The following is a 56,223-nucleotide window of genomic DNA, read 5'->3' as shown; positions in this document are numbered from 1 at the left end:
CCTCCACGCCTGCTGCGCGGGATTCCGCTGGTGGTGCGCAACCTGCAGAAAACCTTTGGCGCGCGACAGGTGCTGCGCGACATCGACCTGCACATTCCAGCGGGGCAATTCGTCGCTGTGGTCGGGCGTAGCGGTTGCGGCAAGAGCACGTTCCTGCGTCTGCTCGCCGGCCTCGATCAACCGACTGGTGGCGACCTGTTGGCCGGTGCCGCACCGCTGAGCGATGCGCGCGAAGACACCCGGCTGATGTTCCAGGAAGCACGGCTGCTGCCGTGGAAAAAGATCATCGACAACGTCGGCCTCGGCCTTAACGGCAACTGGCGCCCGCAAGCGCTGGAGGCGCTGGAAGCGGTGGGTCTGGCCGATCGTGCCAACGAATGGCCGGCCGCCTTGTCCGGTGGGCAGAAGCAGCGTGTGGCGCTGGCCCGAGCGCTGATTCATCAGCCGCGCCTGCTGCTGCTCGACGAGCCGCTGGGTGCGCTGGATGCGCTGACCCGGATCGAGATGCAGCAACTGATCGAACGCCTCTGGCAGAAACATGGGTTCACCGTGCTGCTGGTGACCCACGACGTCAGCGAAGCGGTGGCGATTGCCGACCGGGTGATTCTGATCGAGGACGGCGAAGTCGGCCTCGACCTGCCAGTGGAGCTGCCACGCCCGCGAGTGCGCGGATCGCATCGACTGGCGGCGCTGGAAACCGAAGTGCTCAACCGTGTTCTGTCCCTGCCCGGCGAGCCGCCGGAGCCGGAACCTGTTTCACCACTGCCTACGCAATTGCGCTGGGCTCAATAACTCAAGTTACCTCCAACGACAGGAATCAAAGCCATGACTATCAAAGCCATCAACGTGCGCAACCAGTTCAAAGGCTCGATCAAGGAGATCGTTCTCGGCGACGTGCTGTCGGAAATCGACGTGCAGACCGCCTCCGGCATCGTCACTTCGGTGATCACCACCCGCTCGGTCAAGGAGCTGGAACTGGCGGTAGGCAGCGAAGTGATCGCCTTCGTGAAATCCACCGAGGTGTCGATCGCCAAGTTGTAAGCCAGTGAGTAAAAAACAACCCCGAAGGCGTGAGCCCTTCGGGGTTTTTTGTTATCTGCATCCGCTGAGGATGGTGTCGTGGCCATCGCTGGCAAGCCAGCTCCCACAGGTTATCTGTCGGTCAGCAAATCTGCATACACAGAAGTTCCTTGTGGGAGCTGGCTTGCCAGCGATGAGGCCATTCAGCTCACCAGATGTCTCTTGGGCAGATAAGGCGGCAGATACAACCCGAGATAGGCATCAAACACCCGCATCCCTTCCTCGGCCATGCGCGGCGTGATCTGTCCGTGCTGCTGCACCGAGCGCGCATACACGCGGTCGCCCAGTTCCATCGCCAGCGCAAACACGTCGACATCGTTCGGCAGTCGCGGCAATTCGAAGTGATGGTCGAACAACTTGTGCATCAGGTCGCCGAGTTCGATGTCGTGTTGCCGGTCGGCCTGGGTCACTTCGGTGAGGCCATGTTGGGCGAGGATCAACTGACGGGCCGCCGCGTCTTCGCCGTAGATCTCCAGCATGCGTTGCTCGATCAGTCGCGAGAGGTCGCGCCAGTCGCGCAGGGCGTCGTGGTCGATCGGCGCTTGCAGGCAGGCGCGAAACGCCGCGTGCACGTCGGCGGTCAAGGCTTCGAGCAGCGCCGGGACGCTGGCGAAGAAGTGGTAGACCGAGGAGGGCGGAATCTGCGCGCGTTCGGCGACGCTGTAGATCGACAGACTGGCCACCCCCTCGGCGGCCAGCAGCGTGCGCGCGGCGTCGAGTATCGAATCGATGCGCGCCTGGCTGCGGGCACGGGGTTTGCGGACGGGGGCGGGACGCGTCATGGAAGTCTCCTGCGGGGCAGCGGGCATTGTACGAGCCGGGTTCGATGTTGTCTGCCCGGACGCCATCGCTGGCAAGCCAGCTCCCACAAGGAATGTTTTTGTACTTGGAATCTATGCTCGACGAAGAGCATGTGGGAGCTGGCTTGCCAGCGATCCGCCGCAGGCGGCCCTTCACACCAAACACAGGGGTTTGTGTTCTGCCATAAAAAAACGCTGCGGGCTGTAATGGCCGGCAGCGTTTTTTATTCCTGCAAACCGCTTAAACGGTATGCAGATACCAGTTGTACTCAAGGTCGGAGATGGAGTGTTCGAACTCCTCCAGCTCGCTTTCCTTGCAGGCGACGAAGATATCGATGTATTTCGGATCGATGTACTTGGCCATCACCTCGCTGTCGTCCAGCTCACGCAGGGCATCGCGCAAGTTGTTCGGCAGGCTTTGTTCGTTCTGCTCGTAGCTGTTGCCTTCGACCGGAGCGCCCGGTTCGATCTTGTTCACCAGACCGTGATGCACACCGGCCAGAACCGAAGCCATCAGCAGGTACGGGTTGGCGTCGGCGCCGGCCACGCGGTGTTCGATACGCACGGCATCGGCTGAGCCGGTCGGTACGCGGATCGCCACGGTGCGGTTGTCCAGGCCCCAGCACGGCGAGTTCGGTACATAGAACTGCGCGCCGAAGCGACGGTACGAGTTGACGTTCGGGCAGAGGAAAGCCATCTGCGCCGGCAGGGTCTCGAGCACACCGCCGATCGCGTGACGCAGCGCGGCGTTCTGCTCGGGATCCTCGCTTGCAAAGATGTTCTTGCCATCTTTGTCGAGCACCGAGATGTGGACATGCAGACCGTTGCCCGCCTGGCCCGGATACGGCTTGGCCATGAAGGTGGTGTCCATTTCATGGTCGTAGGCGATGTTCTTGATCAGACGCTTGAGCAGTACCGCGTAGTCGCATGCCTTGATCGGGTCGGCGACGTGGTGCAGGTTCACTTCGAACTGCGCCGGGGCACTTTCCTTGACGATGGCGTCGGCCGGGATGCCTTGTTCTTTGGCGCCTTCCAGAATGTCCTGGAGGCAGTCGACGTATTCGTCGAGGTCGTCGATCAGGTAGACCTGAGTCGAGTGCGGGCGTTTGCCGGAAATCGGCGAGCGTGGCGGCTGAGGGCGGCCGTTCACGTTTTCCTGGTCAATCAGGTAGAACTCCAGCTCGAAGGCTGCGCAGATGGTCAAGCCGAGCTCGTCAAACTTTGCAACAACTTGACGGAGCACTTCGCGCGGATCGGCGAAGAACGGGTCGCCTTCGAGTTCGTGCATGGTCATCAACAGTTGCGCGGTCGGGCGCTTCTGCCATGGCTCGTTGCACAGAGTATCGGGGATTGGATAGCAGATCCGGTCGGCGTCGCCGATGTCCAGACCCAGGCCGGTGCTTTCCACCGTAGAACCATTGATATCCAGAGCAAATAGAGAGGCCGGCAGGTTGATGCCTTTCTCGTAAACCTTGTGGAGGCTGGTGCGTTCGATGCGCTTGCCGCGCACCACACCATTCATATCCGCAATCAGAAGGTCAACGTACAGAACCTCAGGATGTTCCTTAAGGAACGCGTTCGCTTCGTTAAGCTGAACGGCACGCGGGGGTACCGACATGATGCAACACCTTTGTTGTTAAAAATATCAATCATTGATCTTTTCTGGTTTCAGTCAACCCGAACGGCATGCCGAAGTCAAGCGAGGCCTTTTTTGCCCTAAAAAAGCGCTGCAAGGGCATTTATGGGGCACTTTGGGGCGGTTTTTTGTCCTTGGGACGCTTGGCACCCGCGGGCTTGAGCAGGCCGTGTTGTATTTTTTACGGGGGTGTTGTGTAAAAAAATGAACAAGGCTAAGCTCCGATCAAACCCATAACAGCAATAATACCGGGGTGCTTCATGTCTCGCCTGCCGTTAATCGGCATCACCGACTGCTCGCAACAGTCCGGTCTGCATGCTCAACACATCAGTGGCGACCAATCCGTCCGTAGTGCAGCCCGCAAGGCTCGCGGGCTGTTGACGATGTCCTCGTCCGCATCAGGCCAAACGGCAGCGTCCGTTATTCTGGACGTACGGCAAAGCATTCTGTTTATGGCGCCTTCCTTCAATATAGATCCCTTTGAGTCCCAAAGCCTGTGCCGCTTCCCCAGCCGTGCTCATGATTCTGCACGCCTTGAATGTGCACAGGAAATGCAACGCCAGCGTAAAGGGCAGGTAAGCTCCTCTTTCATTGTCGATGCGCGGTGCCAGGCGTAAGCCGGCACTGCGCGCAAGCAAGCCCCCTTTAACGCGACGCCACGGCGTCAAACTTTGCCTGACACGATGTCAGGAGACTCAGCCCAGAGGCATTTATGAGTAACAACCTCGACCAGCTCACCGATTGGTTGAAAGACCACAAGATCACAGAAGTCGAATGCATGATCGGCGACTTGACCGGTATCACCCGGGGCAAGATCTCGCCGACCAACAAATTCATCGCCGAGAAGGGCATGCGCCTGCCGGAAAGCGTGCTGTTGCAGACCGTGACCGGCGACTACGTCGAAGACGACATCTATTACGAACTGCTCGACCCGGCCGACATCGACATGATCTGCCGCCCCGACCAGAACGCCGTGTATCTGGTGCCATGGGCCATCGAGCCGACCGCCCAGGTGATTCACGACACCTACGACAAGCAAGGCAACCCGATCGAGCTGTCGCCGCGCAACGTGCTCAAGAAGGTCCTGAAACTCTACGCCGACAAGGGCTGGCAGCCGATCGTGGCGCCGGAGATGGAGTTCTACCTGACCAAGCGCAGTGACGACCCCGACTATCCGCTGCAGCCGCCGATCGGCCGCTCGGGCCGTCCGGAAATCGGGCGTCAGTCGTTCTCCATCGAAGCGGCGAACGAGTTCGACCCGCTGTTCGAGGACGTCTACGACTGGTGCGAACTGCAGGAGCTGGACCTCGACACGCTGATCCACGAAGACGGCACGGCACAGATGGAAATCAACTTCCGTCACGGCGATGCACTGTCGCTGGCCGACCAGATCCTGGTGTTCAAACGCACCATGCGCGAAGCCGCGCTCAAGCACGACGTGGCCGCCACCTTCATGGCCAAGCCGATGACCGGCGAGCCGGGCAGTGCGATGCACCTGCACCAAAGCATCATCGACATCGAGACCGGCAAGAACGTGTTCTCCAATGAAGACGGGACCATGAGCCAGCTGTTCCTGCACCACATCGGTGGCCTGCAGAAACTGATCCCGGAATTGCTCCCGCTGTTCGCGCCGAACGTCAACTCGTTCCGCCGCTTCCTGCCGGACACTTCGGCGCCGGTGAACGTGGAGTGGGGCGAAGAGAACCGCACCGTGGGCCTGCGCGTCCCGGATGCCGGCCCGCAGAACCGCCGCGTGGAAAACCGCCTGCCGGGCGCCGACGCCAACCCGTACCTGGCGATTGCCGCGAGCCTGCTCTGCGGTTACATCGGTATGGTCGAGGGGCTGAACCCGAGCGCGCCAGTGGTCGGTCGTGGCTATGAACGCCGCAACCTGCGCCTGCCGCTGACCATCGAAGACGCGCTGGAGCGTATGGAAAACAGCGCAACCATCGAGAAATACCTGGGCAAGACCTTCATCACCGGCTACGTCGCGGTCAAGCGGGCCGAGCATGAAAACTTCAAGCGCGTGATCAGTTCCTGGGAGCGTGAGTACCTGCTCTTCGCCGTCTGATACGCCGGGCGCGGCTGGTAGCAGCCGCGCCTTCACCGATAACAAGGAGAATTGGCATGACCAGCAACAACCCGCAAACCCGTGAGTGGCAAGCCCTCAGCAGCGAACACCACCTGGCCCCGTTCAGCGACTTCAAGCAGCTGAAAGAAAAGGGTCCACGGATCATCACCAACGCCAAGGGCGTGTACCTGTGGGACAGCGAGGGCAACAAGATCCTCGATGGCATGGCGGGTCTGTGGTGCGTGGCGATCGGTTATGGCCGCGATGAGCTGGCTGACGCCGCCGCGAAGCAGATGCGCGAACTGCCCTACTACAACCTGTTCTTCCAGACCGCGCACCCGCCGGCACTGGAACTGGCCAAGGCCATTGCCGACGTGGCGCCGGAAGGCATGAACCATGTGTTCTTCACCGGCTCCGGCTCCGAAGGCAACGACACCATGCTGCGCATGGTTCGCCACTACTGGGCGATCAAGGGCCAGCCGAACAAGAAAGTCATCATCAGCCGCAAGAACGGTTACCACGGTTCCACCGTGGCCGGCGCGAGCCTGGGCGGCATGACTTATATGCACGAACAGGGCGACTTGCCGATTCCGGGCATCGTCCACATCGCCCAACCGTACTGGTTCGCCGAGGGCGGCGACATGTCGCCGGAAGAGTTCGGCATCTGGGCCGCCAATCAGCTGGAAGAGAAGATTCTTGAAGTCGGCGTGGACAACGTCGGTGCGTTCATTGCCGAGCCGATCCAGGGCGCCGGCGGCGTGATCATTCCGCCTGATACCTACTGGCCGCGCATCAAGGAAATCCTCGCCAAGTACGACATTCTGTTCGTCGCTGATGAGGTGATCTGCGGTTTCGGCCGTACCGGCGAGTGGTTCGGTTCGGATTTCTACGACCTGAAACCGGACATGATGACCATCGCCAAAGGCCTGACCTCCGGTTACATCCCGATGGGTGGCCTGATCGTCCGTGACGATGTGGTGAAGGTGCTCAACGAAGGTGGCGACTTCAACCACGGCTTCACCTACTCCGGGCACCCGGTGGCGGCAGCGGTGGGTCTGGAAAACATCCGGATTCTGCGCGACGAGAAAATTATCGAGAACGCGCACAACGAAACGGCACCGTATTTGCAGAAACGTCTGCGCGAACTCAACGACCACCCGTTGGTGGGCGAAGTGCGCGGCGTCGGTTTGCTGGGGGCGATCGAGCTGGTGCAGGACAAGGCCACTCGCAAGCGTTACGAAGGCCGGGGCGTGGGCATGATCTGCCGGCAGTTCTGCTTCGATAACGGCCTGATCATGCGCGCCGTGGGCGACACCATGATCATTGCGCCGCCGCTGGTGATCAGCAAGGCGGAGATCGATGAACTGGTGACCAAGGCACGCAAGTGCCTGGACCTGACCCTCAGTGCGTTGCAAGCCTAAGTGCTAGGCTTCGAGCGGGGGAGCTGCGGCGCTCTCGCTCGAAGGTGTCAGAAAGGTGGGCCTTTTCTTGAAAGACCGCCTCCGATCTTGCCAGACTAGCCGCAGTTCCAGTTGTCGGGGTTCGGCCGCTGAACAAAGTGGTTCAAAAAAGAAAAATTTGGAGCATGACGCATGAAGGCATTAGGTAAAAAGCTTGCTGGCAAGACTCTTCTCGCGCTGTCCGTCGCGGGCATGATGGCGGGTGCGGTTCACGCGGACGAGAAGGTACTGCACGTTTACAACTGGTCCGACTACATCGCTCCGGACACCATTGCCAACTTCGAGAAAGAGTCCGGGATCAAAGTCGTTTACGACGTATTCGACAGTAACGAAACCCTGGAAGCCAAACTGCTGGCGGGGAAATCCGGTTACGACGTCGTTGTGCCGTCGAACAACTTCCTGGCCAAGCAGATCAAGGCCGGTGTTTATCAGGAGCTGGACCAGTCCAAGCTGCCTAACTGGAAGAACCTGAACCAGGACCTGCTCAAGGCCGTGTCGGTCAGCGATCCGGGCAACAAGCACGCCTTCCCGTACATGTGGGGTTCGATCGGTATCGGTTACAACCCGGAGAAGGTCAAGGCCGCGCTGGGCGTCGACACCATCGACTCGTGGGACGTGCTGCTCAAGCCGGAAAACATCGCCAAGCTCAAGGGCTGCGGTGTGAGCTTCCTCGATTCGCCGACCGAAATGCTCCCGGTCGCACTGCACTACCTGGGCCTGCCTACCGACACCCAGAAGAAAGAAGACATCAAGAAAGCCGAGGATCTGTTCCTCAAGATTCGTCCTTCGATCACCTACTTCCACTCCTCCAAGTACATCTCGGACCTGGCCAACGGCAACATCTGCGTAGCGGTCGGTTACTCGGGTGACGTGCAGCAGGCCAAGTCCCGTGCCGCCGAGGCCGGTGACAAGGTGAAAGTCAGCTATGCCATTCCGAAAGAAGGCGCTGGCAGCTTCTTCGACATGGTCGCCATCCCTAAAGATGCCGAAAACGTTGAAGGCGCCTACAAGTTCATGACCTTCCTGCAGAAGCCTGAAGTCATGGCCGGCATCACCAACGCCGTACGCTTCCCGAACGGTAACGCTGCTGCGACCGCTCTGGTGGCAAAAGACATCACCAGCGATCCAGGCATTTACCCGCCAGCCGACGTGCAGGCCAAGCTGTATGCGATCGCCGACTTGCCGGCCGCTACCCAGCGCGAAATGACCCGCAGCTGGACCAAGATCAAATCCGGTAAATAAGCCGGTTTGAAGCAGCAACCGCTGGCTGTCGTCGCCACGACGGCGGTCAGCGGATCAATTAAATGACAGAAAGTTTTGCTGGATCGGTTTTTCGAAGGTAAGTTGCGCGCCGGTTTTGTTGCCGGGCAACCGTGACTGTCATGCAGCACGGGGCAACTTGGGCCCAACTAAATTAGAGGACCTCCACTTGCCTATTTTTTCTTCTTTGCGCAAAGCCCTGCTGGCCACTGCCGGCCTGACGATCGCTGTCGGAGCCCAGGCCGCCGGTACGGTGCATATTTATAACTGGTCGGATTACATCGGCGAGACCACCCTGGCCGACTTCCAGAAAGAAACCGGGATCAAACCGGTGTACGACGTGTTCGATTCCAACGAGACCCTGGAAGGCAAGCTGCTGGCCGGGCGTACCGGTTACGACGTGGTCGTGCCGTCGAACCACTTCCTTGGCAAGCAGATCAAGGCAGGCGCGTTCCAGAAGCTCGACAAGTCGCAGCTGCCGAACTATGCGAATCTCGATCCGGTGCTGCTCAAGCGCCTGGAGCAGAACGATCCGGGCAACCAGTACGCGGTGCCGTACCTGTGGGGCACCAACGGCATCGGCTACAACGTCGACAAGGTCAAGGCCGTGCTCGGTATCGACAAGATCGACTCCTGGAGCGTGCTGTTCGAGCCAGAGAACATCAAGAAGCTGCACAGCTGCGGCGTCGCGTTCCTCGACTCGGCCGATGAAATGATGCCGACCGTGCTCAACTACATGGGCCTGAACGCCAACAGCACCAATCCGAAGGATTACGCCAAGGCCACCGACAAACTGCTGGCCGTGCGTCCTTACGTCACCTACTTCCACTCCTCGAAATACATCGGTGATCTGGCCAACGGCGACATCTGCGTGGCCATCGGTTTCTCCGGTGACATCTTCCAGGCCAAGCACCGTGCCGAGGAAGCCAAGAAGGGTGTGAACATCGCCTACTCGATTCCGAAAGAGGGCGGCGCGCTGTGGTTCGACATGCTGGCGATTCCGAAGGACTCGTCCAACGTCAAAGAGGCCCACGCCTTCATCAACTATTTGCTGAAACCTGAGGTGATCGCCCAGGTCAGTGATTACGTCGGTTACGCCAACCCCAACCCGGGGTCGGACAAGCTGATGGAGCAGTCCATCCGCACCGATGAAGCGGTTTATCCACCGCAAGCAGTCCTCGACAAGACTTACGTGTCGGTCGAGTTGCCACCCAATATTCAGCGTTTGATGACCCGTAGCTGGACCAAGGTCAAGTCGGGCAAGTAAGGCACAAACTATCCTGGGTTCGTCCGCATGGGGCGAACTGCACTGTTTTTTTCTGGGAGTTTCGTAAATGGCAGTTGCCTCCGGCGCCTATAAGAAAGCCCTCGAGGGCGACCAGACACCTAAGCAGGTGTTGGTCAAAATCGACCGGGTCACGAAGAAGTTCGACGAGACGATTGCCGTGGACGATGTGTCCCTGGAAATCAAAAAGGGCGAAATTTTCGCCCTGCTCGGCGGTTCGGGATCGGGCAAATCCACACTGCTGCGGATGCTGGCAGGGTTCGAACGGCCCACGGAGGGGCGCATTTTCCTCGACGGCGTCGACATCACCGACATGCCGCCGTACGAGCGACCGATCAACATGATGTTCCAGTCGTACGCCTTGTTCCCGCACATGACCGTGGCGCAGAACATCGCCTTCGGTCTCAAGCAGGACAAGATCCCCAACGCCGAGATCGATGCGCGTGTGGCCGAGATGCTCAAACTGGTGCAGATGAGCCAGTACGCCAAGCGCAAGCCGCATCAACTGTCCGGCGGTCAGCGGCAGCGTGTGGCACTGGCGCGTTCGCTGGCCAAGCGGCCGAAACTGCTGCTGCTCGACGAACCCATGGGCGCACTGGACAAGAAACTGCGTTCGCAGATGCAGCTGGAGCTGGTGGAAATCATCGAGCGTGTGGGCGTGACCTGCGTGATGGTGACCCACGACCAGGAAGAGGCCATGACCATGGCCGAGCGCATCGCGATCATGCACCTGGGCTGGATCGCCCAGATCGGCAGCCCGATCGACATCTACGAAACCCCGACCAGCCGTCTGGTCTGCGAATTCATCGGCAACGTGAACATCTTCGAAGGCGAAGTGATCGACGACGCTGAAGGCCACGCGACCATCACCTGCAAGGACCTCGACCGGCAGATCTATGTCGGCCACGGCATCAGCACTTCGGTGCAGGACAAATCCGTGACCTACGCGATTCGTCCGGAGAAGCTGCTGGTCACCGCCGAAATGCCGACCTGCGAATACAACTGGTCCAGCGGCAAGGTGCATGACATCGCCTACCTCGGTGGGCACTCGGTGTTCTACGTCGAATTGCCGAGTGGCAAGCTGGTGCAGTCGTTCGTTGCCAACGCCGAGCGTCGCGGCCAGCGTCCGACCTGGGGTGATCAGGTTTACGTGTGGTGGGAAGACGATAGCGGCGTGGTACTTCGCTCATGAACATGCGCAAATTCAAACGCCGGCTCAATCGAATAATTCCCGGTGGCCGCCAGTTGGTCATCGGGGTTCCCTTCATCTGGCTGTTCCTGTTCTTCATGCTGCCGTTCTTCATCGTCCTGAAGATCAGCTTTGCCGAAGCCGATGTGGCCATCCCGCCGTACACCGAGATCTACACCTTCGCCGAGCAGAAGCTGCAACTGCTGCTGAACCTTGGCAACTACGCAATGCTCGGCGACGACGAGTTGTACATCGCCGCGTACCTTGGCTCGCTGAAGATGGCGTTCTTCAGCACGCTGTTGTGCCTGCTGATCGGCTACCCGATGGCCTACGCCATCGCCAGCGCCCGTAAAGAGCTGCAGACGGTGCTGGTGCTGCTGATCATGATGCCGACCTGGACCGCGATCCTGATCCGTGTGTATGCGTGGATGGGCATTCTCAGCAACAACGGCCTGCTCAACGGGTTCCTGATGAGCATGGGCTGGATCGACGAGCCGCTGCAGATCCTCAACACCAACCTCGCGGTGTACATCGGTGTTGTCTACTCGTACCTGCCGTTCATGATTCTGCCGCTGTACGCCAACCTGGTGAAGCACGATCACAGCTTGCTGGAGGCCGCTGCCGACCTGGGTTCGAGCACCTTCAACAGCTTCTGGAAAATCACCATTCCACTGTCCAAGAACGGGATCATTGCCGGCTGCATGCTGGTGTTCATCCCGGTGGTCGGTGAGTTCGTGATCCCGGAACTGCTTGGCGGTCCGGAAACCCTGATGATCGGTAAAGTGCTCTGGCAAGAGTTCTTCAACAACCGTGACTGGCCGGTGGCGTCTGCCCTGGCGGTGGTGATGCTGGCGATCCTGATTGTGCCGATCATCCTGTTCAACCGCAGTCAGGCCAAGGAAATGGAGGGTAAAGAATGAAGCGCTTCCGTTTCTCCAGCCTGATGCTGGTACTGGGTCTGTTGTTCATCTACCTGCCGATGCTGATCCTGGTGATCTACTCGTTCAACGCCTCGAAACTGGTGACGGTGTGGGGCGGCTGGTCGGTGAAGTGGTACGTCGGCCTGCTCGACAACACGCAACTGATGGGCTCGGTGGTGCGCTCGCTGGAAATCGCCTGCTACACCGCGGTTGCTGCGGTGGCGCTGGGCACGCTCGCCGCCTTCGTCCTGACCCGCATCACCCACTTCAAGGGCCGCACGCTGTTCGGTGGCCTGGTGACGGCGCCGTTGGTGATGCCCGAAGTGATTACCGGTCTGTCGCTGTTGCTGCTGTTCGTGGCCATGGCGCAGATGATCGGCTGGCCGCAGGAACGTGGCATCGTCACCATCTGGATCGCCCACACCACGTTCTGTGCAGCGTATGTGGCGGTGGTGGTGTCGGCGCGTCTGCGTGAGCTGGACCTGTCGATCGAAGAGGCAGCCATGGACCTCGGTGCGCGGCCGTGGAAGGTGTTCTTCCTGATCACCATCCCGATGATCGCGCCTTCGTTGGCAGCGGGCGGCATGATGTCGTTCGCGCTGTCGCTGGACGACCTGGTGTTGGCGAGCTTCGTTTCCGGCCCGGGTTCGACGACGCTGCCGATGGAAGTGTTCTCGGCGGTGCGTCTGGGCGTGAAGCCGGAGATCAATGCCGTGGCCAGCCTGATTCTGCTGGCGGTATCGCTGGTGACCTTCCTGGTGTGGTTCTTCAGCCGCCGCGCCGAAGAAGCGCGCAAGAAAGCCATCCAGCAAGCCATCGAAGAAGGCGCTGCCGATTCGTGGAAACAACCGGACGTGCGCCGCGCGCCAAGTCCGGAAGCGGCCTGACAGGCAAAAAGATCGCAGCCTGCGGCAGCTCCTACAGGGATCGCATTCCACTGTAGGAGCTGCCGCAGGCTGCGATCTTTTGTTTTTGGAGCTCAGGAAATCCAGGGAGATTGGCGGATGACCTCGACAAAGTTCATCGGCCTGAACCCCGGCTCCTGATCCACCAGCACATCGGTCTTCACGTTGCCGAACGTGGTCTGCGGACGATGGCGCAAGCCGTCGGCAAACGCGCAGATGATGCACTCCTTGAAACCTTCCCCGCGTGGATGCGCATGCACCACCGCCTCGCGCTGGGTGCTGCTGAACGCCGCGTAATCCATCCCCAACACGTCCATCTCGACACCCGCCGTCACCAGCGCCACAGTCGGCCGCAGATGTTTGGGCACGCCCGGCGTGGTGTGCAGGGCAATCGACAGCCAGACCTGTTCGATGTCGTCTTCGCTGAGCCCGTACGGTTTGAGAAACGCCGCTGCCGCGTTGGCGCCATCCACTTCGAAACGCTCGTCGTCACTGCGATAGCCCTCGACCAGTCCGAGGTCGTGGAACATCGCGCCGACATACAGCAGCTCCGGGTTGTAGGTCAGTTGTTGGCGTTCGCCGCTCAGCGCACCGAACAGAAACACCCGGCGCGAGTGGTGGTAGAGCAGGTCGGATTCGATGTCGCGAATGTACTCGGTGGTGGCCCGGGCGAGGGCGCTGTCGGGGATTTTGATGCCGGCAATGGTCGTGCTCATAAGGTGTTTCCTCGTCGAAAACGCCGTTGTGGCGCTGATGGACAAAGTCTGTTCCCCGAGGCACTGCACGGACAATCAACCCATGGCTGCGATCCTTGCCAATCGACCTGCAAATCGTGCCAACTCACTTAAAACAGCAGACACCGAACCTGTGGCGAGGGGATGAATCCCCTCGCCACAAAGATCCCCAAGGAGGCTTATGAACAGAACCATCGCCATCGTGGTGTTTCCCGGCGTGCAGGCGCTGGATGTCAGCGGGCCGATGGATGTGTTTGCCGAGGCCAATCGTTTTCTGCCGCCCGAGGATCACTATCGGCTGGAGGTGATCGGCGTCGAGCATGGCCCGATGGCCTGTTCCAACGGATTGAACCTCAGCGCTCACCGGCACTTCAGCGAGGCGCTCGACGCCTGGGACTTGCTGCTGGTCGCCGGCGGCCCGCAGTTACCGTTTCTGGATTTCGGCAAAGGCTTCGACACCTGGCTGCGCGAGGCCTGTGCCCGTGCGCGGCGTTTTGGCTCGATCTGCAACGGCGCGTTCATGCTGGCGCGGGCGGGGCTGCTGGACGGGCGAACGGTGACCACTCACTGGAACGATGCCCAAGCGCTGGCGCAATTGTGTCCATCGGCGCGGGTCGAAGCCGATCGCCTGTATGTCGAGGACGGTGCGCTCTATACCTCGGCCGGGGTGACGGCGGGGATCGATCTGTCGCTGTACCTGTTGGCCCGCGATCACGGCGCTGACGTGGCGCTGAGCGTGGCCAAACGGCTGGTGGTGTTCACTCAGCGCTCGGGCGGGCAATCGCAGTTCAGCCCGTTCCTCACACCGCATGCGGAGTCGACGTCAGCGGTGGCGATGGTGCAGTTGTATGTGCTGGCCAACCTCACCGGCGATCTGACGATTGCCGATCTGGCGAACGCGGCGAACATGAGCGCGCGCAATTTTTCCCGGGTGTTTGCCCGTGAGGCTCGGGTCACCCCGGCAGAGTTCGTCGAAAGTGCGCGAGTGGATGCGGCGCGAGTACTGCTGGAAAGCACCACGGCACCGCTGAAGACCGTGGCCTATCAGTGCGGGTTTCGCGATGCGCAGCACATGCGCAGTGTGTTCAATCGCCGGTTGGGGGTGACGCCGCAGCAGTTTCGGCTGAATTTTGCGTTGATGCTCTGAAGGTCTCTTGTGTTCTTAAGGGCCCCATCGCTGGCAAGCCAGCTCCCACAGGTTTCTCGGGTGTTCACATAATCTGTCTTCACTGAAAATCCTGTGGGAGCTGGCTTGCCAGCGATGGGGCCAGACCAGCCAGCACAAATCTATTGCGCAGCCCGCGCCGGCAACAGCTTCAACGTACTGCGGGTATTGGCCGTCACCTCTTCCTCGCTGAAGTGCGCCTGCACGTACATTCCCTCGACGTACTCTTCGGCCTGATCGTCATAGTGGCTGTCGAACGGCACACCGCTCTGGCCGACCGGGTTGATGGTCAGGCTGTGTGCCGGGTCGGCGAAGTCCACCAGCCGCCGCGTCGAAGGCCCGTAAGTCACTGGCCATGGCGCCGGGCCAAGCTTGGCCGAGAGGTTGTTCGGCACTTCGTGGCTGCCCGGCGCAGCGAACGGCCCGACATTGACGATCCGGTCCAGCGGCTTCTGCTGACCCAACGGATGGCCATGGGTCAGGGTGTGCGCCGTGCCCCATTGCCAGCCCGACGGATTGTCGCCGAGGGTCTGTTTTAGGTGTGCGATGCTCGCCTGCCACGCCGCTTTGACGATGTCGGCGCGAGTCTCCTTGTTCGGCGTGGTGCGGTTGTCCCACCACGGTGAATCGGCGTTCGCCGCCAGGCGCGGCAGGGCGGCGTCGATCACCCGGGTCGAGAGCAGTGTTTCGAAGAAGTCGTTGCCCAACTCATCGCGCATCGCCGCATCGGCGAGGTCGTAGAGGAACTGGTTGAACACGGTGGCGCTCACCGAATCCAGCGGATAGTCGCCCGGCCACTGCGCCAGTTGCTCGACCAGTTTCAGTTGCGCCGGATCACTCACGACCTCACGTAGCACTGGCAGCAGCGGCGCCAGAGTGCGCGGGCCATAACCGGTGGTGGTGCCCAGTTGCAGCTGCTGGTTGGCCTCGTTGCTCCATTTCACGTTCTTGTCACTGAGCTGGCGATTGAGCTGCTGGCCGCGATCAGCGAGGTTGTAGTAACCGGGAATCTCCATCCCGGTCGGCGATAGCGGCTGAAAGTTGGCCGAGACGATGTAGCCGCGCGCCGGATTTTCTTCCTGCGGGTTGGCGCTGAACGGGTAGTAACCATCCTTGTCCGCCTGATTGCCGCTGCCGTCGAGAATGAACTCCGGTCTGACCCCGGCCGGGCGTTTGGGCAACAGCGCCGAAGCCCACCAGGCGATGTCACCCTTGGCGTTGGCGTAAACGATGTTCAGCCCCGGCGCCTGCACCTTCGCCGCCGCAGCGCGGGCCTTGGCCAGGGTGTCGGCGCGGTTGAGCTGGTAGAAGCCTTCGAGAATCGGGTTCGGTGTTTCGAGAAACGCCCACCACATGGCGATCGGTGTCTTGCCGGCGGCAGTGCCGAGGGCGTCGTTGACGATCGGGCCATGGGGCGACTGGCGCAGGGTCAGCGTCACCGGCGCCTGGCCCTTCACCGCGATCTGCTGCTCGGAGCTGAGCAGATCGGTCCACTGGCCGTGGTACCAGACTTGATTCGGGTTGTCCGGGTTGACCTTCTCGGCGATCAGATCCAGATCGTCGTTCTGGAACATGGTCAGGCTCCAGCCGAAATCCAGGTTGTGCCCCAGGAACGCGAACGGCACCAGCGCCTGATGATGGCCGTAAAGCTCAAACCCCGGCGCCGACAGTTGTGCTTCGTACCACACCGAAGGCACCGAGAAACGAATGTGCGGGTCGCCGGCCAGCAGCGGTTTGCCGCTCTGGCTGCGACTGCCGGCAATCACCCAGGCATTGCTGCCTTCGAATTGCGGCAGGCCGTTTTCAATCAGCGCCTGCTCGCTGAGGCGGGCGAGGGCGTTGAGGTCTTGCCAGTCGCTGGCGGCGAGGGCCGGCGTCTTGTTGGCGTGACCTTTGGCAAGCACGCCTTTGGGCTGCCAGTCGAGGTCGAAGACGTTGAGGTAATCGGTGCCGAGTTGATCGCGCACGTAAGTCAGCAGCGGCTCGGTGCGAAACGCGGCGGCAAAGCTGTAGGCCATGTAACCGGCGACGCTGATGCTGTCTTCGGCGGTGAACGGCCGCTTGGGGATGCCCAGCACGTCGAACTCGATCGGCGCGGCGTGGCTGTCCTGATACTGGTTGATGCCGTCCAGATAGGCTTGCAGGGCCTTCCACGCCGGTGACTGCTTATCGAGACTGGCGACATAACGGGCGGCGCGTTCGCGGATGCGCAGGCTGCGGAACAGTTTGTCGGTGTCGAGCAGCTTCGGCCCTAGCACTTCGGCCAGTTCGCCACGCGCGAGGCGGCGCATGGCTTCCATCTGGAACAGGCGATCTTGAGCGTGCACGTAGCCGAGGGCGCGATACAGATCGATTTCGTTCTCGGCACGAATATGCGGTACCCCGCGTTCGTCGTAACGCACGGTCACCGAACCCTGCAGGTTGCGCAGCTCCACCTGGCCCTGACGCGTCGGTTGCTTGCTGTAGAGGTAGGCGCCGACGCTGGCGAGCAGGACAACGATGAGCAAGGCAAGAACGGTGAAGACGCGTTTCATGGTGACTCCTTGTGCATGCGGGATTGCCGCCCGTCGGGCTGCAAACAATTAGCACAGACCTTCCGTGCCGTGCATCGCTGTCCTCGAAAAGTCCGGAATGCCTTACTGCACCACCACCGGCCAAGGGCAGTAACACCCGACCGCCAGGGTGTGGGTGGCGTTGACCGGTCGATCATCCATCAGCGCGTTGAGGATCGGTTCAATAAAGCTGTTGCTGGAGTTGCAGGTCAGGCCTTCACTGTAGGGGCCGAAATACGCCAGTTTGCCGCTGCGGTCCCAGATCGCCACGGCGGGGCTGGCCGGTACCTGCTCGGAACCGGGCAACACCGTGATGGTTTTCAGATTGCCGAGGGTGGCGGGCAACTGGCCGTGGCTGCCGACGCGCTGCACGGCGAAGAATTCCACGCCGCGCGGGCCGAACTGTTCGACCATTTCCGTCAGGTGCTGTTGATTGCCGACGTTGCATGGGCAGGCCGGATCCCAGAAGTGCACGAGGCGGATTTTGCCGGGACCGGCCAGTTCATCTGGCAGACGCAGCGAATCACCGGAAAACACCGCGGTGTGCTGACTGAACGCACGCAGATAACGCCCCTGAAACCAGTCGTACGCCGCCCACAGTACCCCGGCACACACAAGCGCGAGCAGGCTGGCAAACAGTGCGGTGCGGTAGGGCGAGCGCATGGTTTTTCGATCCTCGAAGGGGGGCTAGCTTGCCATGCTTGCCGCAACAGATGAATATCGCAGGCCGATAAAGTCTGTTTACCGCTTTGGAATACCCGCATGCCTGACACTTTCGATGCCGATCATTTACGCGCCAGCCTCAAGCCTTTGGCCCAGTGGCAGCCGTTGTCGGACGAAGCGAAGGCGTATCAGCGGTTTTATAAAACCGACTTCCCGGAGCGTGATGTCTGGCGCGGCATGGGCCGGTTCGAAGTGGACGGGTATGAGCTGGTCAGCCATTGCTGGTGGCCGGAGAAGGTCAAGGGCACGCTGTTTCTGCTGCACGGTTTTTACGATCACACCGGGCTGTATCGGCATGTCATCGAGTGGGCACTGGATCAGGATTTTGCTGTTATTGCCTGCGACTTGCCGGGGCATGGTTTGTCGAGTGGGCCGCGGGCGAGCATCCGTGATTTCTCTGAATATCAGGACGCCTTGCAGGCGTTGTTCGCCGAAGCCGGTTCGATTGCCCTGCCGCAACCCTGGCACCTGTGCGGGCAAAGCACCGGCGGCGCGATCGTCGTCGACCATGTACTCAATCATGGCGAGGGCAGCCCGGCGCAAGGCCATTTGATTCTGTTGGCGCCGCTGGTACGTCCGCGCGCCTGGGGCTGGTCGCAGCTCAGTTATTACCTGCTCAGACCTTTCGTGCGAGGCATCGCCCGGCGCTTCAGCGAGAACTCCAACGACCCGGATTTCCTGCCGTTTCTGCAGGCCGATCCGTTGCAGCCAAAGCGCTTGCCGACCGCGTGGGTCGGTGCGCTGTCGCGCTGGATCATCCGCGTCGAGCACGCGAAAAAAAGTCCGCGACGGCCGCTGATCATTCAGGGGCAGGCGGACATGACCGTGGACTGGCAGCACAACTTGCAGGTGCTGAAGTGGAAATTCGACCGGCCGCAGATTCTGTTGCTGCCGCAAGCGCGGCATCATCTGGCGAACGAGACGCTGGAGATGCGCGAGGAGTATTTCGAGTTTCTGAACAAGCGGATCAGGGGACGGAATCTCTAGGGGAGTTGCTGGCCTCATCGCTGGCAAGCCAGCTCCCACAGGTTTTCCGGCGCTCACAAACTCTGTATTAGATGAAAATCCTTGTGGGAGCTGGCTTGCCAGCGATGGCGGTCTGAAAGGTGATAAAGCTTACTGGCCAAGGTTCGAAGAGCTTTGCCCCACCGCCAACCCCGCCCGGATCGCCGCCAGCGCCGCCTGGTAATACGCCTTGCCCTCGGCAGACTCGGCAAAGGTCGCGAACTGCTCCAGTTCGTCGTCCGACAGATCGCGATAAACGTAGAGCAGCGTGTTGTTCAAATCGGCACCGATCTGCTCCATCAGGCGCTGGCGCTGGCCGTTCAGCATGCCTTGCGCCTGACCGCCGCCGAGCAGGCCGGGGATCATCGAACTCAGGCTGTCCGCCGCCACGCCGGCAATCGCCAGACTGACTTCGGCGCCGGCCTCGCGCGCCGGCAAGGCTTGCGCCAGATGGCCGATGACCAGCAGACGGCTGTCGCTGACCTGCATCTTCGGCAAGCCTTTGGCGTTCTTCGCCAGCTGATCGCGACGGGTGGCGAGCAATTCAGCGGCGACGATTTTCTTGCCCAGCGGCGATTGAAAAAAGGTCAGCGCCGGTTGTGGATCGGCAAGGTGCTGGCGCAGCTGCGCTTCGGCACGCTGATCCATGGCCTGGGGGGCGAAGCGCTGGTTGCTGTTATTGACCAGGGCCTGGAACACCGCCGGTGGCAGGTTGTTCTGGTAGCGCTGCTGCGCGGCGCTCAGGGCATCGTTGAAATGCGCACGTTGATCTGGCCAGCCGGCGATCTTGTACAGCTGATCGTGGCCGTCCGCCCAGGCGGGCAAAACGCAGAACATCAACAGTGAAAAAAGCAAACGGCGCATAGGGACTCCTGTCAGCAGCGGACTATTCTCCGTGCGGTGCCGGTACTTGTCGAGAATTCGTATCAAGCCGCCGCGTGGCTCTGTCGGATTTCCTGCCGCCGGCATACTATGCGCGCCATGCAAATATCCTCTGAACACCCGCTGCTGTTACGCATCGTCGACGACCTGGCCGAGCATGGCTGGTCGCAGCAGAACATTTTCCTGCCCGCGGGTTTGACCCGTGAGCTGGCGGCCGAGTGCCGCAAACGTGAGGCCGAGGGCGAACTGGCGCCGGCAGCGGTAGGCCGTGGGCCGTTTTCGGAGATTCGCGAGGGCATTCGTGGCGACCACATCCAGTGGATCGACCCGGGCCAGGCCGAGGCCAGCGACCGTTATCTGAATCTGATGGAGAGTCTGCGCGAGGCGCTCAATCGCGGGTTGTTCCTCGGGCTTGAAGATTTCGAGTGCCACTTCGCCCTGTATCCGCCGGGCGCGTTCTACCGCAAGCACGTCGACCGTTTTCGCGACGATGACCGGCGCATGGTCTCGGCGGTGGTCTATCTCAATGACGCCTGGCTGCCGGAAGACGGCGGTCAGTTGCGCATGTACCTGAGCGAAGACCGGGTGCATGACGTGCAACCCACCGGCGGCTGTCTGGTGGTGTTTCTCTCCGGCGAAGTACCGCATGAAGTGTTGCCGGCGCAGCGCGAACGCCTGTCGCTGACCGGCTGGTTTCGTCGCCGTGGCAACGAGCCGTTCTGAGATGCAGAAGATTCTGGTCAGCCGTTGCCTGTTGGGCCACCGCGTGCGTTACGACGGCGGGACCAGCGGGCCGTTCGACGTGCTCGAACAGTGGATCGCCGAAGGCCGTGTAGTGCCGCTGTGTCCGGAAGTGGCCGGTGGTTTGCCGACCCCGCGTGCCGCGGCGGAAATCCCCGGCGGGCAGGGCACCGACGTGCTCGATGGCAAGGCAGCGGTGATCACCACCGAAGGCGAGAACGTCAGCGCGCAGTTTCTCGACGGCGCGCGGCAGGCGCTGGCACTGGTGCAAAAGCATGGCATCCGCGTCGCGGTGCTCAAGGCCAACAGCCCTTCCTGCGGGAATCTGCTGACTTATGACGGGACGTTCAGTGGGGTGAAGGTCTCGGGAGAAGGCGTGACGGCTGCGCTGCTCAAACGCCATGGGGTTCAAGTCTTCAGTGAACTCGAACTTTCTCAAGCCTCCATGGCCCTGGCCCACCTCGACTAAAAGCCCACCAAAGACCGTCTGCAGGAGCTGTCGAGTGAAACGAGGCTGCGATCTTTTGATCTACAAGATCAAGATCAAGAGCTCGCAGCCTGCGGCAGCTCCTATGGTTCGGTGAACCACTTCGCGGACAGCGCCGCCAACCGCCCATCGGCCTTGATCCGCTGCAACGCACCTTCCAGGCTGGCGTGAAATGCCGGATTACCCTTCTGAAACGGAATCGCCAGCTCCACCGGGGTCGCTTTCGGCTTCTCTTCGGTCAGCGCCTGCACCAGCACCATTGGCCGTGGCTGCTCATCTTTCTTCGCCCATAGCTGCGAGTCGACCTTGCCGTAAGGCTCGCTGAAGTCGAAACGATCCTTGAGTTCAGGTGTCAGTGCTATGTGGTTGAGCGCGACGTCGTACTTGCCGCTTTCAACGCCCTGGAGCAGGTCGGCTTCGTCGGTGACGATGAAGTCGGCGCGTACATCCAGCTCGTTGGCCAGCAGTTGCCCAAGCTCGACCTCGAACCCCGTGAGTGTGTCGCCATCCTTGAAATTGAAGGGCGGTGTATTAGCCTCAAGGGCAATGCGCAACTCGCCACGGTCGTTGACGTCATCAATCAGTTCGGCGTGAGCCAAGGGGCTCAGAAGGGGTAGCAGGCAGATCAGGCCAGGCAGAAGGCGCATGGTCACTCCTTTGAAATCATTATTGCGATGCTCTGAGTCAGGCTCGCTTTGCTATGGTTGTCGAGTGCCTTCGACAACGAATGGTCATGAAGTTGTCATGACCGCGCGGATTTTACGGAAAAACTGGAGAAGAGAATGAAAACGTTTATGTCACGAGCAGCCTTGGCTGGCCTGTTGATGGGTGTTTCAGTGCTGGCCAGTGCAGCGACCCCGGCGCCTAAAGGTGCCGAAGTGTTCATCGTTTCTCCCGAAGACGGGGCCACGGTTTCTCAGGAGTTCAAGGTCAAGTTCGGGGTCAAGGACGTTGCGCTGGCACCGGCCGGTGACGTTACCAAGAACACCGGTCACCATCACCTGCTGATCGACGTCGACCAAATGCCGGCGGCGGGCGCACCGATTCCGAATGACGCCAATCACATGCACTTCGGCAAGGCGCAGACCGAGGCCACGATCAAACTGGCCCCGGGCAAGCACACCTTGCAGCTGGAGCTGGGCGACAGCGGCCACATGCCGTTCGATCCGCCAATCGTGTCGAAGAAAATCACCGTCAACGTCAAATAAGTTTCCGGTGGTGCATGAAAAAGGGAGCCCGAAGGCTCCCTTTTTCATTGCTCGGCGTTCGATCAGAACAGTACGCGGCTACGGATGGTGCCGTTGACGTGTTGCAGCTTCTCTTGCGCCAGCTCCGAGTACTCGGCGTCGACGTCGATCACCACGTAACCGACTTTCTCGTTGGTCTGCAGGAACTGACCGGAGATGTTGATGCCGTTTTCGGCGAAGACCTTGTTGATCTCGCTCATTACACCCGGAATGTTCTCGTGGATGTGCAGCAGACGGTGCTTGCCAGGGTGAGCCGGCAGGGCCACTTCCGGGAAGTTCACCGACGACACCGAAGTACCGTTGTCGCTGTACTTGACCAGTTTCTCCGCCACTTCCAGACCGATGTTGGCCTGGGCTTCGGCAGTCGAGCCACCGATGTGCGGGGTCAGGATCACGTTGTCCAGGCCACGCAGCGGGCTTTCGAACTCTTCGTCGTTGGAGCGTGGCTCTACCGGGAACACGTCGATGGCCGCGCCGATCAGGTGCTTGTCCTTGATCGCGTCCGCCAGGGCGTCCAGCTCGACCACGGTGCCGCGCGCGGCGTTGATCAGGATGCCGCCCTTCTTGATGGCGCGGATTTCCTTCTCGCCGATCATCCACTGGGTCGCAGCGGTTTCCGGAACGTGCAGGGTGACGATGTCGGACATGCCCAGCAGCTCGTGCAGGTTGCCGACTTGAGTGGCGTTGCCCAGCGGCAGCTTGGTCACGGTGTCGTAGAAGAACACCTGCATCCCTAAGCCTTCCGCCAGAACCGACAGCTGCGTACCGATCGAGCCGTAGCCGACGATGCCGAGTTTCTTGCCACGGATCTCGAAGGAGTTGGCTGCGGACTTGATCCAGCCGCCACGGTGGCAGGAAGCGTTTTTCTCAGGGATGCCGCGCAGCAGCAGGATCGCTTCGGCCAGCACCAGTTCCGCGACGGAGCGGGTGTTGGAGTACGGCGCGTTGAACACGGCGATACCGCGCTCGCGGGCAGCACTCAGGTCAACCTGGTTGGTGCCGATGCAGAAACAGCCGACCGCGACCAGCTTCTTCGCGTGATCGAAGATCTCTTCGGTCAGTTGGGTGCGCGAACGAATGCCGATGAAGTGAGCATCAGCGATCTTTTCCTTGAGCTCGGCTTCCGGCAAGGAGCCTGTCAGGTATTCGATGCTGGTGTAGCCCGCCGCCTTGAGGACGTCGACAGCCGATTGGTGGACGCCTTCGAGAAGAAGGAACTTGATCTTGCTCTTATCGAGAGAAGTCTTGCTCATCTGCGTAAACCTGTATCCCGGAGAAAAATGGCAGGGAGGGGAGCAGCCTGGAGCTGACCCGCACGGCAAGAAAGCCGTCACCGCAGAACTGGCCTTGGGCACTGGCCTGCGGGGTCGGTATGCTAGCATAGCCACCCCGCGAAACACTCATTCCTGCGACGTGAAGCGTCTTCAGGATGACCATGAATTGTTCGAGAGTTCTGTCGATGACCAATCCTGCCCTGATTGATGAACTGAAGACCCTGGTCGAGCCTGGCAAGGTCCTGACCGACGCCGACTCCCTGAATGCGTACGGCAAGGATTGGACCAAGCACTTTGCTCCCGCGCCAAGCGCCATCGTGTTTCCCAAGACCATCGAGCAGGTGCAGGCCGTCGTCCGCTGGGCCAATACCCACAAAGTGGCGCTGGTGCCATCCGGCGGGCGCACCGGGCTGTCCGCCGCCGCCGTCGCCGCCAATGGCGAAGTGGTGGTGTCGTTCGACTACATGAACCAGATTCTCGACGTGAACCTCACCGATCGCACCGCCGTGTGCCAGCCCGGCGTGGTCACCGAACACCTGCAAAACGTCGCCGAAGAAAACGGCCTGTACTACCCGGTGGACTTCGCGTCGGCCGGTTCCAGTCAGATTGGCGGCAACATCGGCACCAATGCCGGCGGGATCAAGGTGATTCGCTACGGCATGACCCGTAACTGGGTCGCCGGCCTGAAAGTGGTCACCGGCAAGGGCGATGTGCTGGAGCTGAACAAAGACCTGATCAAGAACGCCACCGGTTACGACCTGCGCCAGTTATTCATTGGTGCCGAGGGCACTTTGGGTTTTGTGGTCGAAGCGACCATGCGTCTGGATCGCGCGCCGAAAAACCTTACGGCGATGGTCCTCGGCACCGCTGATTTCGACTCGATCATGCCGGTGCTGCACGCCTTTCAGGGCAAGCTTGACCTGACCGCATTCGAATTCTTCTCCGACAAGGCCCTGGCCAAAGTGCTGGGCCGTGGCGACGTACCGGCGCCGTTCGACACCGAGTGCCCGTTCTATGCGTTGCTGGAATTCGAGGCCACCAGCGAAGAAGTGGCCAACACCGCGCTGGAAACCTTCGAGCACTGCGTCGAGCAGGGCTGGGTGCTGGACGGCGTGATGAGCCAGAGCGAAACCCAGCTGCAGAACCTGTGGAAGCTGCGCGAGTACATTTCCGAAACCATCTCGCACTGGACACCGTACAAGAACGACATCTCGGTCACTGTGTCGAAAGTGCCGGCATTCCTGCAGGAAATCGACGCGATCGTCGGTGAACATTACCCGGATTTCGAAATTGTCTGGTTCGGCCATATCGGTGACGGCAACCTGCACCTGAACATCCTCAAGCCGGATACCCTGAGCAAGGACGAGTTCTTCGCCAAGTGTGCGACCGTCAACAAGTGGGTGTTCGAAACCGTCGAGAAATACAACGGTTCGATCTCCGCCGAACATGGCGTGGGCATGACCAAGCGCGACTACTTGACGTACAGCCGTTCGCCGGTCGAAATCGAGTACATGAAGGCGGTCAAAGCGGTGTTCGACCCGAACGGCATCATGAACCCGGGCAAGATCTTCGCGGTTTGATTGGCAATCCCCTGAATCAATGAAGGCAGGAGTCGGTAAATGAGCTATCAGCACCAGTACGTCGACGGCACGCGCATTCACTTCCCGATCGGGAAAGTGGTGTGCATTGGCCGTAATTACGCCGAGCACGCCAAGGAACTGGACAATCCGGTGCCTACCGAACCGTTGCTGTTCATCAAGCCGGGCAGTTGCGTGGTGCCGCTGGAAGGTGGGTTCAGCATTCCGACCGAGCGCGGTTCGGTGCACTACGAAGCGGAAATCGCCGTGTTGATCGGCAAGCCGCTGTCGACCAAACCGAGCCGCGAAGAAGTACTGGATGCGATCTCCGGTTTCGCCCCGGCGCTGGATCTAACCCTGCGCGACAAGCAGGCCGAGCTCAAGTCCAAGGGCCTGCCATGGGAAATCGCCAAGTCGTTCGACGGCGCGGCGGTGATCGCGCCGTTCGTGGTCGGCAGCACGTTCCCAGACCTGACCGACATCGGCATTCGCCTGACCATCAACGGTGAAGTGCGTCAGGACGGCAACAGCAGCGCGATGCTCAACCCGATCGTGCCGATGATCCAGCACATGGCCGGCTGCTTTTCGCTGCAGGCCGGCGACGTGATCCTCACCGGCACGCCAGTGGGCGTCGGCCCGCTGAACGTCGGCGACGACATCGTGCTGGAACTGGTTGGCGCGAGCCGCTTCAGCAGCAGCGTGCGCTAAGGGCAAAAGATCGCAGCCTTCGGCAGCTCCTACACCTGTCTCTGTAGAGCTGCCGCAGGCTGCGATCTTTTGATCCGGCTTTATAAGGCAGGGGCAATCCCGTCATTTGCCGTTTTTTTCACATTCTGTCCGGATAATTCCTCTCATTCTGGCGTCTGAGCCGGCCTCTTTGTGCTATTACCCATAGCCTGAATTTTCGGAACGCGTCCCTGATGTCAGCTCAAACACAGCTCAATCCTCCTCGTCGCTCACGTTTTGCCCTGCGCTGGTATGTCTGGCTGTTGCTGGTGCTTGCCGCCGCGTATGGCCTGGCGTTTGCCATGCATTGGGACGACCGTGGCCTGCTCTGGTTGCGCGAGCGTTTCGAAAGCCAGGCCGAGCAAAAAGCGAGCATCTGGTTGCCGGACTATCGTGTGGTCATCGACGGCAAACTGCTGCCGGGCATGGAAAAGGACGAGGCCTCTGACCTGTCCTACAACCCGCAGACCAAAACCCTGTTTTCAGTGATGGGCAAGAACCCGTTTTTGGTCGAACTGACCCTGCAGGGTGATGTGCTACGCAAGATGCCGCTGGTGGGCTGGAGCAATCCGGAAGGTGTGACCGTGTTGGAAAACGGCCTGATGGCGATCGTCGATGAGCGCGAGCATCTGCTGACCATCGTCAAGGTCGATGCCAGCACCCGCGAGCTGAATATCGCCGATTTCCCGAAATACGACCTCGGTCCGTCGAAAAACCAGAACAAGGCATTTGAGGCAATCACCTGGGATCCGCGCAACCAGCAGTTGCTGCTGGGCGAAGAGCGGCCGCCAGCGCTGTTCACCTGGAAAAGCGACGGCAGCCAGATCCTCAAGGGCGACAAGCAGAAGCTGGCCAATGATGAACTGGATATCCGCAACCTCTCGGCACTGGCCATCGACCCGCGTACCGGCCACACCCTGGTGCTGTCCGCCGACTCGCACCTGCTGCTGGAGCTGGACGAGAAGGGCGAGCAGGTCAGCTTCATGACCCTGCTGGGCGGCTTCAACGGTTTGAAGAGCACCATTCCCCGCGCCGAAGGCGTGACCATGGACGACGCGGGTACGCTGTACATGGTCAGTGAGCCGAACCTGTTCTATCGCTTCGAAAAGCAGAAGTAAGCCCATCGCGGTCGGCTTGTGGTCGCAGGCAAGTGGCCATTAAGCTTCAGTTCAGACAGGCGTGATATTTCATCCGCCTGTTTTGATCCCGAGCCTGCCTGAATGCGTCGACTTGCCCGTCCCAAGCCCCTGTTTGCCATCCTGTCAGTGATTGCCCTGATCGCGTTGATCGCGATCGGCCAATACCTGCGCCTGTTCGAGCGCGCCTGGTTCAACCTGCACAGTGTGTGGCAACCGTTAAGCAGCCAGGCCATCGGTCTGGATCAGTACCGGGTCGAGGTGGAGGCCAGGGTCATCGACGGGTTGAACGACGATGTGTCGGCGTTGACCTACGATCCGCTGCGCAAAAGCCTGTTCACCGTGACCAATAAGCACGCCGAATTGGTCGAGTTGTCGCTCGACGGCAAGATCCTGCGGCGCATCGCACTGATCGGCTTTGGCGATGCCGAAGCGGTGGAGTTCATCAGTGCCGACACCTATGTGATCACCGACGAGCGAGAGCAACGGCTGATCAAGGTGCATCTTGAGCAGGACACGACCTTCCTCGATGCGGCGGATGCCGAACAGATGACACTTGGCGTGCACATGAGCGGCAACAAGGGCTTCGAGGGCCTGGCGTATGACTCGGTGGGCAAACGCCTGTTCGTGGCCAAGGAGCGCGACCCGATGCTGATTTATGAAGTGCACGGATTTCCGCACTTCAATCCGGAAAAATCCTACGCGGTGCACGTGATCAATAATCCCAAGCGCGATGCGGGGATGTTCGTGCGCGATCTGTCGAGCCTGCAATACGACGAGCGCAGCGGCCATTTGTTGGCGCTGTCCGACGAGTCGGGGCTGATTCTTGAACTGGATGTTGATGGACGTCCGCTGAGCACCTTGTCGCTGAACAAGGGCCGGCAGGGTTTGCACAAGAGCGTGCCGCAAGCCGAAGGCATGGCGATGGATGATGACGGAACGTTGTATCTGGTGAGTGAGCCGAACCTGTTTTACGTCTTCAGGAAACCTGCACAGCCTTGACTAACACCACAAAACACTGTGGGAGCTGGCTTGCCAGCGATGGCGGCCTGTCAGTCAACATTGTTGTTGAATCTGACGGCCTCATCGCTGGCAAGCCAGCTCCCACAGGTTTACTCGCCTGCCCATAACTGGTGGGCGGCTGACTTACTCAGCCTTCAGGGTTTTTACACCTTCGCTGGTGCCCAGCAACAGCAGATCCGCCGGGCGCGCCGCGAACAGGCCGTTGGTGACCACGCCGACGATCGCGTTGATCTGCGCTTCCAGCTCCACCGGGTTGGTGATCTGCAGGTTATGCACGTCGAGGATGATGTTGCCGTTGTCGGTCAGCACGCCTTCGCGGTACACCGGGTCGCCGCCCAGTTTCACCAGTTGGCGGGCGACGTGGCTGCGGGCCATCGGGATCACTTCCACCGGTAGCGGGAATTCGCCCAGCACTGGCACCAGTTTGCTGGCGTCGGCGATGCAGATGAAGGTCTTGGCCACGGCCGCGACGATCTTCTCGCGGGTCAGGGCGGCGCCGCCGCCCTTGATCAGGTTCAGGTGCGCGTCGCTCTCGTCGGCGCCGTCGACGTAGAACTCCAGGTCGCTGACAGTGTTCAGCTCATACACCGGAATGCCGTGGCCCTTGAGGCGTGCGGCAGTGGCTTCGGAACTGGCGACCGCGCCATCGAACGCGCCCTTGTGCTGGGCCAGCGCATCGATGAAGCAGTTGGCGGTGGAGCCGGTGCCGACCCCGACGATGCTCTTGTCATCGAGTTTCGGGAGGATGAAGTCGACGGCGGCCTGAGCCACTGCCTGTTTGAGTTGATCCTGGGTCATGCGGGCTCCGGAAGCGGGCAAGGTGAGTTCGGAAAGGCCGGCATTATAGGCCTCGCGACAAGGCAGGGGGAAACACTCCTGTGGCGAGGGAGCTTGCTCCCGCTGGAGCGCGAAGCGGTCCTTTTGCATTCTTTCAGAAAAATCGTATGTTCTGATTTACGACTGCTGCGCAGCCGAGCGGGAGCAAGCTCCCTCGCCACAATAGGTCTCCACACCCTAAAACCCCCTGTTCAGTGTGGTCGCACGGGCAAAAGCCGGGTTAGACTCCTTGGCCCTGCCCAACCGCTCAGTGATGCTTTCCGATGCTCGAACAGTACGTCAAAAAGATCCTCACCTCGCGCGTTTATGACGTTGCCGTAGAAACCCCGCTGCAGAACGCTCGCCAGCTCTCCGAGCGGCTGGGCAATGACATTTGGCTCAAGCGTGAAGACTTGCAGCCGGTGTTCTCGTTCAAGATTCGCGGCGCCTACAACAAGTTGACCCAGCTGACTGACGAAGAACGTGCCCGTGGCGTGGTCACCGCGTCGGCGGGCAACCATGCGCAGGGTCTGGCGCTGGCGGCGAAAGTGCTGGGCGTGAAAGCGACCATCGTCATGCCCAAGACTACTCCGGAGATCAAGGTCGAAGGCGTGCGCTCGCGCGGCGGCAAAGTCGTGCTGCACGGCGATTCGTTCCCGGAAGCGCTGGCCTACTCGCTGAAACTGGTCGATGAAAAGGGCTACGTCTACATCCACCCGTACGACGATCCGCACACCATTGCCGGGCAGGGCACCGTGGCGATGGAAATTCTGCGCCAGCACCCGCAACCGCTGGACGCGATCTTCGTGCCGGTCGGCGGCGGCGGTCTGATTGCCGGTATCGCGGCGTACGTGAAATACCTGCGTCCGGACATCAAGGTCATCGGCGTCGAGCCGGACGACTCCAACTGCCTGCAAGCGGCCATGGCCGCCGGTGAGCGCGTGGTACTGCCGACCGTGGGCATCTTCGCCGACGGCGTGGCGGTGGCACAGATCGGCCAGCACACCTTCGACATCTGCAAAGACTACGTCGACGAAGTAATAACTGTCAGCACCGACGAGATCTGCGCGGCAATCAAGGATATCTACGACGATACCCGCTCGATCACCGAACCTGCCGGCGCCTTGGGCGTGGCCGGGATCAAGAAGTACGTCGAACTGCGCGGCGTCAGTGGCCAGACCTTCGTCGCCATCGACTCCGGAGCCAACGTCAATTTCGACCGCCTGCGCCACGTCGCCGAGCGCGCCGAGCTGGGCGAGGGTCGCGAGGCGATCATCGCCGTGACCATTCCTGAGAAGGCCGGCAGTTTCAAAGCCTTCTGCGAAGCGATTGGCAAGCGCCAGATCACCGAATTCAACTATCGCTACAACACCGGCAGCGAAGCACACATCTTCGTCGGCGTGCAGACGCACCCGGAAAACGACCCGCGCAGCGCGCTGCTGGCGAGCCTGACCGAGCAGGGTTTCCCGGTACTCGACCTGACCGACAACGAACTGGCCAAGTTGCACATTCGTCACATGGTGGGCGGCCATGCGGCGCACGTGATCGACGAAGTGGTGTTCCGCTTCGAATTCCCGGAACGTCCGGGCGCGCTGTTCAACTTCCTCAACAAGCTCGGCGGGCGCTGGAACATTTCGATGTTCCACTACCGCAACCACGGCGCAGCTGACGGCCGGGTGGTCGCGGGCCTGCAAGTACCGCATGACGAGCGCCATCTGGTGCCGGCGGCGCTTGAGGAAATCGGTTATCCGTACTGGGATGAAAGCGAAAACCCGGCCTATCAGTTGTTTCTTGGCTGAGCGGCTACGCTGATGGGCAGGCCCTGAGGAAATCGAACAATGGAAACGTTAACTGCCCTGAAAGCCGCGCACATGGTCGCCACTGTAGTGTTGCTGGCCGGTGCGCTGGGGTTGGGAGTCTGGGTTTTTCTGGCAAAACGCAAAGGTGATGCAACGGCGGGCAGCCGCACCTTGCAACGGCCACGGGTGTTCATCTGGCTGTTGATGGGCCTGGCGTTGTTGAGCATGCCGTTCACCGGCTGGGGCATGGTGCATCTGGTCGGCTGGCCGCTGGGGCAGACCTGGCTGCTGGCCTCCAGCGTGCTGTATACCGTGGTGGCGCTGGCGTGGTTCTGGTTGCTGGTGCGGTTGAATCGCTTGCGCAAGGCGCCTGGCGGGGTTGGCAGGTTCACTTTTGCCTTGGCGTTGTTCAGTGTTGTCTGCTTTATCGCGATTGCCGGGTTGATGGGCGCCAAGCCTGTTTAAGGCTTGAGACCGCGTTGCTTCAATCGCTGGCAAGCCAGCTCCCACAGGATCTGTAGCGAACACAAATGGTGTGACCACCTGAAAAACCTGTGGGAGCTGGCTTGCCAGCGATAGCTATATCAGCCGCGCAGACTAATGACTGGCCATCCGCGCTTCTCGGCCTCGGCCCGCAGATTCGGGTCCGGGTCAACGGCCACCGGGTTCGCCACCTGCTCCAGCAGCGGCAGGTCATTCATCGAGTCGCTGTAGAAATAGCTGTCATCCAGCGAATGCCCGGTTTCCTCCAGCCAGCGATTCAGGCGCGTCACCTTGCCTTCGCGGAAGCACGGAATGTCGGTGCTGCGCCCGGTGTAGCGGCCATCGACCATCTCGCACTCGGTGGCGATCAGGGTTTCAACGCCCAGGCGCACGGCAATCGGCGCGGTGACGAAGCGGTTGGTGGCGGTGATGATCACCAGTTTGTCACCGGCGTCACGGTGCTGTTTCAGCAACTCCAGCGCCTTGGGCAGCATGATCGGCTCAATGCAGTCGCGCATGTAATCGTTATGCCACTGCTCAAGCACGGCCATTTCGGTGCGACCGAGGATTTCCAGGCAGAAGTTCAGGTACGCGGCGTTATCCAGCTGGCCGGCCAGGTAATCCTGGTAGAACTCGTCGTTACGCTGCTTGTACGCCACCGGATCGAGGAAGCCGCGCTCGCACAGATAGTCGCCCCAAGCGTGATCGCTGTCGCCGCCCAGAAGGGTGTTGTCCAAATCGAATAGAGCCAGGCGCATTGCAGTTACCCGCTGAAAAGTCAGTAAAAAGGCGACAAGAATACGGTCTTTTCACAAGAGTGCACATAAGGTAGGAACCTTCGTTGCCGCCTTATCAAGCTTTGTGGAACAATGCGGCGACATGCGTTTGCGAGGTTGTTGCCGTGATCGACCCCGATGGTTTCCGCCCCAATGTCGGGATCATTCTGACGAATGACGCCGGCCAGGTGCTATGGGCTCGCCGTATCAATCAAGATGCCTGGCAGTTTCCGCAAGGGGGAATCAACCCCGAGGAGACGCCGGAAGACGCCTTGTACCGCGAGCTGAACGAAGAAGTTGGCCTGGAACGTGAAGATGTTGAAATACTGGCCTGTACCCGGGGCTGGTTGCGCTATCGTTTGCCGCAACGTCTGGTGCGTACCCACAGCCAACCGCTGTGCATCGGCCAGAAACAGAAATGGTTTCTCCTGCGCCTGATCTCCAACGAGCAGCGGGTGCGGATGGATTTGACCGGTAAACCGGAGTTCGATGGCTGGCGCTGGGTCAGTTATTGGTATCCGTTGGGCCAGGTGGTGACATTCAAGCGCGAGGTGTATCGACGCGCCCTCAAAGAGCTTGCCCCGCGCCTTTTAGCGCGCGACTGACGACGGAGTTCGACCCCGAGCCATGCTCAATACGCTGCGCAAGATCGTCCAGGAAGTTAACTCCGCCAAGGATCTCAAGGCGGCGTTGGGGATTATTGTGTTGCGCGTCAAAGAGGCCATGGGCAGCCAGGTCTGCTCGGTCTACCTGCTTGATCCCGAGACCAACCGCTTCGTCCTGATGGCCACCGAGGGCTTGAACAAGCGCTCGATCGGCAAGGTCAGCATGGCACCCAACGAAGGTCTGGTGGGTCTGGTCGGCACGCGTGAAGAACCCCTGAACCTCGAAAACGCCGCGGATCACCCGCGCTACCGCTACTTCGCCGAGACCGGCGAGGAGCGCTACGCCTCCTTCCTCGGGGCGCCGATCATTCACCACCGCCGCGTCGTCGGCGTGTTGGTCATCCAGCAGAAAGAACGCCGCCAGTTCGATGAAGGTGAAGAAGCCTTCCTCGTGACCATGAGCGCGCAGCTCGCCGGCGTGATCGCCCACGCCGAGGCCACCGGTTCGATCCGTGGCCTGGGCCGTCAGGGCAAGGGTATTCAGGAAGCCAAGTTCGTCGGCGTACCGGGTTCGCCGGGTGCTGCCGTCGGTACTGCGGTGGTGATGCTGCCGCCAGCGGATCTGGACGTGGTGCCGGACAAGCACATCACCGACATCGACGCCGAACTGGCGCTGTTCAAGACCGCCATCGAAGGCGTGCGCGCCGACATGCGCGCCTTGTCCGCCAAACTGGCGACCCAGTTGCGTCCGGAAGAGCGCGCGCTGTTCGACGTCTACCTGATGATGCTCGACGATGCCTCGCTGGGCAGCGAAATCACCACCGTGATCAAGACCGGCCAGTGGGCCCAGGGCGCGCTGCGCCAGGTGGTCACTGAGCACGTCAACCGTTTCGAACTGATGGACGACGCCTACCTGCGCGAGCGTGCGTCGGACGTCAAAGACCTCGGCCGGCGCCTGCTGGCTTACCTGCAGGAAGAGCGTCAGCAGAACCTGGTCTACCCGGAAAAAACCATTCTGGTCAGCGAAGAACTGACGCCGGCGATGCTCGGCGAGGTGCCGGAAGGCACGCTGGTCGGTCTGGTGTCGGTCCTCGGTTCGGGCAACTCCCACGTCGCGATCCTGGCCCGGGCCATGGGCATTCCGACGGTGATGGGCCTGGTCGATCTGCCGTACGCCAAGGTCGACGGTATCGAAGTGATCGTCGATGGCACCCGCGGCGAGGTCTACACCAACCCTGGCGACGTGCTGCGCAAGCAGTTCGCCGAGGTGGTCGAAGAAGAGAAACAACTGGCGCTGGGCCTCGATACCCTGCGTGACCTGCCGTGCGTGACCCTCGACGGGCACCGCATGCCGTTGTGGGTCAACACCGGTCTGCTGGCCGATGTGGCGCGGGCGCAGAAGCGCGGCGCCGAGGGTGTCGGCCTGTACCGCACCGAAGTGCCGTTCATGATCAACCAGCGCTTCCCGAGCGAGAAGGAACAACTGGCGATCTATCGCGAGCAGCTCGCCGCGTTTCATCCGCAACCGGTGACCATGCGCAGTCTGGACATCGGCGGTGACAAATCGCTGTCGTACTTCCCGATCAAGGAAGACAACCCGTTCCTCGGCTGGCGCGGGATTCGCGTGACCCTCGACCACCCGGAAATCTTCCTGGTGCAGACCCGTGCGATGCTCAAGGCCAGCGAAGGCCTCAACAACCTGCGGATCCTGCTGCCGATGATCTCCGGCACCCACGAACTCGAAGAAGCCCTGCACCTGATCCACCGGGCCTGGGGCGAAGTGCGCGACGAAGGCACCGACGTGCCGATGCCGCCGATCGGGGTGATGATCGAGATTCCGGCGGCGGTGTATCAGACCAGGGAACTGGCGCGCCAGGTGGACTTCCTGTCGGTCGGCTCCAACGACCTGACTCAGTACCTGCTGGCGGTTGACCGCAACAACCCGCGAGTAGCCGATCTCTACGACTACCTGCACCCGGCGGTGCTGCAAGCCCTGCAGACTGTGGTGCGCGACGCGCATGCCGAAGGCAAGCCGGTGAGCATCTGCGGCGAAATGGCCGGTGATCCGGCAGCGGCGGTGCTGTTGATGGCGATGGGCTTCGACAGCCTGTCGATGAACGCCACCAACCTGCCGAAAGTGAAGTGGATGCTGCGTCAAATCAACCTGAGCAAGGCCAAGGACCTGCTGGCCGAGCTGATGACCATCGACAATCCGCAGGTTATCCACAGCTCGCTGCAACTGGCGCTGAAGAATCTCGGCTTGTCGAAGATGAATCCGCCGGCGGTCAACAAGGCCCTTTAAAAGGCTGATGGCCCTGTGGCGAGGGAGCTTGCTCCCGCTGGAGTGCGGAGCGCTCCCAATTCGGTCAATGAGATTCTTCTGAGAGATCGCATTGGCTGGGTTGCGGCTGCTTCGCACCCGAGCGGGAGCAAGCTCCCTCGCCACAATGGTTGCTCACTTTCAGGTATTGATCTCCACCTCCCCCAAATGCCCGCCATACGGCCCGAAACTGCGCTCGATCATCCGCCGCGTGCCGTCCGCCTGCACAATCAACGCCGTACTCGCCCGCGTCCCGTAACTCTGGCTGGCAATGAACACGCTCGACAGCAGTGATTCGGTCGCCAGCCCGACTCCGGTGTCCGGCAGTTCGGCAAACGGTGCGGTTTGCGCATCGCCCAGCAACTCCAGCAACCGCGCAGGTTGTGGATCGTCCAGCACCGCGCTCAGGGCAGCCTTGGCCTTGAGCAGTTTCGGCCACGGCGTATCCAGCCCGGCATTCGACAGCCCGTAAACCCCGGGTTGGAGCATCACCGGCTCGGACGTTCGCGCATTGAAGTGCCACAGCTCGTGGGCATTGCCCAGCAGCAGGTTGAACCCGGCGTACTCCGGCGAGCGCGCGACCACATCGCTTAAATAATCATCAATCGACGCATCGCCCGCGAGAAACCGCGCCACCAGCTCGCCCCTCGATTTACGCGCCGGAGGCTGGTGTGGATCGCGGATATTGGTCAGCGCGGCAAAGCGCCCGCTGGCGCCGATCCCCAGCCAGGTGCCGCCCGCCTCAAGATCGCGCCCGGCATGTACGTGCGGCGCGTCGGTCCATGGCGCCAGCGGCAGGCTCGGGCGGGCGTAGAACTCGTCACGGTTGGCCGCGACGATCAGCGGCTGGGCATGGCCCGGACGCCAGGCGAAAACGATCAGGCACATAAGGTGGTCCTTGTGTGTTTTTTGCTCACTCTACGCAGTCGGCGTCCGTGCATCCATCGCAAGTGGAGCCGGAGGGCATGCATCCGTTACCATGCCGCTCCGGTTTTGGGGATGCGTCTGGGAGACGGTCATGGAATTTCTGCTCTATCTGGCGTTGGGCGCCTGTGCGGGCGTGCTGGCCGGGCTGTTCGGGGTGGGCGGCGGGATCATTATTGTCCCGGTGCTGGTGTTCAGTTTTACCTTGCAGGGATTCGATCAGTCGATCCTCACGCATCTGGCGGTAGGGACATCGCTGGCGACCATCATCTTCACTTCGGTCAATGCCGTGCGTGAACACCATCGACGTGGTGCGGTGCGCTGGCCGATCTTCATGTGGATGACCGTGGGCATTCTGCTCGGCGCCGGTTTTGGGGCGCTGACCGCCGAGGCGATTTCCGGGCCGAACCTGCAGAAGATCATCGGCGTGTTCGCCTTGGTGATTGCCGTGCAACTGGCGCTGGAGGTCAAACCCAAGGCCAGTCGAACGGTGCCGGGCAAATTCGGTCTGACCGTGGCCGGCAGTGTGATTGGCTGGGCCTCGGCGATTTTCGGAATCGGCGGCGGTTCGCTGACCGTGCCGTTCCTGACCTGGCGCAGCGTGCCGATGCAGCAAGCCGTAGCGACGTCCTCGGCTTGTGGCCTGCCGATTGCGCTGGCCAGTGCCTTAAGTTTCATGATTCTGGGCTGGCATGATCCGTTGTTGCCGCCGCATAGTCTCGGTTTTGTTTATTTGCCGGCGCTGCTGGGCATTGCCCTGACCAGCATGGTGTTCGCCCGTCTCGGCGCGCGTCTGGCGCACAAGTTGTCGCCGCGCTTGCTGAAACGGCTGTTCGCCGCTTTGCTGTTCTGCGTGGGTCTGAATTTCCTGCTCTGAGCCTCTGGTTCAGAACAGGCCGCAATCCTGGCTTAATCCTGAGGTGGCAGCGTCGCCCGGGAATTTTGGTTTCAACTCTAACGAGGAGTCGCAATGCTGCCTTACCCGCAGATCGACCCGGTGGCCCTGGCCATCGGTCCGCTGAAAATCCACTGGTACGGCCTGATGTACCTCGTCGGCATCGGCGGCGCATGGCTGCTGGCGTCGAGCCGGCTCAACCGTTTCGACCCGACCTGGACCAAGGAGAAGCTCTCCGATCTGGTGTTCTGGCTGTCGATGGGGGTGATTGTCGGTGGACGTCTGGGTTACGTGCTGTTCTATGACCTGAGTGCCTACATCGCCAACCCGACGCTGATTTTCGAAGTGTGGAAGGGGGGCATGTCGTTCCACGGCGGCTTCATCGGGGTGATGCTCGCCGCGCTGTGGTTCGGCAAGCGTAACGGCAAGACCTTCTTCCAGCTGATGGACTTCGTTGCGCCGATGGTGCCGATCGGTCTGGGCGCCGGGCGTATCGGCAACTTCATCAACGCCGAGCTGTGGGGCAAGCCGACCGACGTGCCGTGGGCGATGATCTTCCCGCCGTTCAGCGATCCGGCGCAGCTGCCGCGTCACCCCTCGCAGTTGTATCAGTTCGCGCTCGAAGGCGTCGCGCTGTTCCTGATCCTGTGGCTGTTCTCGCGTAAACCGCGTCCGACCATGGCGGTATCGGGCATGTTTGCGCTGTTCTACGGCATCTTCCGTTTCATCGTCGAGTTCGTCCGCGTACCGGACGCGCAACTGGGCTACCTGGCCTGGAACTGGCTGACCATGGGTCAGGTGCTGTGCGTACCGATGATCGTCGGCGGGCTGTTCCTGATCTGGCTGGCCTATCGTCGTACGCCGGCAGCGCCGCTCGCGCCGACCGCTTAAACTACGAACCCCGGCGCGCGACGCCGGGGCTCAAAGGACACAGGTAACTCATGAAGCAATATCTCGAACTGGTCTCGCACGTTATCCAGAACGGCACCAAACAGGCCAACCGCACCGGCATCAACACCATCAGTTTCCCGGGTGCGATGCTGCGTTTCGATCTGCAGGAAGGTTTCCCGGCGATCACCACCCGCAAGATGGCTTTCAAATCGGCCATCGGCGAGATGTGCGGTTTTCTGCGTGGCGTGAACAATGCCGCTGAATTCCGAGCGCTGGGCTGCAAGGTCTGGGACCAGAACGCCAACGAAAACGCGCAGTGGCTGGCCAACCCGTTCCGTCAGGGCGAAGACGACCTCGGCGAAATCTACGGCGTGCAGTGGCGCAAGTGGCCGGCGTACAAGCAGATCCCGCTGAGCAACACCGCCGCCATCGAACAAACCCTGAACAACGGCTACAAGCAGATCGCCCAAGGCGAAGAGGATGGTCAGGCCTACGTGGTGCTGTACAAAGCCATCGATCAGGTGCGCCAGTGCGTCGACACGATCATCAACGATCCAGGCAGCCGCCGCATCCTGTTCCACGGCTGGAACTGCGCCCAGCTCGATGAAATGGCCCTGCCGCCGTGCCATCTGCTGTACCAGTTCCACCCGAACGTCGAGACCAGAGAGATCTCCCTGACCCTGTACATCCGCTCCAATGACCTGGGTCTGGGCACGCCGTTCAACCTCACCGAAGGCGCTGCGCTGCTGAGCCTGATCGGGCGCCTGACCGGTTACACGCCGCGCTGGTTCACCTATTTCATCGGTGATGCGCACGTCTACGAGAACCATCTGGACATGCTCAACGAACAGCTCAAGCGCGAGCCGTTCGCCATGCCGAAACTGAAAATCTCCGACCGCGTACCGGAGTTTGCCAAAACCGGTGTGTACCAGCCGGAGTGGCTGGAGTTGGTGGAGCCGAGCGACTTCTCGCTGGAAGGTTATGAGCACCATGCGCCGATGACCGCGCCGATGGCGGTCTGACAGACTGCCATTAAACCTGTGGGAGCTGGCTTGCCAGCGATGACGGCAGCACATTCAACATTGATGTGTCTGTAAAACCGCTATCGCTGGCAAGCCAGCTCCCACAATATTTTGTGGTGTTGTCAGTGGCCGTGACTGCGGCCTACGTGGGAATGTTCGACTTCGGTTGCGACGACGCCACCACTCACCTCCAGCCGCTGCAAAATCCCGCACTGATCCGCCCCCGGCCCTTCGCCACAGCGTTGGCGCAGGTCGAGCAGTTGTGTCTGCAACGCCAGCAAGCCATCAATCCGCGCTTTCACATGCTGGATGTGCTCGTCGATCAGCGTATTGACGCTTGCACACTGATCCTGCGGGCTGTCACGCATGGCCAGCAGGCTGCGGATTTCTTCGAGGGTCATGTCGAGGGTGCGACAGTTGCGGATGAACGTCAGGCGTTCGGCGTGGGCCTGGGTGTAGACGCGGTAGTTGCCATCGCTGCGCGCCGGTTCCGGCAGCAGGTTTTCGCGCTCGTAATAGCGGATGGTTTCCACGGCGCAGTCGGTGAGTTTCGCCAGTTCTCCGATCTTCATGACGGCCATCTCCAAATGGGTGCTTGACCCTATAGTGGCTACAGGGTCTTTACTTGGCAACAGGCACCTTCATGGACGCGACCAATGAGCGATTCCCAGCACACTCACAAGCCCGGCGACGGGCACGATCATAGCCACAGCCATAAATTGCAGCCTGTGCATAAGCACGAACATGGCGGCGATTCCTGCTGCGGGTCGAAAGCCGCAGCACCGGCACCGGTTCATTCGCACGAAGATTCTTGCTGCTCGTCGACAGCGGCTGCGCCTGCGTTGGTGCAACTGAGCGAAAAGACCAGCGCTGACGCCCGACTGAGCAGCTTCCGCATCGAAGCGATGGACTGCCCGACCGAGCAGACACTGATCCAGAACAAACTCGGCAAACTGGCCGGCGTGCAGCAACTGGAATTCAACCTGATCAACCGCGTGCTCGGCGTGACCCACAATCTGCCCGACACCGCGCCGATTACCGAGGCGATCACCTCGCTGGGCATGCACGCCGAGCCTTTGGAGGCGGGCGTCGAAACCCCGGCCCCGGCACCAGTAAAAAAACACTGGTGGCCGTTGGCGCTGTCCGGTGTCGGTGCGCTCGCCGCCGAAGTGATCCACTTCACCAACGCCGCGCCGACCTGGGTGGTGGCGATCATTGCGCTGGTGTCGATCCTCAGCGGCGGCCTGACCACCTATAAAAAGGGCTGGATCGCCCTGAAGAACCGTAACCTCAACATCAATGCGCTGATGAGCATCGCGGTGACCGGTGCGGTGTTGATCGGGCAGTGGCCGGAAGCGGCGATGGTGATGTTCCTGTTTACCGTGGCCGAACTGATTGAGGCGCGCTCGCTGGATCGCGCGCGCAACGCCATCAGCGGCCTGATGCAGATGACCCCGGAACAGGCCACGGTGCAGCAGGCCGACGGCAATTGGGTCGAACAAGAGGTTAAAAGCGTCGAACTCGGCGCCCGGGTGCGGGTAAAACCCGGCGAGCGCATTGCGCTGGACGGCGAGGTCGTCAGCGGCAGTTCGACCATCGATCAGGCGCCGATCACCGGTGAAAGCCTGCCGGTGGAGAAAACCGTGGGCGACAAAGTCTTCGCCGGCACCATCAACCAAGCCGGTTCGCTGGAATACACGGTGACTGCGGCGGCGAACAACTCGACCCTGGCGCGGATCATCCACGCCGTCGAGCAGGCTCAGGGGGCGCGCGCTCCGACCCAACGCTTCGTCGATCAATTCTCGAAAATCTACACCCCGGTGGTGTTCGTGCTGGCGCTGGCCGTGGCGATCATTGCGCCGCTGTTCATGGGCGCGGTGTGGTTCGACTGGATCTACCGCGCGCTGGTGTTGCTGGTGGTGGCCTGCCCGTGCGCACTGGTGATCTCCACCCCGGTGACCATCGTCAGCGGCCTCGCGGCGGCGGCGCGCAAAGGGATTCTGGTCAAGGGCGGCGTTTATCTGGAGGGCGGTTTCAAGCTCGATTATCTGGCGCTGGACAAGACCGGCACCATCACCCACGGCAAACCGGTGCAGACCGATTACCTGTCGCTCGATCCGACCGCCGACGCCACTGCTCCGGCAATCGCTGCCGCACTGGCGGGGCGTTCCGATCATCCGGTGTCGCTGGCCATCGCCAATGCGGCTGTGGATAAAAACCTCGCCGTGCTGACTGTGGATAACTTCGAAGCGCTGGCCGGGCGTGGTGTGAAGGGCCAAGTCAACGGCCAGACCTATCACTTGGGCAACCACCGTCTGGTTGAAGAGCTGGGCCTGTGCTCGCCGCAACTGGAAGAGAAGCTGTTTGCGCTGGAGAAACAGGGCAAGTCCGTGGTGTTGCTGCTCGACAGTTCTGGTCCGCTGGCGCTGTTCGCCGTGGCCGACACGGTCAAGGAATCCAGCCGCGAAGCGATCCGTCAGTTGCATGCCCTGGGCGTGAAAACGTTGATGCTCACTGGCGACAACGTACACACCGCGCAGGCGATCGCCGCGCAGGTGGGTATCGATCAGGCCAAAGGCGACTTGCTGCCAACCGACAAGCTGCAAGCCATCGAAGCGCTTTATGCACAGGGTCATCGGGTGGGTATGGTTGGCGACGGCATCAACGACGCCCCGGCACTGGCGCGGGCCGAGATTGGTTTCGCCATGGCGGCGGCTGGTACCGACACCGCGATTGAAACCGCTGATGTCGCCCTGATGGACGACGATCTGCGCAAGATACCCGCGTTCATCGGCCTGTCGCGCGACACCGCAAGCATACTGAAACAGAACATCGCCTTGGCCTTGGTGATCAAGGCTATCTTTCTTGGGGTAACCTTCGCCGGACTCGCCACCATGTGGATGGCGGTGTTTGCCGACATGGGCGTGAGCCTGCTGGTGGTGTTCAACGGTTTGCGCCTGCTGCGCAAATAAACGATGAGGGATGGTTGTGCTGAGTGCCGAGCTGAAAGCGTTTTACATGGTCGCCCGCCTGGGCAGCATTACGCTGGCGGCGAAAAAGCTCGGACTCAGCCAACCCACCGTGACCACGCAGATCCGCAATCTGGAAAGTCAGTATTCGGTGGAGCTGTTCTACCGTGGCGGTCGCCGCCTGAGTGTCAGTGACGAAGGCGCGCGACTGCTGCCGATGGTCAAGGCGCTGTTGCAGCAGGAGGCCGACATCGAGTTCTTCCTGCGCAACAGCGGTCAGGTGCAGGGCACGTTGCGCATCGCTGCCACTGCGCCGTATTACATCCTCGATCTGGTGAAGACCTTCCGCGAGCGCCTGCCGCAGGTGGAAGTGTCGGTGGAAATCGGCAACTCGCAGCAGGTGCTCGAAGCGCTGGAGGATTACCGGGTGGATGTCGCGGCGTCGTCGCAGTTGCTCGAGGATGCGCGGTTGATTCGCCGGGTATTGGGTAGCGATCCGCTGGTGCTGGCGGTGCATCGCAACCATCCGCTGGCGGCGCAGGAGCATGTAGCGTTGAGTGCTTTGGCCGGTCATACCTTGCTGATGCGCGAGTCCGGTTCGACCACCCGGCGCCTGACCGAAGAGTTGCTTGAAAGCGCCGGGGTCAGTTTTGGCCCGTTGCTGGAGATCGGCAGCCGTGAGTCGATCCGCGAGGCGGTGCTGCGCAATATCGGCATCAGCATCATCGCCCGCCAGGAAGTGCCGCATGATCCGCAGTTGCGCGTGCTGACCATCGAGAATGCGCCGCAGATTCCCGAGTACCTCTATTGCCTCAAGGAGCGCAAGGGTGCGCGGTTGCCGGCGGCGTTTCTGGGGTTGGCTCAGGAAATGTCCCCGGCCTGATTTCTTCACTGCTCGTACTGGCCCCATCGCTGGCAAGCCAGCTCCCACAGGTATTTCAGGTGTTCACAAAATCTGCATTCACTGAAGCTCCTTGTGGGAGCTGGCTTGCCAGCGATGGGGCCAGACCCGGCAACCCATGACTTGAAACCTGAACCAAAATCCCCGAATACCACTATCGGCCGTTTTTGCCTCACTGCCACATGACGGACGCATTACAACTCTAGGATTGGCCCCATCAGCTTGATGAGGTCTGTCCATGAATCCTGCCATCGCAACTGCCCTGATCAACCCCGGTGCGCCGATGAAAGTGCGCGGCGTGCAGAAACGCTTCGGCGCGTTCACCGCACTGGATAACGTCTCCCTCGACGTCGCCGCCGGTGAACTGGTGTGCCTGCTCGGCCCGTCGGGCTGCGGCAAGACCACGCTGCTACGCTGCATCGCCGGGCTGGAAAAGCAGGACAGCGGCGAGTTGTACCTTGGTGACCGCGACGTCTCGCACCTTGCGCCGCAGGCCCGGGATTACGGCATTCTGTTCCAGTCCTACGCGCTGTTCCCCAATCTGACCGTCGAAGCGAACATTGCCTACGGCCTCGCCGGCAGTGGTCGTGACGAAGTACGCCGTCGCGTCGGGCAGATGCTGGAGCTGGTCGGCCTCAGCGGCAGTGAGAAAAAGTACCCGGGCCAGTTGTCCGGCGGCCAGCAGCAACGCGTCGCGCTGGCCCGCGCCCTGGCCCCGGCGCCGTCGCTGTTATTGCTTGATGAGCCGATGTCGGCGCTGGACGCCCGGGTGCGCGAGCATCTGTGCACCGAACTGCGCCAGCTGCAGCGCAACCTCGGCATCACCACCCTGATGGTCACCCATAATCAGGACGAAGCCATGCTGATGGCTGACCGCATCGCCGTGATGCACAACGGTCGGGTCGAGCAGTACGCCACTCCGCAGGACATCTACAACCGCCCGGCCACGCCGTTCGTGGCCGAGTTCGTCGGGCAGGGCAACTGGCTGCCGTTCCAGCGCAGCAGCGCCAGTCACGCCCGGGTTGGCGGGATGGATGTACGTCTGGCGGATGGCAGCGTGAGCGGCGCTTCGGGCCGACTGTTCTGCCGTCCGGAAGCGATCAGCGTCAATCCGCTGGTGCACGAAGAAAACCTGTTCCCGGCCAAGGTTCGCGAGATCACGTTCCTCGGCAATCGCTGCCGCATGAGCTTCGAACTCGACCAGTTGCCGGGCCATTCGCTGCTCGCCGAACTGGCGCCGGAAGCCATGCCGCGCCTCGGCGCCCAGCAGATCATGGTCGCCTTGCCGCCGCGCAGCCTGCAGGTGTTTGCCTGATGAGCGCGAACATCGCACTGCCGCTACCGCACAAGCAGGCGCGGCGAGTGTCCGGGGCCGAGGTCGGCGACCGGATCTTCGTCCTCGGTGGCAAACTCCTGCTGCTGTTGCTGCTCGGTGTCGCGGTGTTGCTGCCATTGCTGGCGATCTTCTGGCGCGGTTTCAGCAGCGAGGCCGGACAGGGCGGCGGCTGGCTCGCCGCCAAGGAACTGGTGAGCAGCGAGAATTTCCACTGGCTGCTCGGCAACAGCCTGAAGGTTTCCCTCAGCGTCGCGGCCATCGTCGTCCCGCTGGCCTACCTGTTTGCCTACGCCCTGCAACGCACACTGATTCCGGCCAAGGGCCTCTGGCGCGGGATTTCCCTGCTGCCGTTGATGGCGCCGTCGATGCTGCCGGGGATTGCATTGGTTTATCTGTTCGGCAACCAGGGCATGCTGCGTGGACTGCTTTCGGACAACATCTACGGGTTCTGGGGCATTGTGTTGGGCGAGGTGATCTACACCTTTCCGCATGCGTTGATGATTCTGCTGTCGGCGTTGTCGCTGGCCGATGCGCGGCTGTTCGATGCGGCGTCGAGCATGGGCGCCAGTCCGGCGAAAGCCTTTCGCAGCATCACCTGGCCGGCGACCCGGCAAGCGGTATTCGCCGCGTTCTGTCTGGTGTTCACCCTGACCATCACCGATTTCGGCGTGCCCGTGGTGGTCGGTGGCGACTATCAAGTGCTGGCACTGGAAGCCTACAAAGCCGTGGTCGGCCAGCAGCAATTCGGCCGCGGCGCGTTGATCGGCATGGTGCTGTTGTTGCCGGCGCTGTTCAGCTTCGGCGTCGATGCCTGGTTGCGTCGGCGTCACGGCGATTCCATGAGTGGCCGTGCGCAAGTATTCAAACCAGCGCCGTCGAAAATGCGTGATGCCTGCTATCTGGCGATTGTTGTGTTGATCAGCGCGGCGTTGCTGCTGGTGTTCGGCATGGCGGTGTTCTCCTCGCTGGTGAAGTTCTGGCCGTACAACCTGTCGCTGTCGCTCAATCACTACCAGTTCAACGAGACTGCCGGCGGTGGCTGGCTGGCGTACAGCAACAGCTTGAAGATGGCGCTGGGCACGGCGCTGATCGGCAGCGTGCTGATCTTCACCGGCGCTTACCTGATGGAGAAAACCCGCAGCCAGCGCGGCCTCAACTTGACGCTGCGCATGCTCAGTTTCATCCCGATGGCCGTGCCGGGGCTGGTGCTCGGTCTGGGTTATGTCTTCTTCTTCAACCTCAGCGGCAACCCGCTGCACGTGCTGTACGGCACGATGACCCTGCTGATCGTCTGCACCATTGCGCACTACCTGACCACCGCACAAATGACCGCGACCACCGCGCTGCGCCAGCTCGACGCCGAGTTCGAAGCCGCCGCGCTGTCGCTCAAGGCGCCGCTGTACCGCCATTACCTGCGGGTCACCGTGCCGATCTGTCTGCCGGCGCTGCTGGACATCGTGCGCTACCTGTTCGTCTCGGCGATGACCACGGTGTCGGCGGCGATCTTCCTCTACAGCCCCGACACCATCCTCGCGGCGGTGGCGGTGCTGAACATGGATGACGCCGGCAACGTCGGCGGCGCGGCGGCGATGTCGACCCTGATTCTGTTCACCTCGGCAGGCGTGTCCTTGCTGCTGGCGTGGGCTTCGCGCGGCTTGCTGCGCCGTTCCCAGGCCTGGCGGCAAACCGCGCCCGGTCACTGATTTTCCCAACCTCAACTCAAGACAGGAAAACGATCATGTTCAAGCCTATGGCCCTGGCCGCTGCTGTGCTCGCTACTTTCAGCCTGAATGCCTTCGCGGCAAAAACCGAGTTGACGGTGTACACCGCCCTCGAAGCCGAGCAACTGACCGCTTACAAAGCCGCATTCGAAAAGGCCAACCCGGACGTCGAAATCAAGTGGGTGCGTGATTCCACCGGGATCATCACTGCCAAACTGCTGGCCGAAAAGGCCCGTCCACAGGCTGACGCGGTGTGGGGCCTGGCCGCTTCGAGCCTGGCGATCCTCGATCAGCAGGGCATGCTGCAAAGCTACGCACCGAAGGATCTGGGCAAGATCGGCGCGAACTACCGCGACGCCGCTAACCCGCCAGCCTGGGTCGGGATGGACGTGTGGGCCGCGACCATCTGCTTCAACACCGTCGAAGCCGAGAAGCAGGGACTGAGTAAACCGGTGAGCTGGCAGGATCTGACCAAGCCTGAGTACAAGGGCAAGATCGTCATGCCTAACCCGGCGTCGTCCGGCACCGGTTTCCTCGACGTCAGCGCCTGGCTGCAAACCTTCGGCGAGAAGCAGGGCTGGGCCTACATGGACGGTCTGCACCAGAACATCGGCCAGTACGTTCATTCCGGTTCCAAGCCTTGCAAACTGGCTGCTGCGGGCGAATTTCCGATCGGCATTTCCTTTGAGTATCCAGCCGTACAGTTGAAGCGCCAGGGCGCGCCGCTGGACATCATCCTGCCGAAGGAAGGCCTGGGCTGGGAGATCGAAGCGACTGCGGTGATCAAAGGCACGCCGCATGAAGACGCGGCGAAAAAACTCGCGGACTTCTCCGCCAGCGCCGAGGCGATGGATCTGTACAAGGAGAACTTCGCGGTTCTTGCGCAGCCGGGCATCGCCAAGCCGCAGACCGAACTGCCGGCCGACTACGAGCAGCGCCTGATCAAGAACGACTTCGCCTGGGCCTCGAAGAATCGCGACGAGATCCTCACCGAGTGGCGCAAGCGCTATGACGGCAAGTCCGAGAAAGTCGTCGCCAAGTAACTGACTCACACAGCCTGTGGCGAGGGAGCTTGCTCCCGCTGGAGCGCGAAGCGGTCCCAAATCCTGCAAACGAGTAGTGTCAGGCACTCCGCGTCTGCTGAATTTACGACTGCTGCGCAGCCGAGCGGGAGCAAGCTCCCTCGCCACACAAGCGGGATTGCTTTTATGACTCAGCACCAAGACCTGCTCATCGTCGGCGCCGGCATCCTCGGCCTGTCCCACGCCTATGCCGCGGCCAAGCGCGGGCTCAAGGTCAGCGTTTTCGAACGCACCGCCACGCCCCTCGGCGCCTCGGTGCGCAACTTCGGTCAGGCGCTGGTCACCGGCCAGCCGCCGGGCCAGATGCTCGAACTGGCCAAGGCCAGCCGCGAGATCTGGGGCGACTGGGCGCAACTCGCCGGTCTGCACATCAAGCGCAACGGCTCGTACCTGTTCGCCCGCAGCGAAGCCGAAGAACACGTGCTCGAAGCTTTCTGCAACGGTCGCGCCGTGGAGCACGGTTACAACGTGGCCTTGCTGCGTGGCGCCGCACTGCGTGATCTGTACCACGGCCAGTTCAGTCACCACCGTGCTGCATTGCACGGCCTGGACGATCAACAGCTGTACTCGCGCGAAGCAATCCCCGCGCTGATTGACTACCTGCGCCGCGACCTCGGCGTCGAGTTTCATTTCAGTACGCTGGTGCGCGACGTCCAACCGGGGCGCCTGCACAGCACCGCCGGCAGCTTCACGGCAAAGCAAATCATCGTCTGCTCCGGCCACGATTATCAGACCCTGTTGGCCGAGCCGATCGCCGCGCTCGATCCGCAGATCTGCCGCCTGCAAATGCTTCGCGCCAAACCGCAGATTGAGCTGAACCTGCAACACGCCTTGCTCACCGGTCTGAGCTGCGTGCACTACGGCGCCTTCGCCGATCTGCCGCAAGCGGCGGCGGTGCAGGCGCAGATCCTGCGCGAACAACCACATCTGCATGACAACGGTATACACCTGCTGATCAGCCCGACGCCGTATGGCGAGCTGATCATCGGCGACTCGCACCATTACGGCAGCGATCCGTCGCCGTTCAATGCCGAGCAAGTGGACAACTGGATGCTCGATCTGGCCGAACAGACGCTGGGCTGCAAGGTGCAAGTGCTCGAGCGCTGGCAGGGCGTCTACGGTGCCCGGGGGCCGGGACCGTTTTCGTTGCTGCGTCCGGCACCGGGGCTGAGTGTGGCGTTGATGCACACCGGCGTCGGCATGAGCGTCGGTCCGGCACTGGCCGAACGCAATGTCGCGCGGTTGCTGGAGGAAATCTGATGGATCACCCACAAATTGTCGCCCGGGTATTCAACTTGTACGAACGCTTCGGTAACAGCGACTACATCGGCGAGCCGGTGTCGCAGATCGAGCACATGTCTCAGGCCGCGCAGTTGGCGATGGCTGAAGGGTTTGATGATGAAGTGGTGCTGGCGGCGTTCTTCCATGACATCGGTCATTTGTGTGCCGAGGGCGCCGAGAACATGGGCGGCTATGGCGTGGTCAGCCATGAGCGATTGGGTGCGGACTACTTGCGTGAGGCGGGTTTTAGTGAGCGTATGGCCCGGCTGGTGGAATATCACGTGCAGGCCAAGCGCTATCTGACCTTGCGTGAGCCTGGGTATTTCGAGCGCCTGAGTGAAGCGAGTCGCCGGACCCTGGAGTATCAGGGCGGGGTGATGAGCGAGGCTGAGGCGGATGCGTTTGAGCGTGATCCGTTGTGTGCCGTGAGTTTGCGCATGCGCCAGTGGGACGAGCTGGCCAAGGAGAGGGCGGTGCCGGTGATGGATTTGGGTGTGCTGAAGCGCAAGGCTGAGGTTTTGTTGTCGGCTGAGTGATTGCAACCCTCACCCCAGCCCTCTCCCGGAGGGAGGGAGCCGACCGTGTTGTTCTTGGGCCCTACATCGATCTGAAATATCCAGTCGAACTCAGGTTTTGAAAAGCCAGAAGATCTGCTCCCTTCCCCCTCTACCCCTTGGGGGAGAGGGCTGGGGTGAGGGGGTAGCGATCTAAAGCTCAAGCACCCGATCAACCAACGCCTCAATCTGCTCCTGCCGCTCCGCCTGATTCAACTTCGCATGCGGATTGAGCGAAGACCACTGCGGATGCGCCCGCGCCTTGTTCAGCGCCTCCGGTAGCTTGCCCTCGCGCCAGGTCTTGTCCTGCGGGGTGGCGACCTGAACCGCGTCCATCGCCGCATGTCCGCGTTGATCCAGCGCTGACAGCAACTGCCGCTGACGCAACGCCAACAGCCGCAGCACCCCGTCATCCACGGTCAATTCGCGCTGGCCCTTGATCTTGCCCAGCAGGCGACTGCCATAACTGCGCGCAGTCTGTAGCGCGCCGCCGGCAATCGCACCGGCCAACGCCGCAGCGCCGAGGGTGATTCCGCCGACCAGCAAATCCACGCCAGCCCCGGCTGCGGCGCCTGCCGCAATCCCGCCGCCGACGCGCACGCCGAGTTGCTTGAGGGTTTCCGGATTGAACAGGTCATCGCCCCAACGCCCATCCAGCAGCGGCAGATCACTGGCCGCCGCGTCCTGCGGGCGAAACGCGTAGAGCTTGAGCAGCGCCTCGACGCACTTCTGTTCACGCTGACGCACGGCTTTGCGCAGTTCGCTGATGGCTTGCTGTTCTTGCTCGGCCTCGCTGACCACGCTGCGCCGGCACGCCGCACAATCGATCAGCAGCTCAGCGATCAAGCGCGCCGCACTTTGCTGGCGCGCTAAGCGCTGGGCCTGTTGATCGGCGATCAAGCGTTCCAGTTGCGGCCGGGCGTTTTCCAGCAGCAGCGCGAGGCTTTCGTACAGGCGCCGCTCGCCATCTTCCGGCGGCGCAACGCTGTCGAACCGCACCAGCGCATGCAGGCCGAGCCGCGCCAACGCTTCGCGCCAGTCCGGTTCGCGATGGTTGGCGCTGCTGACGAAATTCAGCACCGGCAGCAGCGGTTTACCGCAGCTGGCCAGCACTTCGAGTTCGTCGCGATACTTGGCCAGCACCGGCTCACGGGCGTCGATCACATACAGACCGGCGTCGGAGGCGAGCAGTTGCCGCAGCACTTTCGCCTCCTGTTCGAAACGCTGGCGCGCCTCACTGCCGTCGAGAAACCGCGCCAGTCGCGCCGGGCCGTCGAGGCGTTCGCCGGGGCGCTCCAGACGCTCGAGGAAATCCAGCAGGGCAATGGCGTCTTCCAGCCCCGGCGTGTCGTAGAGATCGAGCAAGGGCTCGCCGTCCACCGACAACCGCGCGCCCTCGACATGCCGAGTGGTGCTGGGCCGGTGCGAGACTTCGCCGAAACCGACGTCACGGGTCAAGGTGCGCAGCAGCGAGGTCTTGCCGACGTTGGTGTGGCCGACCACCGCGAGTTTCAGCGGCGCTTTCCGGGCATCAGTCATGACCTGTCTCCAGCCAGTTCATCGGTGCGCAATCGGCGAACGGCAGCTCCAGTTGTTGCAACGCGACGTGCCAGTCGCCGAGACGGGCACTGTCCAGCGCTTCGCCGGGTGGTGCTTGCAGCAGCCAGACGCGGGTGGCGCTGGCGTTGCGCGCCAGTTCGGCAATCAGCGCGAGGCTGCCGCGATCCGGCGAGCGTCGTGGATCGCAGGCGATCAACAGACGCGCCGGAGGGAAACGGCTGAGCTGTTCGAGCAGTTTGTGCCGCGATTCGCGGCTGTCGAGGATCCCGGCGTTGCTCACGGTTTTCGGCAGCGCTGGCGGCCAGGAGCGTTGATCGTCGAGTTCGATGGCGACCAGCAGGGCACCCTCGCTGGCGTGTTCGCTGACGCTGCTTTCGACGCGATGCAACTGCTCAGGCGCCGCGTCGTTAATGCCGAGACGTTCGCTGGTCGGCATCAGCCGTTCGCGCAGCTGGGCGTAGCCGGGCAGGTTGAGGTCCAGCGCCAGCGCGGCTTTGCCGCGATTCCAGCGCCAGAAACACACCAGCGTCAGCAGCAGACGCGGCAGCACGCCGTAGACCACCAGCACACCGACCAGCCAGGTCGCCCAGGCCTGTCGCGCGCTTTCGATACCCAGCGCCGCGTCGCCACTGGCACGGATCATTTCCACGCTGGGTACGTTGAAACCGAGCAGCGCCGGCAGCGCGCCAAGGGCTTGGGTCAGGTTGATGAACGTATCCGCGCTGAGGATCGTGGTTTCCCAGACGAAGCCATAGCGCCGGGTCGCCATCAGCGTCAGCAGCAACAGCAGTGCACTGAGCATCGCCAGTAACCACAGGCCATTGACCAATGTGCCGAGCGCCCAGCGATTGAGTTTTTTGCGCTGCAACATCAGCAGCAGGGCCGGCGCGAGTTGCGCGGCTTTGGCATCGCGGGCGAGTTTTTCGCTGAGCCACAGCCACAAGCGCCCGAGGGTGGCGCCGTGTTCACCGGCAAAGATCAGCCCCAGCGCCCAGCTCAGCAGCAGAATCAGGTTCAGCCCGAGCAGGCTGCCCAAGGCCCAGAACACATTCACCGGTGACTGGCTCAGTGCGGCGAAGGCCAGTCCGGCGCCGCTCAGCAGCGCGAAAATCACCAGCAGTACCAGCGCCAGACGCGCGCCCTGCAGCCAGTGCTTGAGTGCCGTGCTCAGCCCGTCGCGCTCGGCCAGCCACGCCGCCCGGCGCTGAATACGGCTCGGCAGATCGCCGCCGGCCGCGCGGGCCAGTCGATTGGCTTCCAGATCCTCCAGGAGACCTGCGTGTTCTTCACGCAGGCGGATGGTTTCAGTCAGCCAGAGGTTTTGCAGGGGAGTCAGTTCAGTCACGCGCCATTCCGTTGCTCGATTGAGCCGTGAGCATAACCGCTGTGGCGCTTATCGGGTCAAGCGAGGCTCTGGTATCCTCGCCGGCATGACTAAATCACTCCCCCTCAGCCTGATCGCAGCCCTCGGTGAAAACCGCGTGATCGGCGTCGACAACAGCATGCCCTGGCACCTGCCGGGGGACTTCAAATACTTCAAGGCCACGACCCTCGGCAAGCCGATCATCATGGGCCGCAAGACCTGGGATTCGCTCGGTCGTCCGCTGCCGGGCCGCTTGAACATCGTGGTCAGCCGTCAGCCGGATCTGCTGCTGGAGGGGGCGGAAGTGTATCCGTCGCTGGAAGCTGCAGTGGTGCGCGCCGAGGAATGGGCGAAAGCGCAGGGCGTCGATGAGTTGATGCTGATTGGCGGCGCGCAGTTGTATGCGCAAGGGCTGGCGCAGGCCGATCGTCTGTATCTGACCCGTGTGGCGCTGAGCCCGGAAGGGGATGCGTGGTTTCCGGAGTTTGACCTGAACCAGTGGACGCTGGTGTCGAACGTGCCGAATCCGGCTGAGGGCGGCAAGCCCGCGTACAACTTCGAAGTCTGGGAAAAAGCTTAATTAACCTGTGGCGAGGGAGCTTGCTCCCGCTGGCCTGCGCAGCAGGCCCAAGATGTTGGGGTCGCTTCGCAACCCAGCGAGAGCAAGCTCCCTCACCACAAGTGTGTGTTGCTGTCAGGCCTGAGCAAGCTCCGCATGCTCATCGGCATCCAGCAGCGCTTTATCCGTCTGCTGCATCACCTGGCTGGTAATCGCACCGGCCGTGATCGAACCACTCACGTTCAACGCCGTACGACCCATGTCGATCAGCGGCTCCACCGAAATCAGCAGCGCCACCAGTGACACCGGCAAGCCCATCGCCGGCAGCACGATCAGTGCGGCGAACGTCGCGCCGCCACCCACACCGGCCACACCGGCCGAGCTCAGGGTCACAATCGCTACCAGCGTCGCGATCCACAGCGGATCCAGCGGATTGATGCCGACCGTTGGCGCCACCATCACCGCGAGCATCGCCGGGTACAGGCCGGCGCAACCGTTCTGGCCGATGGTCGCACCGAACGAGGCGGCAAAACTTGCCACTGACTGCGGAATGCCCAGACGACGGGTCTGCGCTTCGATGCTCAGCGGAATGCTCGCCGCGCTGGAACGGCTGGTGAACGCGAACGTCAGCACCGGCCAGATCTTGCGGAAGAACCGCAGCGGGTTGATCCCGGCCGCTGACACCAGCAGGCCATGCACCACGAACATCAGGCCCAGACCGAGGTACGAAACCACGACAAAACTGCCGAGCTTGATGATGTCTTGCAGGTTGGAGCCGGCGACCACTTTGGTCATCAGCGCCAATACGCCGTACGGGGTCAGCTTCATCACCAGACGCACCAGACGCATCACCCAGGCTTGCAAGGTGTCGATGGCGTTGATCACTTTCTGGCCTTTTTCGACGTCATCCTTGAGCAGTTGCAGCGCCGCGACACCGAGGAAAGCGGCGAAGATCACCACGCTGATGATCGAGGTCGGCTTGGCCCGGGCCAGGTCGGCGAACGGGTTCTGCGGAATGAACGACAGCAGCAGCTGCGGCACATTCAGGTCGGCGACCTTGCCGGCGTAGTCGGTCTGGATGGTTTGCAGACGGGCCATTTCCTGAGTACCGGCGACCAGGCCTTCGGCGGTGAGGCCGAACAGGTTGGTCAGGCCGATACCGATCAGCGCCGCAATCGCGGTGGTGAACAGCAGCGTGCCGATGGTCAGGAAGCTGATCTTGCCCAGCGACGACGCGTTGTGCAGACGTGCCACCGCGCTGAGGATCGAAGCGAACACCAGCGGAATCACGATCATTTGCAGCAACTGCACGTAACCGTTGCCGACCAGATCGAACCAGCCGATCGAGGCTTTCAGCACCGGATTGCCGGCACCGTAAACGGTGTGCAGGGCCACGCCGAACGCCACGCCCAGCACCAGTGCGAGCAGGACTTTTTTCGCCAGGCTCCACGTCGTGTGGCGAGTTTGCGCCAGACCGAAGAGCAGGGCGAGGAACACCAGCAGATTGAGGATCAGCGGCAGATTCATGAAGACTCCGATAAGACTTGTGCCAGTCGCCTTCTGGGGCAACTGCGAACCGGCAAGCCTAACAGTTTGATTTCCAATGAATTAATACCGAAATAGCAGGTCGTCCGTCGTTTTTGGAATAAGCGCTTGTCGCTCTCGGCAATGCAACTGGCGTTGAGGAGACGTAAGCGGTCGCTGACAGACGAGGACTGTCACACTTATTTGTTAGCGTCGATGTCTTTCAGTCAGGGAGAAAACGTCGATGAAGTTCGCACCGAAAATGCTCGCTGTGGTGCTTGGATTGGGCTTGGCCGCCCACGCATTCGCCACCGATCTGAAGCACTGGCCGGCGGATCAGGCCAAGGCGCTGGACGCGATGATCGCGGCCAACGCCAACAAAGGTAACTACGCGGTGTTCGACATGGACAACACCAGTTACCGCTATGACCTCGAAGAGTCGTTGCTGCCGTTCATGGAAAACAAGGGCCTGATCACCCGCGACAAACTCGATCCCTCCCTGAAGCTGATGCCGTTCAAGGACACCGCCGACCATAAGGAAAGCCTGTTCAGTTACTACTATCGCCTGTGCGAAGTCGACGACATGGTCTGCTACCCGTGGGTGGCGCAGGTATTCTCCGGCTTCACGCTCAAGGAACTCAAAGGCTACGTCGATGAGCTGATGGCGTCGGGCAAACCGGTGCCGGCGACCTATTACGACGGCGACGTGGTGAAGAACCTCGATGTGCAGCCGCCGAAAGTCTTCACCGGCCAGGCCGAGCTGTACAACAAGTTGATGGAGAATGGCATCGAGGTCTACGTGATGACCGCTGCCTCGGAAGAACTGGTACGCATGGTCGCGGCCGATCCGAAGTACGGTTACAACGTCAAACCGCAGAACGTGATCGGCGTGACCACCTTGCTGAAGAACCGCGAAACCGGCGAGCTGACGACCGCGCGCAAGCAGATCACCGCCGGCAAGTATGACGAGAAGGCCAACCTCGGCCTCGAACTGACCCCGTACCTGTGGACCCCGGCGACCTGGATGGCCGGCAAGCATGCGGCGATCCTGACCTATATCGACGAGTGGAAAAAACCGGTACTGGTGGGCGGCGACACCCCGAGCAGCGACGGCTACATGCTGTTCCACGATGTGGATGTAGCCAAGGGCGGCATTCACTTGTGGGTCAACCGCAAGGACAAATACATGACTCAATTGAACGGCATGATGGCCAAGCACGCGGCGGCGCAGGCCAAGGAAGGGTTGCCGGTGACGGCGGACAAGAACTGGGTGATCGTCAAGCCTGAAGAAATTCAGTAAGTCCTGAAATCCCTGTAGGAGCTGCCGCAGGCTGCGATCTTTTGATCTTGTTTTTAAGAGCAAGATCAAAAGATCGCAGCCTGCGGCAGCTCCTACATGGGGTGGTTTGCAAGCATCAGGCAAAAAAATGCCCCGCACTTGGCGGGGCATTTTTATTCGGCGGCTAAAATTTACAGCCCGTCGAGCATCGCCTTGTTACGCACCGCACCCTTGTCGGCGCTGGTCGCCAGCAGGGCGTAGGCCTTCAGGGCGGTGGTCACTTTGCGTGGACGCTGTTCGACCGGTTTCCAGCCTTTCTTGTCCTGCTCGACCCGGCGCGCAGCCAGTTCTTCATCGCTGACCAACAGGTTGATCGAGCGGTTCGGAATGTCGATCAGCACTTTGTCGCCATCCTGAACCAGACCGATCGCGCCGCCGGCCGCAGCTTCTGGCGAAGCGTGGCCGATCGACAGACCGGAAGTACCGCCGGAGAAGCGACCGTCGGTGAGCAACGCACAGGCTTTGCCCAGGCCTTTGGACTTCAGGTACGACGTCGGGTAGAGCATTTCCTGCATGCCCGGGCCACCTTTCGGACCTTCGTAGCGAATGATGACGATGTCGCCTTCCTTCACTTCGTCGGCAAGGATGCCGCGCACCGCGCTGTCCTGGCTTTCGAAGATTTTCGCGTTGCCTTCGAAGACGTGGATCGACTCGTCGACGCCGGCGGTTTTCACCACGCAGCCGTCGAGGGCGATGTTGCCGTACAGCACGGCCAGGCCGCCTTCTTTCGAGTAGGCGTGTTCGAAGCTGCGGATGCAGCCGTTTTCACGGTCGTCATCCAGGGTTTCCCAACGAGTCGACTGGCTGAACGCGGTCTGGGTCGGGATGCCCGCCGGGCCGGCCTTGAAGAAGTGATGCACGGCTTCATCGTCGGTCTGGGTGATGTCCCACTTGGCGATGGCTTCTTCCATGCTGCGGCTGTGCACGGTCGGCAGGTCGGTGTGCAGCAGACCGCCGCGTGCCAGCGAACCGAGGATGCTGAAGATGCCGCCAGCGCGGTGCACGTCTTCCATGTGGTACTTCTGGATGTTCGGCGCCACTTTGCACAGTTGCGGCACGCTGCGCGAGAGACGGTCGATGTCGCGCAGATCGAAATCGATCTCGGCTTCCTGGGCGGCCGCCAGCAGGTGCAGTATGGTGTTGGTCGAACCGCCCATGGCGATGTCGAGCATCATCGCGTTCTCGAACGCCTTGAAGTTGGCGATGTTGCGCGGCAGCACGGATTCGTCGTTCTCGCCGTAGTAACGCTTGCACAGCTCGACGATGGTGCGGCCGGCCTGCAGGAACAGCTGCTCGCGATCACTGTGGGTAGCGAGGGTCGAACCGTTGCCCGGCAATGCCAGGCCGAGGGCTTCGGTCAGGCAGTTCATCGAGTTGGCGGTGAACATGCCGGAGCAGGAACCGCAGGTCGGGCAAGCGCTGCGCTCGTACTCGGCGACTTTCTCGTCAGAAGCGCTGGAGTCGGCGGCGATCACCATGGCGTCGACGAGGTCGAGGCCGTGGGAAGCGAGTTTGGTCTTGCCGGCTTCCATCGGACCACCGGACACGAAGATCACCGGAATGTTCAGGCGCAGGGCGGCCATCAGCATGCCCGGGGTGATCTTGTCGCAGTTGGAGATGCAGAC

The 56,223-nt window shown here is 61.4% G+C and carries 50 protein-coding genes (2 of these 50 cut by a window edge); 34 read left to right on the top strand and 16 right to left on the bottom strand.

All coding sequences use genetic code 11. The features are described from left to right. Positions 1-792 carry the 3' portion of an aliphatic sulfonates ABC transporter ATP-binding protein gene (gene ssuB, locus B1722_RS09870; protein ID WP_086792338.1) on the top strand. The gene continues 15 nt to the left of window position 1, outside the view, so the window shows 792 of its 807 coding nt (coding positions 16-807); the start codon falls outside the window, past its left edge; its stop codon occupies positions 790-792. Positions 793-825: 33 nt separating this feature from the next. Further along, entirely contained in the window at positions 826-1,041 is a 216-nt protein-coding gene (locus B1722_RS09865) for a molybdopterin-binding protein (RefSeq protein ID WP_007967989.1), read from the top strand. Between the two features lie 182 nt (positions 1,042-1,223). Here the strand turns inward: B1722_RS09865 and B1722_RS09860 are convergent, their stop codons facing one another. Together B1722_RS09860 and B1722_RS09855 are read right to left on the bottom strand one after the other, a co-directional pair. Then, the gene (locus tag B1722_RS09860) at positions 1,224-1,862 is read right to left on the bottom strand and encodes a TetR/AcrR family transcriptional regulator (RefSeq protein WP_086792336.1); all 639 of its coding nucleotides are present in this window, start codon (positions 1,860-1,862) and stop codon (positions 1,224-1,226) included. A gap of 259 nt (positions 1,863-2,121) precedes the next feature. Next, a complete protein-coding gene (locus tag B1722_RS09855; RefSeq protein WP_003229254.1) occupies positions 2,122-3,498 on the bottom strand; it encodes a glutamine synthetase family protein in 1,377 nt (458 codons plus the stop codon). A gap of 730 nt (positions 3,499-4,228) precedes the next feature. Here B1722_RS09855 and B1722_RS09850 point away from each other — a divergent pair. The 7 genes from B1722_RS09850 (at position 4,229) to B1722_RS09820 (ending at position 12,588) form a co-directional block, all read left to right on the top strand. After that, positions 4,229-5,587, top strand: a complete 1,359-nt coding sequence (locus B1722_RS09850; RefSeq protein ID WP_007967993.1) for a glutamine synthetase family protein — start codon at positions 4,229-4,231, stop codon at positions 5,585-5,587. Positions 5,588-5,643: 56 nt separating this feature from the next. Then, positions 5,644-7,008 (top strand): aspartate aminotransferase family protein, encoded by a 1,365-nt coding sequence (locus B1722_RS09845; RefSeq protein ID WP_086792334.1) that lies wholly within the window; start codon positions 5,644-5,646, stop codon positions 7,006-7,008. Positions 7,009-7,179: 171 nt separating this feature from the next. Next, on the top strand, positions 7,180-8,289 hold the full coding sequence (locus B1722_RS09840) for a polyamine ABC transporter substrate-binding protein (protein ID WP_086792332.1): 1,110 nt from the start codon (positions 7,180-7,182) through the stop codon (positions 8,287-8,289). A 187-nt stretch (positions 8,290-8,476) separates the two neighbouring features. Beyond that, positions 8,477-9,574 (top strand): polyamine ABC transporter substrate-binding protein, encoded by a 1,098-nt coding sequence (locus B1722_RS09835; RefSeq protein WP_041072123.1) that lies wholly within the window; start codon positions 8,477-8,479, stop codon positions 9,572-9,574. A gap of 67 nt (positions 9,575-9,641) precedes the next feature. Continuing rightward, positions 9,642-10,784, top strand: a complete 1,143-nt coding sequence (locus tag B1722_RS09830) for an ABC transporter ATP-binding protein (RefSeq protein ID WP_003229245.1) — start codon at positions 9,642-9,644, stop codon at positions 10,782-10,784. 35 nt (positions 10,785-10,819) lie between these two features. Continuing rightward, positions 10,820-11,701: an ABC transporter permease subunit gene (locus tag B1722_RS09825; RefSeq protein WP_174377002.1), complete on the top strand. Its 882-nt coding sequence runs from the start codon at positions 10,820-10,822 to the stop codon at positions 11,699-11,701. Next, positions 11,698-12,588, top strand: a complete 891-nt coding sequence (locus B1722_RS09820) for an ABC transporter permease subunit (RefSeq protein WP_086792330.1) — start codon at positions 11,698-11,700, stop codon at positions 12,586-12,588. The genes B1722_RS09825 and B1722_RS09820 overlap by 4 nt, the downstream gene beginning before the upstream one ends. A 92-nt stretch (positions 12,589-12,680) precedes the next feature. Here the strand turns inward: B1722_RS09820 and B1722_RS09815 are convergent, their stop codons facing one another. Then, on the bottom strand, positions 12,681-13,322 hold the full coding sequence (locus tag B1722_RS09815; protein WP_086792328.1) for an HD domain-containing protein: 642 nt from the start codon (positions 13,320-13,322) through the stop codon (positions 12,681-12,683). Between the two features lie 199 nt (positions 13,323-13,521). Between B1722_RS09815 and B1722_RS09810 the strand changes: the two genes are divergently transcribed. Then, positions 13,522-14,487 (top strand): GlxA family transcriptional regulator, encoded by a 966-nt coding sequence (locus B1722_RS09810; protein ID WP_086792326.1) that lies wholly within the window; start codon positions 13,522-13,524, stop codon positions 14,485-14,487. Between the two features lie 140 nt (positions 14,488-14,627). Here B1722_RS09810 and B1722_RS09805 read toward each other — a convergent pair whose 3' ends face one another. Beyond that, on the bottom strand, positions 14,628-17,039 hold the full coding sequence (locus B1722_RS09805) for a penicillin acylase family protein (RefSeq protein WP_086792324.1): 2,412 nt from the start codon (positions 17,037-17,039) through the stop codon (positions 14,628-14,630). 102 nt (positions 17,040-17,141) lie between these two features. Then, the gene (locus tag B1722_RS09800; RefSeq protein WP_086792322.1) at positions 17,142-17,720 is read right to left on the bottom strand and encodes a DUF6436 domain-containing protein; all 579 of its coding nucleotides are present in this window, start codon (positions 17,718-17,720) and stop codon (positions 17,142-17,144) included. A gap of 99 nt (positions 17,721-17,819) precedes the next feature. Between B1722_RS09800 and B1722_RS09795 the strand changes: the two genes are divergently transcribed. Continuing rightward, positions 17,820-18,767, top strand: a complete 948-nt coding sequence (locus B1722_RS09795) for an alpha/beta hydrolase (protein WP_041072137.1) — start codon at positions 17,820-17,822, stop codon at positions 18,765-18,767. A 129-nt stretch (positions 18,768-18,896) separates the two neighbouring features. Here B1722_RS09795 and B1722_RS09790 read toward each other — a convergent pair whose 3' ends face one another. Further along, positions 18,897-19,649, bottom strand: coding sequence for a DUF2059 domain-containing protein (locus B1722_RS09790; RefSeq protein ID WP_086792320.1), 753 nt, complete (start codon positions 19,647-19,649; stop codon positions 18,897-18,899). A gap of 108 nt (positions 19,650-19,757) precedes the next feature. Here B1722_RS09790 and B1722_RS09785 point away from each other — a divergent pair, with 108 nt between their 5' ends. Both B1722_RS09785 and B1722_RS09780 read left to right on the top strand, forming a co-directional pair. After that, positions 19,758-20,390 carry a 2OG-Fe(II) oxygenase gene (locus B1722_RS09785; RefSeq protein ID WP_041072141.1) on the top strand — a complete coding sequence of 211 codons (633 nt, stop codon included), beginning with the start codon at positions 19,758-19,760 and terminating at the stop codon, positions 20,388-20,390. A 1-nt stretch (position 20,391) separates the two neighbouring features. Further along, positions 20,392-20,877 (top strand): DUF523 domain-containing protein, encoded by a 486-nt coding sequence (locus tag B1722_RS09780; protein ID WP_086792318.1) that lies wholly within the window; start codon positions 20,392-20,394, stop codon positions 20,875-20,877. A gap of 101 nt (positions 20,878-20,978) precedes the next feature. Here B1722_RS09780 and B1722_RS09775 read toward each other — a convergent pair whose 3' ends face one another. Further along, positions 20,979-21,542: a transporter substrate-binding domain-containing protein gene (locus B1722_RS09775; RefSeq protein WP_041072145.1), complete on the bottom strand. Its 564-nt coding sequence runs from the start codon at positions 21,540-21,542 to the stop codon at positions 20,979-20,981. Between the two features lie 135 nt (positions 21,543-21,677). On the opposite strand from B1722_RS09775, the gene B1722_RS09770 reads away from it, so the two are divergent. After that, complete coding sequence (locus B1722_RS09770) at positions 21,678-22,103, top strand: DUF4399 domain-containing protein (RefSeq protein ID WP_041072147.1); 426 nt, start codon at positions 21,678-21,680, stop codon at positions 22,101-22,103. 62 nt (positions 22,104-22,165) lie between these two features. Here B1722_RS09770 and serA read toward each other — a convergent pair whose 3' ends face one another. Continuing rightward, positions 22,166-23,395, bottom strand: a complete 1,230-nt coding sequence (gene serA / locus B1722_RS09765; protein ID WP_003229219.1) for a phosphoglycerate dehydrogenase — start codon at positions 23,393-23,395, stop codon at positions 22,166-22,168. 206 nt (positions 23,396-23,601) lie between these two features. Between serA and B1722_RS09755 the strand changes: the two genes are divergently transcribed. From B1722_RS09755 to B1722_RS09740, 4 genes are all read left to right on the top strand, one after another. Further along, positions 23,602-24,996, top strand: a complete 1,395-nt coding sequence (locus B1722_RS09755) for an FAD-binding oxidoreductase (protein ID WP_041072149.1) — start codon at positions 23,602-23,604, stop codon at positions 24,994-24,996. A 39-nt stretch (positions 24,997-25,035) separates the two neighbouring features. Further along, positions 25,036-25,701, top strand: coding sequence for a fumarylacetoacetate hydrolase family protein (locus B1722_RS09750; protein WP_041072151.1), 666 nt, complete (start codon positions 25,036-25,038; stop codon positions 25,699-25,701). 212 nt (positions 25,702-25,913) lie between these two features. After that, positions 25,914-26,837 (top strand): SdiA-regulated domain-containing protein, encoded by a 924-nt coding sequence (locus B1722_RS09745; protein WP_041072153.1) that lies wholly within the window; start codon positions 25,914-25,916, stop codon positions 26,835-26,837. 102 nt (positions 26,838-26,939) lie between these two features. Continuing rightward, positions 26,940-27,857, top strand: a complete 918-nt coding sequence (locus B1722_RS09740) for an SdiA-regulated domain-containing protein (protein ID WP_041072155.1) — start codon at positions 26,940-26,942, stop codon at positions 27,855-27,857. A 144-nt stretch (positions 27,858-28,001) separates the two neighbouring features. Here the strand turns inward: B1722_RS09740 and rpiA are convergent, their stop codons facing one another. Continuing rightward, positions 28,002-28,676: a ribose-5-phosphate isomerase RpiA gene (gene rpiA, locus B1722_RS09735; RefSeq protein WP_041072157.1), complete on the bottom strand. Its 675-nt coding sequence runs from the start codon at positions 28,674-28,676 to the stop codon at positions 28,002-28,004. Positions 28,677-28,978: 302 nt separating this feature from the next. Between rpiA and ilvA the strand changes: the two genes are divergently transcribed. Further along, complete coding sequence (ilvA, locus tag B1722_RS09730) at positions 28,979-30,493, top strand: threonine ammonia-lyase, biosynthetic (protein WP_041072159.1); 1,515 nt, start codon at positions 28,979-28,981, stop codon at positions 30,491-30,493. Positions 30,494-30,532: 39 nt separating this feature from the next. After that, positions 30,533-30,958, top strand: coding sequence for a DUF2269 domain-containing protein (locus B1722_RS09725; protein ID WP_086792316.1), 426 nt, complete (start codon positions 30,533-30,535; stop codon positions 30,956-30,958). 119 nt (positions 30,959-31,077) lie between these two features. Here the strand turns inward: B1722_RS09725 and B1722_RS09720 are convergent, their stop codons facing one another. Next, complete coding sequence (locus tag B1722_RS09720) at positions 31,078-31,734, bottom strand: HAD family phosphatase (protein ID WP_041072163.1); 657 nt, start codon at positions 31,732-31,734, stop codon at positions 31,078-31,080. Between the two features lie 143 nt (positions 31,735-31,877). Here B1722_RS09720 and B1722_RS09715 point away from each other — a divergent pair, with 143 nt between their 5' ends. Both B1722_RS09715 and ptsP read left to right on the top strand, forming a co-directional pair. After that, complete coding sequence (locus B1722_RS09715) at positions 31,878-32,357, top strand: RNA pyrophosphohydrolase (RefSeq protein ID WP_003229203.1); 480 nt, start codon at positions 31,878-31,880, stop codon at positions 32,355-32,357. A 22-nt stretch (positions 32,358-32,379) separates the two neighbouring features. Next, the gene (gene ptsP, locus B1722_RS09710; protein WP_041072165.1) at positions 32,380-34,659 is read left to right on the top strand and encodes a phosphoenolpyruvate--protein phosphotransferase; all 2,280 of its coding nucleotides are present in this window, start codon (positions 32,380-32,382) and stop codon (positions 34,657-34,659) included. A 159-nt stretch (positions 34,660-34,818) separates the two neighbouring features. On the opposite strand, the gene B1722_RS09705 is transcribed toward ptsP, so the two are convergent. Then, complete coding sequence (locus B1722_RS09705; RefSeq protein ID WP_041072167.1) at positions 34,819-35,565, bottom strand: NRDE family protein; 747 nt, start codon at positions 35,563-35,565, stop codon at positions 34,819-34,821. Positions 35,566-35,695: 130 nt separating this feature from the next. Between B1722_RS09705 and B1722_RS09700 the strand changes: the two genes are divergently transcribed. The 3 genes from B1722_RS09700 to B1722_RS09690 all read left to right on the top strand — a co-directional run bounded on the left by B1722_RS09700 (position 35,696) and on the right by B1722_RS09690 (position 38,409). Then, the gene (locus B1722_RS09700; protein ID WP_041072170.1) at positions 35,696-36,478 is read left to right on the top strand and encodes a sulfite exporter TauE/SafE family protein; all 783 of its coding nucleotides are present in this window, start codon (positions 35,696-35,698) and stop codon (positions 36,476-36,478) included. Positions 36,479-36,571: 93 nt separating this feature from the next. Further along, complete coding sequence (gene lgt / locus B1722_RS09695; RefSeq protein ID WP_086792314.1) at positions 36,572-37,387, top strand: prolipoprotein diacylglyceryl transferase; 816 nt, start codon at positions 36,572-36,574, stop codon at positions 37,385-37,387. Between the two features lie 50 nt (positions 37,388-37,437). Further along, positions 37,438-38,409, top strand: coding sequence for a thymidylate synthase (locus B1722_RS09690; RefSeq protein ID WP_041072174.1), 972 nt, complete (start codon positions 37,438-37,440; stop codon positions 38,407-38,409). 122 nt (positions 38,410-38,531) lie between these two features. Here the strand turns inward: B1722_RS09690 and cadR are convergent, their stop codons facing one another. After that, positions 38,532-38,981, bottom strand: a complete 450-nt coding sequence (cadR, locus tag B1722_RS09685) for a Cd(II)/Pb(II)-responsive transcriptional regulator (protein WP_007964189.1) — start codon at positions 38,979-38,981, stop codon at positions 38,532-38,534. An 84-nt stretch (positions 38,982-39,065) separates the two neighbouring features. Between cadR and B1722_RS09680 the strand changes: the two genes are divergently transcribed. From B1722_RS09680 to B1722_RS09650, 7 genes are all read left to right on the top strand, one after another. After that, positions 39,066-41,381, top strand: coding sequence for a heavy metal translocating P-type ATPase (locus tag B1722_RS09680; RefSeq protein WP_041072176.1), 2,316 nt, complete (start codon positions 39,066-39,068; stop codon positions 41,379-41,381). Positions 41,382-41,397: 16 nt separating this feature from the next. After that, positions 41,398-42,261 (top strand): LysR family transcriptional regulator, encoded by an 864-nt coding sequence (locus B1722_RS09675; RefSeq protein WP_041072184.1) that lies wholly within the window; start codon positions 41,398-41,400, stop codon positions 42,259-42,261. A 256-nt stretch (positions 42,262-42,517) separates the two neighbouring features. Then, positions 42,518-43,594 carry a putative 2-aminoethylphosphonate ABC transporter ATP-binding protein gene (locus B1722_RS09670; RefSeq protein ID WP_041063666.1) on the top strand — a complete coding sequence of 359 codons (1,077 nt, stop codon included), beginning with the start codon at positions 42,518-42,520 and terminating at the stop codon, positions 43,592-43,594. Next, positions 43,594-45,318, top strand: a complete 1,725-nt coding sequence (locus B1722_RS09665; RefSeq protein ID WP_041063663.1) for a putative 2-aminoethylphosphonate ABC transporter permease subunit — start codon at positions 43,594-43,596, stop codon at positions 45,316-45,318. The genes B1722_RS09670 and B1722_RS09665 overlap by 1 nt, the downstream gene beginning before the upstream one ends. A 35-nt stretch (positions 45,319-45,353) precedes the next feature. Further along, a complete protein-coding gene (locus B1722_RS09660; protein WP_003229178.1) occupies positions 45,354-46,379 on the top strand; it encodes a putative 2-aminoethylphosphonate ABC transporter substrate-binding protein in 1,026 nt (341 codons plus the stop codon). 165 nt (positions 46,380-46,544) lie between these two features. Further along, positions 46,545-47,678, top strand: coding sequence for a TIGR03364 family FAD-dependent oxidoreductase (locus tag B1722_RS09655; protein ID WP_086792312.1), 1,134 nt, complete (start codon positions 46,545-46,547; stop codon positions 47,676-47,678). Beyond that, on the top strand, positions 47,678-48,235 hold the full coding sequence (locus B1722_RS09650; RefSeq protein ID WP_041063655.1) for a phosphonate degradation HD-domain oxygenase: 558 nt from the start codon (positions 47,678-47,680) through the stop codon (positions 48,233-48,235). The genes B1722_RS09655 and B1722_RS09650 overlap by 1 nt, the downstream gene beginning before the upstream one ends. A 171-nt stretch (positions 48,236-48,406) precedes the next feature. On the opposite strand, the gene B1722_RS09645 is transcribed toward B1722_RS09650, so the two are convergent. Both B1722_RS09645 and B1722_RS09640 read right to left on the bottom strand, forming a co-directional pair. Next, positions 48,407-49,792 carry a GTPase/DUF3482 domain-containing protein gene (locus B1722_RS09645; protein WP_086792294.1) on the bottom strand — a complete coding sequence of 462 codons (1,386 nt, stop codon included), beginning with the start codon at positions 49,790-49,792 and terminating at the stop codon, positions 48,407-48,409. After that, positions 49,785-51,158 carry a DUF2868 domain-containing protein gene (locus B1722_RS09640; protein ID WP_041063648.1) on the bottom strand — a complete coding sequence of 458 codons (1,374 nt, stop codon included), beginning with the start codon at positions 51,156-51,158 and terminating at the stop codon, positions 49,785-49,787. The genes B1722_RS09645 and B1722_RS09640 overlap by 8 nt, the downstream gene beginning before the upstream one ends. Positions 51,159-51,243: 85 nt before the next feature. On the opposite strand from B1722_RS09640, the gene B1722_RS09635 reads away from it, so the two are divergent. After that, a complete protein-coding gene (locus tag B1722_RS09635; protein ID WP_041063645.1) occupies positions 51,244-51,756 on the top strand; it encodes a dihydrofolate reductase in 513 nt (170 codons plus the stop codon). Positions 51,757-51,870: 114 nt separating this feature from the next. Here B1722_RS09635 and B1722_RS09630 read toward each other — a convergent pair whose 3' ends face one another. Further along, a complete protein-coding gene (locus B1722_RS09630; RefSeq protein WP_041063642.1) occupies positions 51,871-53,262 on the bottom strand; it encodes an L-cystine transporter in 1,392 nt (463 codons plus the stop codon). 241 nt (positions 53,263-53,503) lie between these two features. Here B1722_RS09630 and B1722_RS09625 point away from each other — a divergent pair, with 241 nt between their 5' ends. Beyond that, positions 53,504-54,559, top strand: a complete 1,056-nt coding sequence (locus tag B1722_RS09625) for a hypothetical protein (protein ID WP_041063639.1) — start codon at positions 53,504-53,506, stop codon at positions 54,557-54,559. Positions 54,560-54,729: 170 nt separating this feature from the next. Here B1722_RS09625 and ilvD read toward each other — a convergent pair whose 3' ends face one another. After that, positions 54,730-56,223: the 3' portion of a dihydroxy-acid dehydratase gene (gene ilvD / locus B1722_RS09620; protein WP_086792292.1), read on the bottom strand. 348 nt of this gene lie beyond the right edge of the window; only the last 1,494 of its 1,842 coding nucleotides appear in the window; its start codon lies beyond the right edge, outside the window — the gene reads right to left on this strand; the stop codon is at positions 54,730-54,732.

This window comes from Pseudomonas sp. SCPG-7, from assembly GCF_002156405.1.
Lineage (GTDB): Bacteria > Pseudomonadota > Gammaproteobacteria > Pseudomonadales > Pseudomonadaceae > Aquipseudomonas > Aquipseudomonas parakoreensis.
The sequence above is the reverse complement of the archived record's forward strand: the minus strand, read 5'-3'. Positions and strand labels throughout refer to the sequence as shown.

What these genes read in the sequence shown, in the direction of transcription:
- B1722_RS09775 (WP_041072145.1), bottom strand. Translation starts at nt 21,542, where the DNA reads ATGCGCCTTCTGCCTGGCCTGATCTGCCTGCTACCCCTTCTGAGCCCC.
- B1722_RS09705 (WP_041072167.1), bottom strand. Translation starts at nt 35,565, where the DNA reads ATGTGCCTGATCGTTTTCGCCTGGCGTCCGGGCCATGCCCAGCCGCTG.
- B1722_RS09670 (WP_041063666.1), top strand. Translation starts at nt 42,518, where the DNA reads ATGAATCCTGCCATCGCAACTGCCCTGATCAACCCCGGTGCGCCGATG.
- ilvA (WP_041072159.1), top strand. Translation starts at nt 28,979, where the DNA reads ATGCTCGAACAGTACGTCAAAAAGATCCTCACCTCGCGCGTTTATGAC.
- B1722_RS09720 (WP_041072163.1), bottom strand. Translation starts at nt 31,734, where the DNA reads ATGCGCCTGGCTCTATTCGATTTGGACAACACCCTTCTGGGCGGCGAC.
- B1722_RS09700 (WP_041072170.1), top strand. Translation starts at nt 35,696, where the DNA reads ATGGAATTTCTGCTCTATCTGGCGTTGGGCGCCTGTGCGGGCGTGCTG.
- B1722_RS09690 (WP_041072174.1), top strand. Translation starts at nt 37,438, where the DNA reads ATGAAGCAATATCTCGAACTGGTCTCGCACGTTATCCAGAACGGCACC.
- B1722_RS09845 (WP_086792334.1), top strand. Translation starts at nt 5,644, where the DNA reads ATGACCAGCAACAACCCGCAAACCCGTGAGTGGCAAGCCCTCAGCAGC.
- B1722_RS09785 (WP_041072141.1), top strand. Translation starts at nt 19,758, where the DNA reads ATGCGCGCCATGCAAATATCCTCTGAACACCCGCTGCTGTTACGCATC.
- B1722_RS09645 (WP_086792294.1), bottom strand. Translation starts at nt 49,792, where the DNA reads ATGACTGATGCCCGGAAAGCGCCGCTGAAACTCGCGGTGGTCGGCCAC.
- B1722_RS09665 (WP_041063663.1), top strand. Translation starts at nt 43,594, where the DNA reads ATGAGCGCGAACATCGCACTGCCGCTACCGCACAAGCAGGCGCGGCGA.
- B1722_RS09660 (WP_003229178.1), top strand. Translation starts at nt 45,354, where the DNA reads ATGTTCAAGCCTATGGCCCTGGCCGCTGCTGTGCTCGCTACTTTCAGC.
- B1722_RS09650 (WP_041063655.1), top strand. Translation starts at nt 47,678, where the DNA reads ATGGATCACCCACAAATTGTCGCCCGGGTATTCAACTTGTACGAACGC.
- B1722_RS09815 (WP_086792328.1), bottom strand. Translation starts at nt 13,322, where the DNA reads ATGAGCACGACCATTGCCGGCATCAAAATCCCCGACAGCGCCCTCGCC.
- B1722_RS09745 (WP_041072153.1), top strand. Translation starts at nt 25,914, where the DNA reads ATGTCAGCTCAAACACAGCTCAATCCTCCTCGTCGCTCACGTTTTGCC.
- B1722_RS09755 (WP_041072149.1), top strand. Translation starts at nt 23,602, where the DNA reads ATGACCAATCCTGCCCTGATTGATGAACTGAAGACCCTGGTCGAGCCT.
- rpiA (WP_041072157.1), bottom strand. Translation starts at nt 28,676, where the DNA reads ATGACCCAGGATCAACTCAAACAGGCAGTGGCTCAGGCCGCCGTCGAC.
- lgt (WP_086792314.1), top strand. Translation starts at nt 36,572, where the DNA reads ATGCTGCCTTACCCGCAGATCGACCCGGTGGCCCTGGCCATCGGTCCG.
- B1722_RS09840 (WP_086792332.1), top strand. Translation starts at nt 7,180, where the DNA reads ATGAAGGCATTAGGTAAAAAGCTTGCTGGCAAGACTCTTCTCGCGCTG.
- B1722_RS09820 (WP_086792330.1), top strand. Translation starts at nt 11,698, where the DNA reads ATGAAGCGCTTCCGTTTCTCCAGCCTGATGCTGGTACTGGGTCTGTTG.
- B1722_RS09770 (WP_041072147.1), top strand. Translation starts at nt 21,678, where the DNA reads ATGAAAACGTTTATGTCACGAGCAGCCTTGGCTGGCCTGTTGATGGGT.
- B1722_RS09630 (WP_041063642.1), bottom strand. Translation starts at nt 53,262, where the DNA reads ATGAATCTGCCGCTGATCCTCAATCTGCTGGTGTTCCTCGCCCTGCTC.
- B1722_RS09635 (WP_041063645.1), top strand. Translation starts at nt 51,244, where the DNA reads ATGACTAAATCACTCCCCCTCAGCCTGATCGCAGCCCTCGGTGAAAAC.
- B1722_RS09850 (WP_007967993.1), top strand. Translation starts at nt 4,229, where the DNA reads ATGAGTAACAACCTCGACCAGCTCACCGATTGGTTGAAAGACCACAAG.
- B1722_RS09830 (WP_003229245.1), top strand. Translation starts at nt 9,642, where the DNA reads ATGGCAGTTGCCTCCGGCGCCTATAAGAAAGCCCTCGAGGGCGACCAG.
- B1722_RS09750 (WP_041072151.1), top strand. Translation starts at nt 25,036, where the DNA reads ATGAGCTATCAGCACCAGTACGTCGACGGCACGCGCATTCACTTCCCG.
- B1722_RS09790 (WP_086792320.1), bottom strand. Translation starts at nt 19,649, where the DNA reads ATGCGCCGTTTGCTTTTTTCACTGTTGATGTTCTGCGTTTTGCCCGCC.
- serA (WP_003229219.1), bottom strand. Translation starts at nt 23,395, where the DNA reads ATGAGCAAGACTTCTCTCGATAAGAGCAAGATCAAGTTCCTTCTTCTC.
- B1722_RS09855 (WP_003229254.1), bottom strand. Translation starts at nt 3,498, where the DNA reads ATGTCGGTACCCCCGCGTGCCGTTCAGCTTAACGAAGCGAACGCGTTC.
- B1722_RS09680 (WP_041072176.1), top strand. Translation starts at nt 39,066, where the DNA reads ATGAGCGATTCCCAGCACACTCACAAGCCCGGCGACGGGCACGATCAT.
- B1722_RS09725 (WP_086792316.1), top strand. Translation starts at nt 30,533, where the DNA reads ATGGAAACGTTAACTGCCCTGAAAGCCGCGCACATGGTCGCCACTGTA.
- B1722_RS09740 (WP_041072155.1), top strand. Translation starts at nt 26,940, where the DNA reads ATGCGTCGACTTGCCCGTCCCAAGCCCCTGTTTGCCATCCTGTCAGTG.
- B1722_RS09810 (WP_086792326.1), top strand. Translation starts at nt 13,522, where the DNA reads ATGAACAGAACCATCGCCATCGTGGTGTTTCCCGGCGTGCAGGCGCTG.
- B1722_RS09780 (WP_086792318.1), top strand. Translation starts at nt 20,392, where the DNA reads ATGCAGAAGATTCTGGTCAGCCGTTGCCTGTTGGGCCACCGCGTGCGT.
- B1722_RS09865 (WP_007967989.1), top strand. Translation starts at nt 826, where the DNA reads ATGACTATCAAAGCCATCAACGTGCGCAACCAGTTCAAAGGCTCGATC.
- cadR (WP_007964189.1), bottom strand. Translation starts at nt 38,981, where the DNA reads ATGAAGATCGGAGAACTGGCGAAACTCACCGACTGCGCCGTGGAAACC.
- B1722_RS09655 (WP_086792312.1), top strand. Translation starts at nt 46,545, where the DNA reads ATGACTCAGCACCAAGACCTGCTCATCGTCGGCGCCGGCATCCTCGGC.
- ptsP (WP_041072165.1), top strand. Translation starts at nt 32,380, where the DNA reads ATGCTCAATACGCTGCGCAAGATCGTCCAGGAAGTTAACTCCGCCAAG.
- B1722_RS09805 (WP_086792324.1), bottom strand. Translation starts at nt 17,039, where the DNA reads ATGAAACGCGTCTTCACCGTTCTTGCCTTGCTCATCGTTGTCCTGCTC.
- B1722_RS09800 (WP_086792322.1), bottom strand. Translation starts at nt 17,720, where the DNA reads ATGCGCTCGCCCTACCGCACCGCACTGTTTGCCAGCCTGCTCGCGCTT.
- B1722_RS09625 (WP_041063639.1), top strand. Translation starts at nt 53,504, where the DNA reads ATGAAGTTCGCACCGAAAATGCTCGCTGTGGTGCTTGGATTGGGCTTG.
- B1722_RS09860 (WP_086792336.1), bottom strand. Translation starts at nt 1,862, where the DNA reads ATGACGCGTCCCGCCCCCGTCCGCAAACCCCGTGCCCGCAGCCAGGCG.
- B1722_RS09795 (WP_041072137.1), top strand. Translation starts at nt 17,820, where the DNA reads ATGCCTGACACTTTCGATGCCGATCATTTACGCGCCAGCCTCAAGCCT.